The 55,096-nt window shown below is 57.5% G+C and carries 55 protein-coding genes and 5 pseudogenes (2 of these 60 only partly in view); 37 read left to right on the top strand and 23 right to left on the bottom strand.

Annotated elements, in window-relative coordinates; translation table 11 throughout:
• The 6 genes in view from RSK20926_RS07105 to RSK20926_RS07080 are tightly spaced (at most 19 nt apart) and all read left to right on the top strand, a layout consistent with a single transcriptional unit that may run on beyond the window.
• Window positions 1–684, top strand: partial view of an ABC transporter substrate-binding protein gene (locus RSK20926_RS07105; protein ID WP_008205415.1) — the 3' end only. Its footprint begins 876 nt before the window's first position; 684 of the gene's 1,560 nt are visible here — the last part of the coding sequence; the start codon falls outside the window, past its left edge; it ends in the stop codon at window positions 682–684.
• Window positions 685–697: 13 nt separating this feature from the next.
• Window positions 698–1,459 (top strand): ATP-binding cassette domain-containing protein, encoded by a 762-nt coding sequence (locus RSK20926_RS07100; protein ID WP_008205414.1) that lies wholly within the window; start codon window positions 698–700, stop codon window positions 1,457–1,459.
• Complete coding sequence (locus RSK20926_RS07095) at window positions 1,446–2,234, top strand: ATP-binding cassette domain-containing protein (RefSeq protein WP_232281861.1); 789 nt, start codon at window positions 1,446–1,448, stop codon at window positions 2,232–2,234. The genes RSK20926_RS07100 and RSK20926_RS07095 overlap by 14 nt, the downstream gene beginning before the upstream one ends.
• The gene (locus RSK20926_RS07090) at window positions 2,231–3,178 is read left to right on the top strand and encodes an ABC transporter permease (RefSeq protein ID WP_008205412.1); all 948 of its coding nucleotides are present in this window, start codon (window positions 2,231–2,233) and stop codon (window positions 3,176–3,178) included. Before RSK20926_RS07095 ends, RSK20926_RS07090 begins: the two co-directional genes overlap by 4 nt.
• Entirely contained in the window at window positions 3,175–4,020 is an 846-nt protein-coding gene (locus tag RSK20926_RS07085) for an ABC transporter permease (RefSeq protein ID WP_008205411.1), read from the top strand. The genes RSK20926_RS07090 and RSK20926_RS07085 overlap by 4 nt, the downstream gene beginning before the upstream one ends.
• 19 nt (window positions 4,021–4,039) lie before the next feature.
• On the top strand, window positions 4,040–4,942 hold the full coding sequence (locus tag RSK20926_RS07080; RefSeq protein ID WP_008205410.1) for a DMT family transporter: 903 nt from the start codon (window positions 4,040–4,042) through the stop codon (window positions 4,940–4,942).
• Window positions 4,943–5,009: 67 nt separating this feature from the next.
• Here RSK20926_RS07080 and RSK20926_RS22440 read toward each other — a convergent pair.
• The 5 genes and pseudogenes from RSK20926_RS22440 to RSK20926_RS07055 all read right to left on the bottom strand — a co-directional run.
• Window positions 5,010–5,222 (bottom strand): annotated as a pseudogene (locus tag RSK20926_RS22440) (IS5/IS1182 family transposase); the annotation flags it as partial.
• Window positions 5,223–5,648: 426 nt separating this feature from the next.
• Window positions 5,649–6,443 carry an IclR family transcriptional regulator gene (locus RSK20926_RS07070; protein ID WP_008205408.1) on the bottom strand — a complete coding sequence of 265 codons (795 nt, stop codon included), beginning with the start codon at window positions 6,441–6,443 and terminating at the stop codon, window positions 5,649–5,651.
• Window positions 6,444–6,453: 10 nt separating this feature from the next.
• Window positions 6,454–7,812, bottom strand: coding sequence for a TRAP transporter large permease (locus RSK20926_RS07065; protein ID WP_008205407.1), 1,359 nt, complete (start codon window positions 7,810–7,812; stop codon window positions 6,454–6,456).
• A complete protein-coding gene (locus tag RSK20926_RS07060) occupies window positions 7,812–8,480 on the bottom strand; it encodes a TRAP transporter small permease (RefSeq protein ID WP_008205406.1) in 669 nt (222 codons plus the stop codon). The genes RSK20926_RS07065 and RSK20926_RS07060 overlap by 1 nt, the downstream gene beginning before the upstream one ends.
• Before the next feature lie 98 nt (window positions 8,481–8,578).
• The gene (locus RSK20926_RS07055; protein WP_008205405.1) at window positions 8,579–9,811 is read right to left on the bottom strand and encodes a TRAP transporter substrate-binding protein; all 1,233 of its coding nucleotides are present in this window, start codon (window positions 9,809–9,811) and stop codon (window positions 8,579–8,581) included.
• Window positions 9,812–9,921: 110 nt separating this feature from the next.
• Here RSK20926_RS07055 and RSK20926_RS07050 point away from each other — a divergent pair, with 110 nt between their 5' ends.
• Window positions 9,922–11,547 (top strand): GMC family oxidoreductase, encoded by a 1,626-nt coding sequence (locus RSK20926_RS07050; RefSeq protein WP_008205404.1) that lies wholly within the window; start codon window positions 9,922–9,924, stop codon window positions 11,545–11,547.
• A gap of 125 nt (window positions 11,548–11,672) precedes the next feature.
• Here the strand turns inward: RSK20926_RS07050 and RSK20926_RS07045 are convergent, their stop codons facing one another.
• Entirely contained in the window at window positions 11,673–12,698 is a 1,026-nt protein-coding gene (locus RSK20926_RS07045) for a LacI family DNA-binding transcriptional regulator (protein ID WP_037254125.1), read from the bottom strand.
• A 132-nt stretch (window positions 12,699–12,830) separates the two neighbouring features.
• On the opposite strand from RSK20926_RS07045, the gene RSK20926_RS07040 reads away from it, so the two are divergent.
• The 12 genes and pseudogenes from RSK20926_RS07040 (at window position 12,831) to RSK20926_RS06985 (ending at window position 23,343) form a co-directional block, all read left to right on the top strand.
• Window positions 12,831–13,016, top strand: a complete 186-nt coding sequence (locus tag RSK20926_RS07040; RefSeq protein WP_037254241.1) for a hypothetical protein — start codon at window positions 12,831–12,833, stop codon at window positions 13,014–13,016.
• 23 nt (window positions 13,017–13,039) lie between these two features.
• On the top strand, window positions 13,040–14,185 hold the full coding sequence (locus tag RSK20926_RS07035) for a TRAP transporter substrate-binding protein (RefSeq protein WP_008205400.1): 1,146 nt from the start codon (window positions 13,040–13,042) through the stop codon (window positions 14,183–14,185).
• A 117-nt stretch (window positions 14,186–14,302) separates the two neighbouring features.
• Window positions 14,303–14,815, top strand: a complete 513-nt coding sequence (locus RSK20926_RS07030; protein WP_008205399.1) for a TRAP transporter small permease — start codon at window positions 14,303–14,305, stop codon at window positions 14,813–14,815.
• Between the two features lie 12 nt (window positions 14,816–14,827).
• Window positions 14,828–16,156, top strand: coding sequence for a TRAP transporter large permease (locus RSK20926_RS07025; RefSeq protein ID WP_008205398.1), 1,329 nt, complete (start codon window positions 14,828–14,830; stop codon window positions 16,154–16,156).
• A 13-nt stretch (window positions 16,157–16,169) separates the two neighbouring features.
• Window positions 16,170–17,477 carry a histidinol dehydrogenase gene (gene hisD, locus RSK20926_RS07020; RefSeq protein WP_008205397.1) on the top strand — a complete coding sequence of 436 codons (1,308 nt, stop codon included), beginning with the start codon at window positions 16,170–16,172 and terminating at the stop codon, window positions 17,475–17,477.
• Window positions 17,470–18,231 carry an SDR family NAD(P)-dependent oxidoreductase gene (locus RSK20926_RS07015; RefSeq protein ID WP_008205395.1) on the top strand — a complete coding sequence of 254 codons (762 nt, stop codon included), beginning with the start codon at window positions 17,470–17,472 and terminating at the stop codon, window positions 18,229–18,231. Before hisD ends, RSK20926_RS07015 begins: the two co-directional genes overlap by 8 nt.
• Window positions 18,228–19,208 (top strand): alcohol dehydrogenase catalytic domain-containing protein, encoded by a 981-nt coding sequence (locus tag RSK20926_RS07010; RefSeq protein WP_008205393.1) that lies wholly within the window; start codon window positions 18,228–18,230, stop codon window positions 19,206–19,208. The genes RSK20926_RS07015 and RSK20926_RS07010 overlap by 4 nt, the downstream gene beginning before the upstream one ends.
• Window positions 19,209–19,235: 27 nt before the next feature.
• Window positions 19,236–19,646: a universal stress protein gene (locus tag RSK20926_RS07005; RefSeq protein ID WP_008205391.1), complete on the top strand. Its 411-nt coding sequence runs from the start codon at window positions 19,236–19,238 to the stop codon at window positions 19,644–19,646.
• Between the two features lie 37 nt (window positions 19,647–19,683).
• A complete protein-coding gene (gene comD, locus RSK20926_RS07000) occupies window positions 19,684–20,190 on the top strand; it encodes a sulfopyruvate decarboxylase subunit alpha (RefSeq protein ID WP_008205389.1) in 507 nt (168 codons plus the stop codon).
• The gene (gene comE / locus RSK20926_RS06995; RefSeq protein WP_008205387.1) at window positions 20,187–20,741 is read left to right on the top strand and encodes a sulfopyruvate decarboxylase subunit beta; all 555 of its coding nucleotides are present in this window, start codon (window positions 20,187–20,189) and stop codon (window positions 20,739–20,741) included. Before comD ends, comE begins: the two co-directional genes overlap by 4 nt.
• Window positions 20,741–21,844: an alpha-hydroxy acid oxidase gene (locus RSK20926_RS06990; RefSeq protein ID WP_037254122.1), complete on the top strand. Its 1,104-nt coding sequence runs from the start codon at window positions 20,741–20,743 to the stop codon at window positions 21,842–21,844. The genes comE and RSK20926_RS06990 overlap by 1 nt, the downstream gene beginning before the upstream one ends.
• 656 nt (window positions 21,845–22,500) lie before the next feature.
• Window positions 22,501–23,343 (top strand): annotated as a pseudogene (locus tag RSK20926_RS06985) (IS110 family transposase).
• Window positions 23,344–23,942: 599 nt separating this feature from the next.
• On the opposite strand, the gene RSK20926_RS06980 reads toward RSK20926_RS06985, so the two are convergent.
• Window positions 23,943–24,827: a LysR family transcriptional regulator gene (locus tag RSK20926_RS06980; protein ID WP_008205375.1), complete on the bottom strand. Its 885-nt coding sequence runs from the start codon at window positions 24,825–24,827 to the stop codon at window positions 23,943–23,945.
• A gap of 108 nt (window positions 24,828–24,935) precedes the next feature.
• On the opposite strand from RSK20926_RS06980, the gene gstA reads away from it, so the two are divergent.
• From gstA to RSK20926_RS06960, 4 genes are read left to right on the top strand one after another with little or no spacing between them, the layout of a single operon-like run.
• A complete protein-coding gene (gene gstA / locus RSK20926_RS06975; protein ID WP_008205374.1) occupies window positions 24,936–25,547 on the top strand; it encodes a glutathione transferase GstA in 612 nt (203 codons plus the stop codon).
• The gene (locus tag RSK20926_RS06970; protein WP_008205372.1) at window positions 25,544–25,924 is read left to right on the top strand and encodes a nuclear transport factor 2 family protein; all 381 of its coding nucleotides are present in this window, start codon (window positions 25,544–25,546) and stop codon (window positions 25,922–25,924) included. Before gstA ends, RSK20926_RS06970 begins: the two co-directional genes overlap by 4 nt.
• 3 nt (window positions 25,925–25,927) lie before the next feature.
• Window positions 25,928–26,149 carry a tautomerase family protein gene (locus RSK20926_RS06965; RefSeq protein WP_008205370.1) on the top strand — a complete coding sequence of 74 codons (222 nt, stop codon included), beginning with the start codon at window positions 25,928–25,930 and terminating at the stop codon, window positions 26,147–26,149.
• A complete protein-coding gene (locus RSK20926_RS06960) occupies window positions 26,146–27,117 on the top strand; it encodes an NAD(P)H-dependent flavin oxidoreductase (RefSeq protein ID WP_008205367.1) in 972 nt (323 codons plus the stop codon). The genes RSK20926_RS06965 and RSK20926_RS06960 overlap by 4 nt, the downstream gene beginning before the upstream one ends.
• A 125-nt stretch (window positions 27,118–27,242) precedes the next feature.
• On the opposite strand, the gene RSK20926_RS06955 is transcribed toward RSK20926_RS06960, so the two are convergent.
• Complete coding sequence (locus RSK20926_RS06955; RefSeq protein WP_037254119.1) at window positions 27,243–28,106, bottom strand: NADP-dependent oxidoreductase; 864 nt, start codon at window positions 28,104–28,106, stop codon at window positions 27,243–27,245.
• 145 nt (window positions 28,107–28,251) lie between these two features.
• Between RSK20926_RS06955 and RSK20926_RS06950 the strand changes: the two genes are divergently transcribed.
• From RSK20926_RS06950 to RSK20926_RS23155, 4 genes and pseudogenes are all read left to right on the top strand, one after another.
• Entirely contained in the window at window positions 28,252–28,806 is a 555-nt protein-coding gene (locus tag RSK20926_RS06950; protein ID WP_232281860.1) for a TetR/AcrR family transcriptional regulator, read from the top strand.
• Window positions 28,807–29,447: 641 nt separating this feature from the next.
• Window positions 29,448–29,552: pseudogene (locus RSK20926_RS23015) on the top strand (cold-shock protein); the annotation flags it as partial.
• A pseudogene (locus RSK20926_RS22430) lies at window positions 29,538–29,949 on the top strand (IS91 family transposase); the annotation flags it as partial. The pseudogenes RSK20926_RS23015 and RSK20926_RS22430, both read left to right, overlap by 15 nt.
• A 7-nt stretch (window positions 29,950–29,956) precedes the next feature.
• Window positions 29,957–30,133: pseudogene (locus RSK20926_RS23155) on the top strand (integrase); the annotation flags it as partial.
• Between the two features lie 234 nt (window positions 30,134–30,367).
• Here RSK20926_RS23155 and RSK20926_RS06940 read toward each other — a convergent pair.
• Both RSK20926_RS06940 and RSK20926_RS06935 read right to left on the bottom strand, forming a co-directional pair.
• On the bottom strand, window positions 30,368–31,801 hold the full coding sequence (locus tag RSK20926_RS06940; RefSeq protein WP_198136562.1) for an NCS1 family nucleobase:cation symporter-1: 1,434 nt from the start codon (window positions 31,799–31,801) through the stop codon (window positions 30,368–30,370).
• 222 nt (window positions 31,802–32,023) lie between these two features.
• Complete coding sequence (locus RSK20926_RS06935; RefSeq protein WP_008205361.1) at window positions 32,024–33,481, bottom strand: NCS1 family nucleobase:cation symporter-1; 1,458 nt, start codon at window positions 33,479–33,481, stop codon at window positions 32,024–32,026.
• A gap of 110 nt (window positions 33,482–33,591) precedes the next feature.
• Between RSK20926_RS06935 and RSK20926_RS06930 the strand changes: the two genes are divergently transcribed.
• On the top strand, window positions 33,592–34,158 hold the full coding sequence (locus RSK20926_RS06930; protein ID WP_008205359.1) for a recombinase family protein: 567 nt from the start codon (window positions 33,592–33,594) through the stop codon (window positions 34,156–34,158).
• A 329-nt stretch (window positions 34,159–34,487) separates the two neighbouring features.
• Here the strand turns inward: RSK20926_RS06930 and RSK20926_RS23150 are convergent, their stop codons facing one another.
• The 7 genes from RSK20926_RS23150 to RSK20926_RS06900 all read right to left on the bottom strand — a co-directional run bounded on the left by RSK20926_RS23150 (window position 34,488) and on the right by RSK20926_RS06900 (window position 39,450).
• On the bottom strand, window positions 34,488–34,664 hold the full coding sequence (locus RSK20926_RS23150) for a hypothetical protein (protein ID WP_232281859.1): 177 nt from the start codon (window positions 34,662–34,664) through the stop codon (window positions 34,488–34,490).
• A gap of 5 nt (window positions 34,665–34,669) precedes the next feature.
• Window positions 34,670–35,095 (bottom strand): IS110 family transposase, encoded by a 426-nt coding sequence (locus RSK20926_RS23145; protein ID WP_008205357.1) that lies wholly within the window; start codon window positions 35,093–35,095, stop codon window positions 34,670–34,672.
• Window positions 35,096–35,695: 600 nt separating this feature from the next.
• On the bottom strand, window positions 35,696–36,838 hold the full coding sequence (locus RSK20926_RS06920) for a saccharopine dehydrogenase family protein (protein WP_008205355.1): 1,143 nt from the start codon (window positions 36,836–36,838) through the stop codon (window positions 35,696–35,698).
• Window positions 36,839–36,850: 12 nt separating this feature from the next.
• The gene (locus RSK20926_RS06915; RefSeq protein ID WP_008205354.1) at window positions 36,851–37,099 is read right to left on the bottom strand and encodes a SemiSWEET family sugar transporter; all 249 of its coding nucleotides are present in this window, start codon (window positions 37,097–37,099) and stop codon (window positions 36,851–36,853) included.
• Window positions 37,099–38,151, bottom strand: coding sequence for a saccharopine dehydrogenase (locus tag RSK20926_RS06910; RefSeq protein WP_037254115.1), 1,053 nt, complete (start codon window positions 38,149–38,151; stop codon window positions 37,099–37,101). The genes RSK20926_RS06915 and RSK20926_RS06910 overlap by 1 nt, the downstream gene beginning before the upstream one ends.
• An 11-nt stretch (window positions 38,152–38,162) precedes the next feature.
• On the bottom strand, window positions 38,163–38,777 hold the full coding sequence (locus RSK20926_RS06905) for a glutathione S-transferase family protein (protein ID WP_037254113.1): 615 nt from the start codon (window positions 38,775–38,777) through the stop codon (window positions 38,163–38,165).
• A gap of 22 nt (window positions 38,778–38,799) precedes the next feature.
• Window positions 38,800–39,450 carry a histidine phosphatase family protein gene (locus tag RSK20926_RS06900; protein ID WP_008205350.1) on the bottom strand — a complete coding sequence of 217 codons (651 nt, stop codon included), beginning with the start codon at window positions 39,448–39,450 and terminating at the stop codon, window positions 38,800–38,802.
• Between the two features lie 286 nt (window positions 39,451–39,736).
• On the opposite strand from RSK20926_RS06900, the gene RSK20926_RS06895 reads away from it, so the two are divergent.
• Window positions 39,737–40,930 (top strand): hydantoinase/carbamoylase family amidase, encoded by a 1,194-nt coding sequence (locus RSK20926_RS06895; RefSeq protein ID WP_008205349.1) that lies wholly within the window; start codon window positions 39,737–39,739, stop codon window positions 40,928–40,930.
• 72 nt (window positions 40,931–41,002) lie between these two features.
• Here the strand turns inward: RSK20926_RS06895 and RSK20926_RS06890 are convergent, their stop codons facing one another.
• The 5 genes from RSK20926_RS06890 to RSK20926_RS06870 form a co-directional block, all read right to left on the bottom strand.
• Complete coding sequence (locus tag RSK20926_RS06890; protein ID WP_008205348.1) at window positions 41,003–41,230, bottom strand: WGR domain-containing protein; 228 nt, start codon at window positions 41,228–41,230, stop codon at window positions 41,003–41,005.
• A 65-nt stretch (window positions 41,231–41,295) separates the two neighbouring features.
• Window positions 41,296–41,694, bottom strand: a complete 399-nt coding sequence (locus RSK20926_RS06885; RefSeq protein ID WP_008205347.1) for an MAPEG family protein — start codon at window positions 41,692–41,694, stop codon at window positions 41,296–41,298.
• An 84-nt stretch (window positions 41,695–41,778) separates the two neighbouring features.
• Entirely contained in the window at window positions 41,779–42,486 is a 708-nt protein-coding gene (locus tag RSK20926_RS06880; RefSeq protein ID WP_008205346.1) for a response regulator transcription factor, read from the bottom strand.
• The gene (locus tag RSK20926_RS06875; RefSeq protein ID WP_008205345.1) at window positions 42,483–44,384 is read right to left on the bottom strand and encodes a hybrid sensor histidine kinase/response regulator; all 1,902 of its coding nucleotides are present in this window, start codon (window positions 44,382–44,384) and stop codon (window positions 42,483–42,485) included. Before RSK20926_RS06875 ends, RSK20926_RS06880 begins: the two co-directional genes overlap by 4 nt.
• A gap of 69 nt (window positions 44,385–44,453) precedes the next feature.
• Window positions 44,454–46,802 carry a caspase family protein gene (locus RSK20926_RS06870; RefSeq protein WP_008205344.1) on the bottom strand — a complete coding sequence of 783 codons (2,349 nt, stop codon included), beginning with the start codon at window positions 46,800–46,802 and terminating at the stop codon, window positions 44,454–44,456.
• 255 nt (window positions 46,803–47,057) lie between these two features.
• Between RSK20926_RS06870 and RSK20926_RS06865 the strand changes: the two genes are divergently transcribed.
• Window positions 47,058–49,049: an AMP-binding protein gene (locus RSK20926_RS06865; protein ID WP_050773047.1), complete on the top strand. Its 1,992-nt coding sequence runs from the start codon at window positions 47,058–47,060 to the stop codon at window positions 49,047–49,049.
• 59 nt (window positions 49,050–49,108) lie between these two features.
• On the opposite strand, the gene RSK20926_RS22415 is transcribed toward RSK20926_RS06865, so the two are convergent.
• Complete coding sequence (locus tag RSK20926_RS22415) at window positions 49,109–49,294, bottom strand: hypothetical protein (protein WP_008205342.1); 186 nt, start codon at window positions 49,292–49,294, stop codon at window positions 49,109–49,111.
• An 88-nt stretch (window positions 49,295–49,382) separates the two neighbouring features.
• Here RSK20926_RS22415 and RSK20926_RS06855 point away from each other — a divergent pair, with 88 nt between their 5' ends.
• From RSK20926_RS06855 to RSK20926_RS06825, 7 genes are all read left to right on the top strand, one after another.
• Entirely contained in the window at window positions 49,383–50,201 is an 819-nt protein-coding gene (locus tag RSK20926_RS06855) for an ABC transporter ATP-binding protein (protein ID WP_037254225.1), read from the top strand.
• A gap of 29 nt (window positions 50,202–50,230) precedes the next feature.
• Window positions 50,231–51,226, top strand: coding sequence for a branched-chain amino acid ABC transporter permease (locus RSK20926_RS06850; RefSeq protein WP_008205340.1), 996 nt, complete (start codon window positions 50,231–50,233; stop codon window positions 51,224–51,226).
• Window positions 51,227–51,335: 109 nt separating this feature from the next.
• Window positions 51,336–51,593 (top strand): hypothetical protein, encoded by a 258-nt coding sequence (locus RSK20926_RS06845; protein ID WP_008205339.1) that lies wholly within the window; start codon window positions 51,336–51,338, stop codon window positions 51,591–51,593.
• A gap of 3 nt (window positions 51,594–51,596) precedes the next feature.
• On the top strand, window positions 51,597–52,673 hold the full coding sequence (locus tag RSK20926_RS06840; protein ID WP_008205338.1) for a branched-chain amino acid ABC transporter permease: 1,077 nt from the start codon (window positions 51,597–51,599) through the stop codon (window positions 52,671–52,673).
• Window positions 52,674–52,767: 94 nt separating this feature from the next.
• Entirely contained in the window at window positions 52,768–54,051 is a 1,284-nt protein-coding gene (locus RSK20926_RS06835; protein ID WP_008205337.1) for an ABC transporter substrate-binding protein, read from the top strand.
• A 122-nt stretch (window positions 54,052–54,173) separates the two neighbouring features.
• Window positions 54,174–55,010, top strand: coding sequence for an ABC transporter ATP-binding protein (locus tag RSK20926_RS06830; RefSeq protein ID WP_008205336.1), 837 nt, complete (start codon window positions 54,174–54,176; stop codon window positions 55,008–55,010).
• 16 nt (window positions 55,011–55,026) lie between these two features.
• Window positions 55,027–55,096, top strand: partial view of a phenylacetate--CoA ligase family protein gene (locus RSK20926_RS06825; RefSeq protein WP_008205335.1) — the 5' end (the start) only. Its footprint extends 1,148 nt past the window's final position; 70 of the gene's 1,218 nt are visible here — the first part of the coding sequence; the start codon lies at window positions 55,027–55,029; its stop codon lies beyond the right edge, outside the window.

Raw genomic sequence — 55,096 nt, 5'->3', positions numbered from 1 at the left:
GACCGTGACACCATTGTTGCGGCGACCCTGGCAGGAGTCGGTGGGCAGTCGGCCAATGGCATCTTTCCAACCAGCATGAAATCCTGGGTAAACGGCGATATCAGCCTGTCCTATGACCCGACCAAAGCGCAGGCCATGCTGGATGAGGCGGGAATCACCGACAGTGACGGCAATGGCATCCGGGAGCTGAACGGCGAAGACATCGTGCTTAAGATCCGCAGCTACGAAGGCCGGGCTGCGTTGCGACCGACATTGGAAATCTCGCAGATCATGCTCCAGCAGATTGGTCTGGGTGCGGAAATCGCAATGGGTGAATTTGGCGCAAACAACGAGGCACTTAAAGCTGGCGAAATCGACCTGCACCTACAGGCCTGGGGCACCGCCCCGCAGGGCGATCCGGATTACTTCCCCAGCACGTTGGTGGCGACGGATGGCAGCTATAATGTTTCCGGCTACTCCAACCCTGAGCTGGACGTACTGCTTGAAAAGGGCCGTAGCCTGTTTTCAAGCGAAGAGCGCAAACCGGTCTATGCCGAGGTTCAAGCCATTATCAACCGTGACCTTCCGGTGATCCCGTTGTTCCACAAGACACAGGTTTCGGTCGGCAATGGCAAGGTTGAGGGCTACCGCATCCATCCGGCAGAAACCTATCTGGCGAACCCGGAGCTGGCGATTGCCGAGTAACCAGGCACCTTTGATGAAAATCGAAGCCCTGTCCGCCGAAATTGGCGGGCAGGGTATTCTGCATGATGTCAGTCTCGAGATTGCGCCGAAAGAATGGCTGGCGGTTGTGGGCGGCTCCGGTGCGGGCAAATCTACTCTTTTGCGGGCCGTGATGGGCCTGACCCGCCCTGCGCGTCCGACCAGCGGGCATATTCTGTTCAACGGCGCGCAGCGTGCTTTTGCCTCGTCCGCAAAAACCACCTTGGACGGCATTGCATATGTGCCGCAAAGTCCGGCCCACGGCTTTGATCCGCTGCGCCGCCTGCGCTGGCAATGGGACCAGCTGGCCCGCCGCAAAAGGGCAAAACACACCTCACATCAGCGGGACATTCTATCAGCCCTTGGTCTGCCCGATCCGGGCGGTAGCTACCCGCATCAGTGGAGTCGAGGTATGCAGCAGCGTCTGTTGCTGGCGATGGCCCTGATGGATGCTCCGAAACTTTTGATCCTGGACGAGCCGACCTCAGCGCTGGATCCGCTGATTGCATCGCAGGTGCTGCAGGAAACCCGGCGCATCGCAGCGGAACATGAGATTGCGGTGATGATGGTGACCCACGACTTGGCGCTGGCCGCACGATTTGCAGGGCGAATTGCAATCATGCAGCGCGGCCAGATTGTTGAGAGCGGAGTTTCTGACATCCTTTTGTCCAACCCGCAACATAGCTATTCCCGCGAGCTGGTGGCGCACCGCTGCTGGGACAAAGCCAAGCCAGAGATCAGCCATGCCGCCGAATGACCCGGTCTTTCAACTCGTAGGCCTGACAGTCAGGGCCGGAGACAAAGTGCTGTTGCAAGATGTCTCCTGTGACATCCAGCAGGGTAGAATGCTATGTGTCATCGGAGAAAGCGGCGCAGGTAAGTCTACTTTGCTGAAAGCCGTGCAGGGGGTTATGCCCGCAACGTGCCGCAGGTTGGTGTTCACGCCCTCTGGCACGGATATCACCGGGGCTGTGCCCACGCACAGTGGCCTGCCGCAGACCCGCTGGGTGATGCAGGATCCATTAGCTGCTCTGAACCCGCAGCTGACACTTGGCACTTCTATACAAGAAAGCCTTTACCGCCAGAACCTGACGGTCCAGGAGCGCAAGAGTGCCGTTCTTGCCGCGCTGGAAGATGTCGAGCTGGGATCGGAGTTTTACAGCCGGTTCCCCGGTCAGGTCTCTTTGGGTCAGGCACAGCGGGCCTGTCTGGCGCGGGCCCTGATCGCCCGGCCCAAGCTCATCTTTTTTGATGAGCCGCTGAGCGCGCTGGATGCTCTGGTGCAAAAGAAGATCGCCCGCCAAATGGAAGTGCTGCGGCGCAAGACGCAGACCGCATATCTGGTGGTCACCCATGATCTGGGGTTCGCCGAGGCCTATGCTGATAAGGTTCTGGTTCTGCGCATGGGGCAGGTCGAAGCCTATCAGCCATGCGATGAGTTCTTTGCCACACCGGCCAGCCCCTATGCGGAAAACCTGATCGAGGCCGCCCGCAGCCTCGGCACATTGAGCCACGCCAATGAGGCCGCATGAAGTATTTTCTGTCGCGCCTGCCGGGCCTTGCCTTTGTTCTATTGGGGATCAGCCTGATTACCTTCACGCTCAGCTATTTCTCGCCCGGCGATCGGGCTGAGGCTATTGCCCATGCGCGTTACCCCGAAGAAATTGCCTTCCCGCCAGAACTGCTCCAGGCCATTCGCGCCGAGTTCCACTTAGAGGAGCCATTCTGGCTCCAGTACCTCTATTGGTTTGGCAATGTGCTGCGCGGAGATTTCGGCTTGTCCTATGCCTCCCAAACGCCGGTCTGGGACATTTTCATTGGCAATCTTGGTGAAACAGTGACCCTGTCGCTAACGTCACTGGGGCTGGGGCTGGCCGTTGCGTTTCTGTTGGCCAGTCTTGCGGTGCGCCACCCGGGGACATGGCTGGACCGGGCTGCCGTGATGCTCTCCTCTATTGGCGCAGCCATGCCGAGCTACTGGCTGGGCTTGCTGCTAATCCTGGGCTTTGCCGTGCATCTGGGGTGGTTCCCGTCATATGGCACCGGCACGCCTGCACATCTGGTGTTGCCCGCGCTGACGCTGGCGTTCTGGGTGATGGCCTCGCAGACCCGTCTGCTTCGCAGCTTCATGCTGGAGGCGGCCAATCAGCCGTTTGTCGAAACCCTGCGCCTGCGCGGTATTTCCGAGAGAGAGATCTTCTTTCGGCACGTGCTGCGCCACGCGATGGTGCCGGCTATGACCATGATTGCGATCGATTTTGCTAGCCTGCTGGAAGGCGCGATCATCGTCGAGTTGACCTTTGCCCGGTCTGGGCTGGGGTCTTTGCTGGCTGGCTCCGTGCTGTCGCGCGACCTGCCTATGGTGATGTTTCTGGTGATGTTCTTTGCCGTTGCTTATGTCGTGATCAATTCGCTGGCTGAGGCACTGCAGGCCGCCAGTGACCCGGCGACCCGCACGCAGGAGCAGAGGGTATGAGTGAGGTTCTCCTACAAAAGAGCGCCAAGCTGCCGGGCAGCCCGCTGTCCCGGTTCAAGCGCAGAACAGGTCTGGTTCTGGCGGTGCTGGCACTGGGGCTGTGCATAGGATTGTGGTTGACACCATACCAGCCGGCACAGGCGAATTTTCTCAACCGGCTGGCACCGCCTGAGCCTGCACATTGGTTCGGCACAGACCATCTGGGCCGCGATATTGGCACCCGGCTGCTTTATGGTTCTTTCTGGTCTCTGGGGCTGGCGCTTGTGGTGTCATTGGCAGGGCTGATCGCAGGGACGCTCGTCGGCCTGCTGGCTGCCCGTTCCGGTCCCTTCCCCGATGCTCTGCTGATGCGAGTAACAGACAGTTTCTTTGCCTTTCCGGAGCTTATCGCAGCGGTTGCCTTTGCCGGGCTGTTTGGCCCCAGCACGGTGAACCTGGTCATCGCCCTGTCGCTGGTCAGTTGGATGAAATTTGCGCGGCTTGCCCGCAGTCTGGGGTTGACCATCGGAGAACGGGATTTTGTTATTCAGGCCCGCCTGAACGGCCTGACTGGGGGGCTGATCCTGTGGCGCCACATTCTGCCGAATGTGCTGCCATCACTGCTGGTCCTTTGGACCAGCAGTTGGTCACGCACGATCCTTGCAGTGTCTGGGCTCAGCTTTCTGGGGTTCGGAGTGCAGCCGCCCGCCGCCGAATGGGGGGCCATGCTGCTGGATGGCAAACCCTATATGCAGACCGCTCCTCACATTATGATTTTCCCGGGTCTGGCCGTGCTGGTTTCCGTGCTGGCAATCAATCTGGCTGGAGACAGGCTCCGAGACCTATTGACACAGACCAGATAACCCACCAAGAGGCAAAACAATGGAAGCCACAGGTATCGCACTGCGCATCGGCGCAACCTTGTTTTTCACAGTCATGGTCGTGTTTGTGAAGCTGCTTACCGACGAGGTCCCGTTAGGCCAGGTGGTGTTTTTTCGAAGCGCCGTCGCCCTGATACCACTGGTTCTGTTCCTGATGTGGACACGGGAATTTCCAAGTGGCCTGCGGACCAAGCGGCCGCTGGCGCATGTGGCCCGCTGCCTCCTGGGATGCACCGCTCTGTTTGCCTCCTTTGCCTCGCTGAAATACCTGCCGCTCGCCCATGCGTCGATCATAGGCTATCTGGCCCCGGTCCTGGCAGTGGTGCTGGCGCGAGTCCTTTTGGGTGAACAGGTGAACGGGATGCGCTGGCTTGCCGTTGTCCTGGGGTTCCTGGGAATGCTCGTTCTAGTGCTGCCTGGCTTGACTGCTGCGACACCGGATCAACCCTATCTGATCGGAGCAGGCCTGGCCTTCGTCATGGCGATCTTCACGGCCGGTGCTAAAATTCAGATCCGCAGCCTGGCTCAAACGGAAAACGCCGGATCCATAGCCTTCTACTTTGCGCTGACCTGTGCGGTGGCTGGGGGAGTTTCTGTGTTTTGGGGCTGGGTCCTGCCTGACTTTCTGCAGCTGGTCTATCTCTGCGGTGCAGGAATTGCAGGTGGCATTGCCCATATCATGATGACCCTTGCTCTGCAGCACAGCGAAATCTCAAAACTCGCACCATTTGAGTATCTCTCGCTGATTTTTGCCGTTTTAGCGGATTTCATGTTGTTCGGGCTTGCCCCAGACGGTGCCTTCTACCTTTCGACTCTGATGATCCTGGCCGCGATGTGGGCGATTACTTTCAAAGACCGTGCAAAAGGACGATCACCCGGACGGGAGCCGAGCAAGCAGATGTAGGCTAGTATCATCGCGCTGCAGTCTTTTCTCTAACTTACCTGGGGTCAGGACACATAGCCAATAGATGACGGTTGCGCCGTTTGTACCGGCGTTTGTCGTATCTGGCGGGTGTTTTGCGCTGCTTCCGACCCGGGATGCAGGCGCGTATCCCTTTGTCTTTCAATGCTTCCCGGAACCAATCGGCGTCTTAGCCGCGATCTCCAAGCAGCCGGTCGACATTCGGCAAACTGCTAATCACTGCCCTTGCCCCGATGTAGTCACTCACCAGTCCAGCGGTGATCATCAACAGGTGGCTTTCCATGGGACTTCGGAAAATAGGGCTCAAGGCGCGCCATCTGCGCATCGCCCAAACAGAAAAGATCAGACATGTTCACCGCTCGATTTTCGAACTGAGAATCACGACGCCAGGCGGAAATCAATGGGTCCTGACCCTAGGCGCTACCATCGCAGACAGTCCACGACGACGGCTCTGCGCAGACAGTGACTTTTGCAAACTCCAGAAATCCACCAAGCACCCAAGGCTGAAGCCGCTGCATTGCCGCGTTAGAACCGGTCATTGATGAGGCACGCGGCGAGATCTTAAACCGGAGTTTGCATATTCTGATCCACTTGCCTGAAGAGCGAGATCCATCTTACTTGACTTAACTCGTAAGTTGCCACCAACAGCGCCCTCAGACTGGTCAGGCATATCCTTTGTTCCACGGCGCTAGCTTTCTGCCACTTGACCTTCATGAAGCTCGCTCAAGCGCATCGCAGCGGATTTCAATGGCACGAGGAATTTTAGAATCTGGCTCAGTGAATGGCGTTGAACCGGGGCGTGAACTGAAAGGGTTGCCACCAATCTACGCTGAGTATCGAGGACTGGCACTGCAATCGCGGTCATGCCGGTCATGAACTCCTCATCATCAGTCGAGTAGCCACGCTCACGAGTCTTCTGCAACTCTTCGCGTAGCGCATCAGGACTGGTGATCGTCTGAGCTGTTTGCGCCTCCAGAGCCCGGGCCGAGAGCACACTATTCAATGTTGAGGTACGTAATGTCGACAAGTACATCTTACCACTGGCCGTGCAGTGGAACGGCACTTGGGTCCCAATGGGTAGCTGAATGCGCAACGGCCATTTGGTCTCAACACGGTCTAGATAGGTCATGCCTTCGCGGTCTGGCGTCGCCAGATTGCAGGTTTCGCCGATTTCCTCCGCCACGGCCTTGAGAATGATCAGACGTGCAGTGCGCAGATGCTCGGATGAAATGGTGTTGACAGCCATTGACCTTAGTCTGGGTCCGGGTCCATAGGAACGGCCGTCGAGATCTCGTTGTAGAAAGCCTTCCTCTTCAGCTGTTTGTAACAATCGATGCAGGGTCGGTTTTGGCAACCCCAAGGCTTCGACCAGTTGCGCAGGCTTAACAGCGACTCCGCGCCGGACGACCTCCTCCATGATCAATAGTAACCGCAGGTTGGTTGGAATCTGGGTTTCTTTGGTGGAGCTCGTCTGGTCGGGCATGGCATCATATCTATCTATTGGGCAGCAGCATCAGCGCCAGGTCAGGAACCAAGGCAACCAGTATCCAGACGCTAATCAAAGCCGCAAGGTAGGGCACGGTATAGCGCAGCAACCGGAAGTAGGGAACGCCCGTCACACCGGATGCGACATAGAGGTTGAGCCCGTAGGGTGGCGTTATAAAGCCAATCGAGGCCCCCACTAGAAAGATTACGGAGAAATGGATCGGGTCGATTCCCACCGAGGCGGCAATGGGTGCGAGGATTGGTGCGAGGATTATGGTTACCGGCAGGCTTTCCAAGACCATACCAGAGAAGAATACAATCACCATAGAGGTAAAGAGCACCGCGTGGTAGCCGCCCATTGAAGTGACAAAATCACCGATGGTCTGCTGCGCCCCCAGTAGCGACAGGATCTGCTGCATCACCACTGAGATCGCGATCAAGGGAGCCAAAATGCCGGTGATCTGGGCGGAACGCACCACAACTGATGGGATCTGCGGGATGGTAAAGCCTTCGACCACCAGCATTTCAGCGTAGGATTTTTCAGCAATTGGCTTATCCTTGCGGGATCCCATTATCCGATTGAACGGGTAGCTGACCAATCCTGCAATGACACAGAAACCAACGGTCACACCTGCGGCCTCAGTCGGAGAGAACTTGCCCGTGTAGATGCCCCAAAGCACCAGACCGATGGCAAAGAAACCAAGCCAAGCTCCAAAGGCAGTCTTCAAGACCCGGCTCATTTGCAACGGGATCAGATGGCCCCAACCGTTGATCCGGCAAATCACCCAGCAGGCCAGCTGCATGCCAATCACCATCAGTGCTCCGGGCAGGATGCCAGCCACAAACAGGTCCGAAATCGGCAAGTTTAGGAGGAAGCCATAGACGATAAAGATGATTGAAGGTGGGATGATAATCCCCACTGTACCGCCTGCAGCAGCGGTTGCTGCAGAGAAGCGCTCATCATAGCCACCTTTGACCATTTCGGGATGTAGCATCGACCCGATGGTAGCGGTGGTTGCCGAGTTCGAGCCAGAGATCGCCGCGAACAATCCGCAGGCCCCAAGGGCAGCCATGGCGAGCCCGCCACGTAGCCAGCCGAGACAGGCATAGGCGAAATCCGACAATCGCCTGGCAATCCCGGACTGGTTGATCAAATCACCTGTGAGGATGAACAAAGGCATCGCCAGAAGGGCAAAACCCTTATTGAAGACGTTCAGCAGCTCAGCACCCATATTGTCGAGCGTTAGCCCCAGCACAAAGGAGCAGCCAATCACCCAATAGGCGATGACGAGTAGCACAGGCACGCCGAGCATGAACAAAAAGGTGACCCCAAGCGAGATCAATGTGACCCAAGAACCGTCAGTCATCAGATATCTCCCCCAATCACAGCCTGTTTGATCAGCGGCGCCCCAGATCGCCAGTTCGCCAAATCCTCGAAGAGGTTTTCAAACACCCGCGCCACCATCAGCACAAAAGACATCGGCGCCGTGATCAGGAACCACCATTGCATAACATTGTCAGTACCCAGAACGATCTGAAAGTTCGAGGCCGACAGCGCTGTCATCCGCGCGGTTGTGACCAGCACGATCACCGCAAAAATAAACCACAAAACTGCATCGAGCATCAGGCAGGCCAGTTGACCGCCGCGCGGCATCATGGTTCGAAACTCAGCAAAGCTGAGATGGGTCCGCAGCCGCACATTAAAGGCCGCGCCAAACCAAGCCATGATCATGAACAGTAGCGGTGGTATGGTGGTCGACCAGGGCTGCTGGTTGGAAAAAATGAACCGGTCGATGACGCCCCAAAATATGATAAAGGCAATCGCCAAATAGCTATAGACCATCACCGTGCGCTCAAGATGCCGATCCAACCAGGGCAGCAGCTTGTAGATCCACAGCATGATCAAACCGCTCAGCGCGGTGGCAATTGTTCCAAAGACCCAGGCGCCTTCGGTTTTGAGCGCATTGCGGATTTCCCAGCTGTCTTGCGACATGAATGCACCAAATATGTCGCTGATCTCAGACCAGAGTCCCATCTCTTCCTCCCTGTTGCCCGCCGGGCTAAACCGGTCTTAACTGGACACGTAGGATCGGCGCGCAACTGCACGCCGATCCTTTTTCATGGTATCGGGTTTTAGGATTTCCACCAGCGTCGCGGCTCGACATTCTCTGGCTTCATATCCTTGGGCACTTGGCGTGCGATGTCATAGATCTCCTGATAGGTATCAATGCCACCGGCCCATTTGTTCAGGCGGTCACGCCATTGCTCCCAAAGCTGCGGTTGGAATTCGGGCGAGCACATTTCCTCGGCCATTTTGATCTGGTCATCAGCAAGGAATGCATTGCGCACGTTGTTTTCGGCAAAGATCGTGCCCGGCATCTGCGGGTCAGAATGTCCAACGGTTTTAACCAGAGCAGCCTCGTTGGCGGCCTGCACATGGGTCTGGGCCCAATAGGCACTCTCCATGACCGCGTCTTGCAGATAGCCCTCAAGTCCATCAAAGACTGCCGCACTCATAGAGGTGTGTTCGGTGCCGCAGAAGAATTTCAGATCCACTGACTGGCTGACCACTGGCGACATATTGGCATAGGCCACAGCCGAGGCCCAGGTCTCGGCCCCGTCAATCAAACCCTGTTTCAGGCCATCCAGAGTTTCTTCCCAAGCGACCGGAACTGGGTTGAGGTTCAGCGCTTGCATGGCAATCCGGCCAAGTTGGGTACCTGTGACACGGTTCTTGGTTCCAAACAGCTGCTCCAGCTTGGTCACGGTTGGCTTGTCTTCCCAGCCGAGGCCCAGTTGAATGCCGCGTAGCTCACAATGGCTAAACAGGAATTTCAGCCCGTGTCGTTTTTCCAGCGGATCCCGCAGGATGCGCTGCGATTCGGGACTGTATAGGAAGTGGTACTGCGAGGCCCGACCGGGGAACATATACGCGTAGTCTAACACATTCAGATAAGGTGCACCGCCTGCCGAGTTCTGGGTCGAGGCGGCATAGATGTCCACGATGCCCTGCTGGGTTTTCTCAACGCAGGATGTCTGACCACAGATCTGGTTGTTGCCAATAAATTCAATCCGAATTTCGCCATCCGTACGGCTTTCCAGATCGCGGGCAAACTCCAGCGCACCAGCGCGTTCAATCAGAAGGTTCTGGGCGTTAAACCCGGATGCACCAAACTTTAGCGTGTGCTTTGCGGGCTTAGTAAACCGCTTCTCATAGGTCGATTCCGCAGCAGATGCGAGATTGGCCAGGCTCATGGCCCCTCCAAAGCCCCCCGCCGCCAAAAGTGTCGAGCTCATACCATAGCGGCCAGCAACCCGGAACAGGTCCCGCCGCGAGATATGATGAAGATTCTCCTTGAGTCCCATGGTCTTCCTCCCTAGATGATCATTATTGAGACGTTTTATCTCAAAAAAAGCTAGCGCAATTCATGCAATCTGCATAGACTTTTTTTCGTGAGCAACTGGAGGGATGAGTTTTGGAGGCTGATTTTATCATCGTAGGCGCAGGTTCCGCTGGCTGTGTCATCGCCAATCGGCTGAGCGCAGACCCTAGCAAAAAGGTGATCCTGCTCGAGGCTGGCGGGCGTGATATTAACCCTTGGATTCACATCCCCGTTGGCTACTTCAAAACCATTCACAACCCAAAGGTGGACTGGTGCTACAAGACAGAACCAGACCCGGGCCTGAATGGTCGATCAATCGAGTGGCCCAGAGGAAAAGTGCTGGGCGGATCCTCTTCGCTTAATGGGTTGCTATATGTGCGCGGTCAGTCACAGGACTATGATCGCTGGCGACAAATGGGCAATGAGGGTTGGGGTTGGGATGACGTGTTACCCCTGTTCAAGCGCAGCGAAAACAACGAACGCGGCGGCGATGCCTTTCATGGTGATCAGGGCGAGCTTTCTGTATCAAACATGCGCATTCAACGCCCCATTACTGATGCCTGGGTTGCTGCGGCGCACGCTGCGGGCTACAAGTTCAACCCCGATTACAACGGCACCGATCAGGAAGGTGTTGGCTTCTTCCAGCTCACGGCTCGCAATGGGCGGCGGTGTTCTTCGGCGGTGGCGTTTTTGAACCCGGTCAAATCACGGCCAAACCTGCAAATCATTACTCATGCTCATGTGCAGCGTGTTGTTTTGGAAGGAACGCGCGCAACGGGTGTTGCCTATAAGGACCGGGCCGGCGACACGCATGTCATCAAAGCAAATCGTGAAGTAATCCTCTCTGGTGGGGCAATTAACTCGCCACAAATCCTGATGCTTTCCGGCATTGGTGATGCGGAGCATTTGGCAGAATATGGTATCAAGACGGTTGTTGACTTGCCCGGTGTCGGCAAGAATATGCAGGATCACTTGCAGGCACGACTGGTCTATAAGTGCAACGAGCCAACCCTAAATGACGAGGTAAGCTCACTCCTGGGGCAGGCAAAAATCGGGCTGAAATATCTGATGTTCCGGGCTGGTCCCATGACCATGGCTGCCAGTCTGGCCACCGGGTTCCTGAAAACGCGACCTGAGTTGGAAACCCCTGACATTCAGTTCCACGTCCAGCCACTTTCAGCGGAAAACCCTGGCAAAGGCGCGGACAAGTTCTCAGCTTTCACTATGTCGGTTTGCCAGCTTCGCCCCGAGTCTCGCGGCGAAATCCGGTTGAATTCCAGTGATCCCGGAGCCTATCCAAAAATTATCCCCAACTACCTCTCGACCCAAACAGATTGTCAAACAGTGGTGGACGGGGTGAACATCGCCCGCAGGATTGCACGACATGCTCCCCTAAAATCAAAGATATCGGAAGAGTTTCGCCCTCATGCGGATCTAGACATGGATGACTATGAGGCAACACTGGATTGGGCACGCAACAATACTGCCTCAATCTACCATCCCACCGGCACCTGCAAAATGGGTCAGTCCGATCAAGCGGTTGTCGATGCTCAGCTACGGGTGCACGGCATTTCCGGGTTGCGCGTTGCCGACTGCTCGATCATGCCAGAGATTGTTAGCGGCAACACCAATGCTCCCGCTATTATGATTGGCGAAAAGGCCAGCCTGCTTATTGCACAAGCTCACAACACATCAAGTTTAGGCAAGGGCGGGGTTTGATCGACCGAAATAGGTCAGCAGCTCTACTTGAGTGGTCGAACCTTCGACGGTTTGTCCGGTTGGCTCCGGCTCATCTCGATTTGGCTCGTGTTCTGACTGTCCGAAAACCAAACGGCTGATCGCTGTTATTGGCGAGGTGGCTTTGCTAAAGAACCGCGGTTCACTAGTCTAGTATCGATGCAAATAGAGCGGCCCTCTGATTTGCCTTCAACCATTGCAATCAATTCGCGTGCTGCTTTGCGCCCCATTTCACGGTGAGGAACGTGAACAGTTGTCAACGCAGGCGAAACAACCTCCGCCAACTCGATGTCATCAAAGCCCGTTACGGATACCTGCTCTGGAACTGAAATTCCCATTAGATCTGCTTGTCGAAGCGCCCCAGCGGCCAACACATCATTCCCACACATAACCACCGTTGGGCGTGGAGAAAGGGACATCAACTGATCAAAAGCCTCGGCCCCCTTCTCAATTTCATAAGTTGTTTCGATTAGAGCCAGAGAGTTCGCATCCAAGCCATTTTCATCCATCGCCCTAAGGACGCCTTCGACCCTAGCTTGTGCCCGGTCGTTGCCTTGGGTGTTGCCAGAGATCATTGCGATATGCCGATGGCCCGCCGAAATCACGCTTTGAGCCAGTTCACCCATGGCCGCCGCATTGCCAAAACCGACTGAGGGGGGGTGCATGTGAGGGTCATAGGACCAGGCCACAAGAGATGGGACCTGGTGACGCTCAAGATAAGCATAGACATCCGCGTCTCGGGCATGGCCGATTAACAGCAACCCGTCAGCGCCCCGCGCTACCAACGTACGGATCTGCTCCCGTTCCACCTCTGGATCATATGCAGAGCTGGACACCAGCAGCGTATATCCACTCTCTCGCAGCTGGTCCTGAAACTCCTGCAGGCCACGAGCGAAGATCGCGTTGTCCATTGTGGGTATAATGGCCCCAATAGTGAAACTGCGATTCGCCGCCATGACCTGTGCCGCGAAATTCGGCGTATAGCCCAGCGTTTTGACAGCCTGAAGCACACGTTTCCGCGTGGTTTCAATCACTCGCTCGGGCGAATTGAGACATCTCGACACCGTGGCCGTCGAAACGCCAGACGCCTTGGCCACGTCATTAAGTGTTGGTGCTGAACGGGTTTTTCCCATGACGTGCCTGTCTGTGTCTTACACTTCTAGCTTATCACAATTCAATGGGAATGCCATCCATCAATGTAAGCGCTTGCATTTTCCATGTAAGCGCTTACAAAGGGGGTCGAGAAAACAAATTGGGATTTCATGATGTTCCTCTGGAGTGCTGTCGCCATCTTTGTCGCCTTCTTTGCCAATGTGGCCATGGGCGCATTTGGAAATGGCGGTGTGCTTGGGGATGTCGGGGAGATGCTGGTTCTGTTTGCCGCCTCGATCCTTTTCGTGGCGGGCATTCTCAAGCGCGAAGCTGACCACAAGAACAAGAACGGCAGCTGACTGATCTTCAAGGGAGGAAGACAATGACGAATGGCAAGGATGGCCTCAAATCCGTTGAGCGCCGTAATTTTCTGAAACTGGCCTCAACCGGGTCATTTACTGCTGCGTTGGTTGCCGGTGCGGGCGGTATGCTCTGGTCGTCCGAAGCGGCAGCCCAGACCGCCAAGGAAGAGAAAGAGCGGGAACGCGCGGCGGATCACATCATGACCGTGGCCACCGCCTATGTATTGGGCGCCTCACGCAGCTATCCGATCATGCAGCTGGACCTGAAGGAGAACATCCAGAACGCAACGAATGGCAAAATCTATGTAAAACTTGCCCCTGGCGGGCAACTGGGTGCAGGTGGCGCGCTAGTGCAGAAGGTGCAAGGTGGCACCATCCAGGCGGCGCAACATTCGTTGTCGAACTTTGCCCCCTTTGCCTCGACCGTTGATCTGATCAACATGCCGTACCTGTGCGGCTCGAACCAGCGGTTCACCAACCTAGTGACATCGGATTTCTGGAAGTCGAATGTCGAACCCAAGGTCGAAGAGAACGGCTTCAAGGCACTGTTCTATGTGAATATTGACCCCCGCGTGGTGGCCGTACGCAAGGGGGGAAATGCCGTGACCTCGCCCGGTGACATGTCAGGTGTAAAGTTCCGGGTGCCGGGATCCAAGATGTTACAACAGTATTACCGCATGGTCGGCGCCAACCCGACGCCAGTGGCCTGGGGGGAAACACCATCGGCCATCAAACAGGGCGTGGCGGACGCGCTCGACCCGTCCGTCGGCGCGCTTTATGTCTTTGGCTTCAAGGATATCCTCAGCCATGTGACCTTCACCCAGGCGGTGCCGGACAGTCAGGTCTATTCCTGTAACCTAGAGTGGTTCAACTCGCTGCCCTCGGACGTTCAGGACGGTGTGATGTGGGGGGCCGAAATGACCGGCCATCAAAACTTGTCCAAGGTGCCTTCTGCGCGCGCCTATGCAATGTCAGAACTGGCCAAGGCAGGCGTGCAGTTCCATTCGCTCAGCGCTGACCAGCTGGCCGAATGGCAGGATGCAGGCGGGTATCAGCGGTCTGAATGGGACAGCTTTAAAACCGAGCTAGCAGGTTCCATGGACAACTTCGCCAAAATGGAAGAGGCCGCCGGGACGCAAGGCAAATACTACGTCCACGACGCCTGATCCGACTACGGGCGGGCGCTGCCCCAGGGACGTCCGCCCCCCTTTTCCCTTACCCACGCCTTAGCGTCGGCCTTCTGAGGCCGAACCCTTAGGCGTCTTTGGAACCCGAGCGTGGCAATGAGCATTCTCCGAAACATAGACAGGAACGCTGAGCGCTGGCTGCTTTTGGTGTTCTACGTGATGCTGGTCATCACCATGGCGATTGAGGTGCTGCGGCGTGAGCTGTTTGCTTATTCCTCGATCTGGGGCGAGGAAATCGTCCGCTATTCCTTCATCTACCTGGCCTGGATCGGCGCGGCAGCGGCGGTCAAGGAACGCGCCCATATTCGCATCGATGTGCTGATGCATTACCTGGGGCCACGCCCCAAGGCGCTGATGTACATCTTTGGCGACCTGGTGATGTTCCTGGTCGCGCTTGTCGCGCTTTACTGGTCGTTCGAAACGGTTCTTGTCTCGGCCAAATTTGGCTCGGTCAGCCACGGGCTGCGCATTTCTATGGTGTGGTTCCTGATGGCGGTGCCTGCGGGCTTCGCCCTGATGATCTGGCGTCTGCTGCAATCCTTCCTGCGCGACTGGCGCAGTCTTCGAGACGGCACACCCGTCTTTGAAGGCGACAAGCTGTTTGATTGAGGAAACTGAGCGATGCTGTGGAGTACACTCAATCAAACGGTCGAGCTGGGCTGGGATTTCTATGTCCCTGTGATCATGTTCGTCGCGCTCATCGCGCTGGCGGTGCCGGTCTGGGCCGCGATCGGTGCGGCCGCGATCACCATGCTGGTGATGTCCGGCGACCTGCCGCTAAGCGCGGTTGGTGAAAGCCTGTTCACCGGAATTGACGCATTCGCCCTGACGGCGGTGCCGCTGTTCATCCTGACCGGAGACGTGCTGGTGAGGACCGGGCTCAGCAAGAAATTCCTGGACGTGGCCGAAGCTTTGACTTGCTGGACACGCGGCGGTTTCGGCTCCGCCACGGTGCTGGTCTGCGGCATGTTTGCGGCGATCTCCGGTTCCGATGCGGCAGGCGCTGCCGCCGTGGGCCGGATGACCATCAACCGGCTGGTCGAAAGCGGCTATCCGCGCCCCTATGCCTGCGCCCTGGTGGCGGCGGGGGCCTGTACCGGCATCCTGATCCCGCCCTCGATCGCCTATATCATCATCGGCCTCGTGCTGGGCATCTCCGCCTCGACCCTGTTCCTTGCGGCGCTGATCCCCGGAATTGCGATTTTGGTGTCCATCCTGATCACCAACATCATCATGAACCGCCTCTACACCTATGAAACCGGCGGCAACATGGGGGTCGGCGAGTGGCTGGGCAACCTGGGCAAGTCGCTGAAATCTGGCTGGTATGCATTTATCGTACCCGGCATCATCTTTTACGGCATCTTCTCGGGTCGCCTGACCCCGACCGAGGCTGGCGCCACCGCCGTGGTCGTCACCATCCTGATGGGCTTTGTCCTCGGCACCCTACGCCTGTCGGATTTCCCGGCGATGCTGGTGAGTTCGGCCAAGGTAAACGGGGTGATCCTGCCCATCATAGCCTTTTCCGCTCCCCTGGCAGAGGCGTTGGCGATCATGGGTGTGCCACAGGGGTTCGTGACGGCCGTCACCGGGCTGACCGATGATCCGGCCGTGTTGATCTTGCTTATGATCTGCATCCTGATCGCTGCTGGCTGTGTGATGGAGACAACGCCCAACATCGTGATCCTGGCGCCGATCCTGAAACCGCTGGCCGACAATATCGGCATGAATGAGATCCAGTTCTGCATCATGATGATCACCGCGCTGGGCGTGGGGTTCATCACTCCACCGCTGGGACTGAACCTGTTTGTTGTCTCCGGCATCACTGGCGAATCCATCCTCAAGATCGCCGCCCGCGCCGTACCCTTTGTTCTGACCATGCTGATCGTGGTGCTACTGATCGCCTATTTCCCACCGATCTCGACCACGCTGCTCCCTGATATCTACAAATAGGACTACCTTGGAAATGACCCGTGTTTACCTGAAAAAGGCTGCTTTGACCCCCAAGTCGGATGCCTCTGAAACCCATGTGATTGTGCAGGACATCCTGAACGACATCGAGGCCGGGGGGGACGCCAAGGCACTGGAATACGCAGCGAAATTTGACCAGTATTACGGCAATGTGCTGCTGACCCCTGAAGAGATCGAGGCCGCCTGCGCCCAGGTTCCGGAAAAACTCAAGGCCGACATCCGGTTCTCCCACGACAATGTGCGCCGCTTTGCTGAGTTGCAGAAAAGCACGGTGCATGATGTGGAGACTGAGATCTCGCCGGGCTTCATCACAGGCCAAAAGGCAATCCCGGTGGATGCGGCGGGCTGCTATGTGCCTGGTGGGCGCTATAGTCATATCGCCAGCGCCATCATGACCGTAACTACCGCCAAGGTGGCTGGCTGCAAGCACATCACTGCCTGTTCCCCGCCACGTCCTGGAGTCGGCGTTGCCCCAGCCATTGTATATGCCGCCCATATCTGCGGCGCTGACAAAATCATGGCGATGGGTGGCGTGCAGGGCGTTGCTGCGATGACATTCGGTCTCTTTGGTCTGCCCAAGGCTAATATCCTCGTGGGTCCCGGTAATCAGTTCGTGGCCGAGGCCAAGCGCATCCTGTTCGGCCGTGTCGGAATCGACATGATCGCCGGCCCCACCGACAGCCTGATCCTGGCCGACGGCGCGGCGGACGCTCAGATCGTCGCCACCGATCTGGTGAGCCAGGCCGAACATGGCTACAACTCCCCGGTCTGGTTGGTGACTGATGACCGTGCGCTCGCCGAAGAAGTGATGCAGCTGGTCCCCGGCCTGATCGACAATCTGCCCGAGGTAAACCGTGACAACGCCGCTGCCGCGTGGCGAGACTATGCCGAAGTGATCCTTTGCACCGACCGCGAGGGCATGGCCGCCTGTTCCGACGAATACGCGCCCGAACATCTGACCGTGCAGGCCGATAATCTGGACTGGTGGCTGGAGCGGCTGACCTGCTATGGCTCGCTCTTCCTGGGTGAGGAGACGACGGTGTCCTACGGCGACAAGGCGGCGGGCACCAACCACGTGCTGCCGACCTCTCGCGCGGCCAGCTATACTGGTGGGCTCAGCGTGCACAAATACATGAAGATCGTGACTTGGCAGCGCTCAACTCGCGAGGGATCGAAACCGGTGGCCGAGGCCACCGCGCGGATTGCCCGGCTGGAAGGGATGGAGGGCCACGCCCGTGCCGCCGACGTGAGGCTGGCGAAGTACTTCCCCGACGAAACTTTTGACCTGACAGCAAATGGCTGATCCGCGCGCCCTGTTCGACCTGACGGGCCACACCGCCTGCATCACCGGTGCAAGCTCTGGCCTGGGACGGCGCGCGGCTATCGCGCTGGCAGCTGCCGGGGCGCAGGTCATCGCGGTAGCCCGGCGGGCCGAGGCTCTGGAAGACCTTAGTGCTGAAATTGGCCCTGCTGCTGCGCATGTGGTTGCAGACGTCGCGGATCGTGGAGGCTTGGAGGCGCTGGTTGCCGAGGTCTCCAAACCCTTCGGCGCGCCCGACATCCTGATCCACGCGGCAGGGGTCAACACGCGGCAGGCCGCTGACGATGTGACCGGCGAAGGCTGGGATCAGACCCTGGCGCTGAACCTCTCTGCGCCCTTCTTCCTTAGCCAGGCCTTCGCACCTGCAATGAAAAAGAAAGGCTGGGGGCGGATCGTCAACTTTGCCTCGCTACAGACCTCCCGCGCCTTTCCCGGCGGCATTGCTTATGGCGCTAGCAAGGGCGGGATCGCCCAGCTGACCCGTGCCATGGCCGAGGCTTGGTCGCCCCATGGCATCACCGCCAACGCCATCGGTCCGGGGTTCTTTCCGACCGAGCTAACCCAGGCGGTGTTCGGGGATGAAGCGCGCGCCGCGCGCAATGCGGCGCAGACCTGCATCAGGCGCAACGGGCGGCTCGAGGATATCGACGGGCCGCTGCTGTTCCTATGCTCTGACGCGTCAGCCTATGTGACAGGCCAGGTTCTGATGGTTGACGGGGGGTTCACTGCCAAATGAAAGCCTTGGTTTATGAAGGAGTTGAAACACTTGAATTCCGCGAGGTGCCCATCCCTGCTGGTCACTTAGGCGATCATCTGATCCGCATCATGGCGTCAGGTATCTGTGGGTCGGACATGCATGCTTACCTAGGCCATGACAACCGCCGTCCAGCGCCCCTAATCTTGGGCCATGAGGCTGCGGGCGTGATCGAAGAAGGCCCGCAAGCAGGTCGCCGCGTGACCATCAACCCGCTGGTCACCTGTGGAAACTGCCTCGCTTGCACGTCAGGGCGCGAGAACCTTTGCCCCGAGCGTCAGATCATTTCGATGCCCCCGCGCGAAGGGGCCTTTGCCCAGTTCTTGGCCATGCCTGAAAGCAACCTCGTGACCGTGCCGGATGAGGTGCCGCTCGAAAAGGCGGCCCTGGCCGAGCCTCTGGCAGTCAGCTGGCACGCAGCCCGGCTGGCGTTAGACGCTCTGCACCCTGCAATGGAGCGACGCGCGCTGGTGATTGGCGGCGGTGCCATCGGTCTGGCCGCTGCGCTGGCGCTGCTAGCGATGGGGGTGGAGGACGTGACCATCCTGGAACCCAACGCCGCCCGCAGAACCTATCTGGAGGAGCACTGCAGCCAGCAGACCGTTTCGAAGTTTCAGGGCATAGCGCCGCTGGTGATTGACGCTGTCGGCTATGCCGCTACCAGGGCCGCCGCCTCAGCGGCTACCGCGCCGGGTGGTGTGATTGCTCATGTAGGCCTTGGTGAGGACATGGGCGGTTTGGATGTGCGTCGCATGACGCTGCAGGAAATCACCTTTATCGGCACATACACCTACACCGCACGGGATTTCCGCGACACGGCTCAGGCCATCTTTGAGGGTCGCCTCGGTCCTCTGGACTGGCCCGAATTGCGGCCCTTATCCGATGGCGCCGCCGCATTCCGTGACTTGCGCATGGGCGCGGTGGCAGCACCCAAGATCATCTTGAATCCCTGGGCATGAAACGCCCGCAACAGACGGAGAGACACCATGTATAACAAAGTCTTGGTGCCGATGGCCCTCGATCACGGGGTTTCGGAAACCACTCTCAAAGCCGCTGCAACTCTTTGCAGCCCAGGTGGTCAGATCATCGCCCTGCATGTCTACGAGGCCCCGCAGGGGTCTGTCAGCGCCTACCTGGACGAAGACGCTCTGCGCGAAGCGCTAAACAAGGCTCGCGATGAACTAGCCCGTAAAACCGCTGGTCACGACAATGCAACGACCGAAATCGTCAAGGGCCGCTCCTACCGCGCCATTGTTGAATATGCTGAGAAATATGGCATCGACTGCATTGTCGTCGGCTCACACAAGCCCGGCCTCAGCGACTTCTTCCTGGGCACCACAGCCGCTCGTGTCGTCCGCCACGCACCTTGCGCGGTCCATGTCTGCCGCACCATCTGATTTTGAAACAAAACACCCGGAATGAGGGCAACCGACCATGAACATAGACAAGAGGATCGCTGACGATATGGCCGCCAATGGCATCTCATTCGTCACGACCGTTCCCTGTAAACAGCTCGCTGGCGTGATCGAGGAGATCGACCAACGCGAGGACATGTTGCACATTCCTTCCAACAAGGAAGACGAGGGCATGGGGCTGTGCGCGGGCGCCTGGATGGGGGGCAAACGCCCCGCCATCATCATGCAGAACACCGCCATCGGCGTGACGATCAACACGCTGGCAACACTGATCCAATATTACCGCATGCCCCTGCCGATGCTGATCTCCTACCGCGGCGAGCTGCGTGAACCGGTGGCGTGTCAGGTCGAAATGGCGGTTCATACCAAGGCATTGCTCGCCCAGTTGAATATCCCGACCTACCACCTCCACTGGCAAAAGGACGTGGAGGAGCTGGACAATATCCTAAAGTACACATTCATGTGCAACAAACCCGTTGCCATCCTGACTGACGCCAATTTCTGGGGAGGCTACGGCGACCAATGATCCGTTCCGAAATATTGAGAGAGATCGCGCCGACCCTGCGAGACCAGCTTGTTGTCTGCAACATCGGCATCCCCAGCCAGGAGCTGCACGCAATCGACGATCAGCCTAGCAATTTCTACATGCTTGGGACCATGGGGCTCGCATCCTCCATCGGATTAGGGCTGGCGTTGGCACAACCCAAACCGGTGATCGTGATCGACGGAGATGGGTCGATCCTGACCAATCTTGGTACCCTTCCGACAATTGGGAACAACGCACCGTCAAACTATATCCTAATGATCATCGATAATGGCTCATATGGATCTACTGGAGACCAGCCAACCTATACCAGTCAGCGTACCGATCTGACGGGCATGGCTCGCGCCGCAGGTTGCGCGCGTGTGGTCGAAGTGCAGGACGTGGACACTGGCCCGGTGCTAGAAGAAGCTCTGGCCAGTGGTGAGGCGACCGTGATGGTGGTGAAATGCGACAGTGGCAATGCCAAAATGCCGGTGATCACCATGGATCCGGTGGTGATCCGCGACCGCTTCATGAAAGCGATCGCAAGTTGATGGGCGCAAGTGCTATCCATTCCGCCGAAGACGCCCGCCGCCTAGCCAGAAGGCGGCTGCCGTGGATGGTCTTTGACTACATTGACGGGGCCGCAGGAGCGGAAACCGGAGCTGCACGCAACAGCGCGGCCTTGGAGGCCATAACCCTACGGCCTCGAATCTTGCGTGATGTCGGTGAACGTTCGTTGGCGACGCAAGTGTTTGGGACGAAAGCTAGCCGCCCCTTTGGTATCGCGCCGATGGGCATGTGCAATTTGGCCGCCCCAGGCGCAGATCTCATGCTGGCTCGGCTGGCTGCGCGATACCGGGTGCCACTTGGTGTTTCGACTGTCGCCTCGACTTCACTGGAAAAGATTCTGGAGGTGTCTGAGGGACATGCCTGGTTCCAGCTCTATTTCAGCGGCGATGGCGCAGGGACTTTCAAATTGGCCGAACGTGCGCTCGAGGCCGGTTACGAGACTCTTGTTTTAACCGTGGATGTACCTGAAGTCGGTCGCCGCCCGCGCGAACTGCGTCACGGTTTCAAGATGCCATTCCGCATCGGCCCAAGCCAGCTTTTCGATCTCGCTCTGCATCCGCGTTGGTCGTTAAACACTCTGCTTCGAGGCAAGCCGGTTTTAGCGAATTTCGAGTTGGAGGGGTATGACTTTGATCGTACCGAAAGCCGAGCGCGCGCCACATGGGACACCTTGGACCGGCTACGCGACCTATGGCCCGGAAATCTTGTGGTCAAAGGCGTATTGGATGTAGAAGATGCTCAAGCGCTGGCAGCCGCAGGCGTGGATGCCATTCAAGTGTCAAGCCATGGTTCGAGACAGCTTGAATCTACCCCTCCCCCGATTGAAATGCTTGCTAAGATTCGTGCCGAACTAGGGCCCAATTTCCCACTTTTTTACGACAGCGGAATCCGGTCCGGCGAAGATGTTCTTAAGGCCATCGCCATTGGTGCTGATTTCATCTTTCTCGGAAAAATACTGCAGTTTGCTATTGCAGCTGCAGGAGAGGCAGGACTGGAACGATTGTGGGAAGCTATTAGCGCAGAACTTAGCATCGCGATGGCGCAAACCGGGCAATCTAAGTTAACCGATGGCAAGCTATGGTAAAAACAAGCGGTTCCAATGAGAGGCATGGTACTATTGCAGCAGATCGGCGCTTAGGAAGATGTCCAAGACATGCCCTACAAGTATCAAGCCGTAGCTGAGGCTTTCGAAAAAAAACATAACGACAGTTGAACGCCAAAGCGAACTTGATGGGCGGCGTTTTTCAACTCATTTAGATTTTCTCGATTGTCAGAGAAAATCCAGTTTATATCTGAACCGCGGATTTTTTTGTGAAAACAGCCAGTAGATCGTTTCCACTCCGGGCAGGCGAACACCCTTAACTACAAGGATTGGTTTGGTTGTTCAAAGGGCATTAACTGCAGCCCTCTTTGTGCCGACCATGCCCAGTTTGTTAGGTTTCCAGGTTGTTTTAAGCTTCCCGAGCTAAGATAGCTTGCCTGCCGGTTTGCGCCCAATACGACTAAAGAAATCTACTAAACTGTCACGACATAGCTGCGAACGCGGCCCGCTATCCGGATTTCATTTAGGTCCACCCCTGTGACGGTCTCGGGCGGGTAGGCTGGATTGCCGCACATAACCAGCAACGCTGCCAAGTTTCCTTTCCCATCTAGCCTGATAGGGGAGCGGTGATTCACCAAAGCCCGTCCATCACGACTGAAGGCATAGGTTCCTTCCTGTTCTACTGTCGTTTCTGCACGATGCACCAATGCGAGCGCGCCATTGGGAAACGCCACAGTGCTGATCCTCCCCCAATGAAGTGTTTCGCCCCTATAGTTAGGAAACGGAGGATCAAAGATGGGAACAAACGTCACAAGCCGGAAGAGATTGTCACGAAGTTACGGCAGGTTGAGGCGTGCGGATCAGCCAATCATTGGGTGCGTGAGTTGATTGAGATTGGTTACGATCTACGCCTAATGCCTGCCGTCTATGTAAAGCCATATGTGAAGCGTGGCAAAACAGATGCGGTTGATGCGGAAGCTATTTGCAAGGCAGTTACGCGACCGGCGATGCGCATTGTCGCTGTGAAGTCGAGGGAACAGCAAGCGCTGCAGACCATCCACCGGGTGCGCCAGCTTAGCGTCCGACAAAAGACCCGGATGTTGAGTGAAATCCGCGGTCTTCTTCGTGAATTTAGCCATGTGATTGGGAGCGGACCGGTTGCTGCTATGCGGTTCAACAAAGCCTTCGCAGCCGATGGTTGTCCAGATTTTCCTGGCGTGGCGAAGAGTATGCTTAAGACGCTTTGTGGTCAGGTTGTTGCTCTCGATGACCGGGCCACCTTCTATGACAAGTCGATCGAGTATAATGCCAGGATCGACGAGCGTGCCAAACGGATCAGAACAGTGCCAGGTGTCGGTCACATCACGGCCCCAGCCATCGTGGCTACCATCGGTGATGGCAAGCAGTTCAAGAACGGACGCGAGTTCGCTGCGTGGCTCGGCTAAACACCGTTGAACAGGTTGAGTGGTGGAAAAGAGCGGTTAGGCCGGATCAGCAAGAAGGGAGGCCGATATCTCCAGCGATTGCTTGTGACTGCATGACCTCTCAGGTGCAGCGTGCCCGTGGCTACCCAGAGTGCGTTCAACCTTGGATCATGCAGCTTCTGGTGCGCAAGCCCGTCCGCATTGCAACTTTTGCGATACCAAACAAGGCGGCGCGGATCATTTGGGCAATACTCACCAAAGAAACATACTACCGCCAAACAGCAGCATAGAAGAAGCCAGCCAAACCCGAATTGTATGACGAATGCCCCCTCTCGGCAGATTTGCAATGCAAATCGCCTGCCGGGCAACGGATGGCACGCGCGGTCATCCGAAAACCTGAAATCCTGCGCTTTGTCCTGTCTCACAGGTTCGCGTCGCCGATTGGGAGCAAGTTTGCGGAACCCACAAAGGCCAGCGGCAGATTTCGGCGCCGCGATCAACGGCCGGACACAGGACTGTAGTGACCAACCGCGCAATCAACGCCTTTTGTTCTTGCTAAGCAGCCGCTATCCACACAGGACGAACCGGCCTTATGCCACCGCAGCGAAATTCACCGAACTTGTCCTAAATTGTCACGCTGGGGCACGGCTTTCAAACCGCCAATTCGTTGCGACGACCTCAAAAAACAAGACCCGCCGCGCTGGATGTTACCTGCACTATGCCAGTGCAACAGCCCCGATCTTGTTCCAAAGTTCATCAGCAACAACGCCTATTGCCTGGTCCCTGCGTCTCATCTTGAAGATCATGGTCCGGCGTACAGGGAACCTTTCCAAATTCAGCGCCAGCAACTTCCCGGAGTGCCGCTCCGCTTCCGTCATATGGTCAGGCAAACCGCCCCAACCGAGGCCAGCGAGGATAACTTTCTTCTTGGCCGCGAGGTCGGAGACGGTCCATTTCAGCCCACCTGGCAGCAGATCGCGGCTCTGCTCATGCGCTGCGCCGCCAGTGCCGGCGGCGATCACCTGCACATGGCTCTGCATTTCGGATGCCGACAAGGCGCGGGATCCGGCGGGTAGGCCCAGGCCGGGGCTTGCCACCGGCCGGATCGTGACCTCGGCGACCGGCTCCGCCTCAACGTCGTCCATGGGGACCCCATCCAGGGACGCGAGCGCAATATCCGCCTTGCCCTCCATCAGCCGGGCAATCGGGCCGCCCATCATTTCCATCCGCAGCCGCAGGTGGGTTGCCGGGTGGCGCCTCCCAGTGTCTGCAAGGGCGGGCAGCAAGGGGTCCAGATCCATCGTGGCACTGACAGCCACGGTCAGCTCCGGTTCTTCGCGGGCGCGCAGCCGGGCCGCGATGGATCTCAGCCCCTGCATCTGCCGCAGCACCCGCGATGCCTCGCGATAGAAAATTTCACCTGCCGGGGTGAGCGCGGGGCGGTAGGCCTCGCGGCTGAACAATTCCAGCTCCAGTTCTTCTTCCAACTGGCGGATTGTGTGGCTGACAGCGGACTGCGATTTGTGCAGCCGCTCCGCCGCGCCGCGGAAGGTGCCAGTTGAGACAATTGCCTCCATGGCAAGGAGTTGGTCGTGTTTCATTGGTTTTCAACATAATCTGTTTTCTTAATCATAATGATGAAAACATGATATTATCAATAGATCATTTTAGACGGTATTCAGGGGGCGCTACAAACACAGGAGACTGTCATGAAACTCTACTACAAACCTGGTGCCTGCCCAATGGCCAGCCATATTGCCCTGCATGAAACCGGCCGCGCCTTTGAAATCGAAGCTGTCGATACCGCGGTAGGCCGGACCGAAACCGGCGCGGACTACCACGCGATCAACCCCAAGGGCTATGTTCCGGCTCTGGGATTGGACGACGGCAGCATCTTGACCGAAGGGCCGGCCATTCTGCAGTACATCGCAGACAGCCACCCCGAGGCCGGATTGGCGCCAAAGGTTGGCACTTTGGCCCGTGCGCGGATGCAGGAACAGCTAAACTGGATCGGGACCGAGTTGCACAAGGCTTTTGGCCCGCTATTCCGCGACGGCACGTCCGAGGCTGGCAAAGACGAAGCGCGCACCGCTGTTGCGGGCAAGTTTGATCTGATCGAGGCGCAGTTGGCGGATGGCCGCGAATGGCTGGTTGCGGGCCAGTTCTCGGTGGCGGATGCCTATCTGTTCGTGGTTTCGAACTGGGCGAATTTCACCGGCATCGACCTGGCCCGCTGGCCCAATCTGGTCGCCTTTGTTACCCGCACAGCCTCTCGTCCGTCCGCTCAGGCTGCAATGCGCGCAGAGGGGCTGATCCAATGACACCCAACGATCACAAACAGGTCGGAAATCTGGTGGAAACCTATTTCGAAGGTCTCCACCAGGCTGACAGCACCGTGCTGCGCGAGGTCTTCCATCCGCAGCTCGCCTATGTCTGCGCCACTGATGGAGATGAGTTGTATCTGGATCTCGAGACCTACATGAGCCGCGTGGACGGGCGCGAGCCGCCAGCCAAGCGCGGCGATCCGCGCGAGGAGGAAATTCTGGAGATTGCTTTTGTCAGCGACAGGCTGGCCCGTGTCAGCGCCCGGATGACGATGATGGGGCGGGATTTCTATGACCTGCTTACCCTTGTACGCAACGGCGCCGAATGGCGTATCGTTGCAAAAGTGTTCTCATATGTTCCGCGAAAGGACTGACCGATGCCCTATGTGAATATCAAAGTGACCCGCGAAGGCGGCCCGGGGGGCACCGGTCCAAGTGCCGCGCAAAAGGCGCAGCTGATCACCGGGGTTACCGATCTTTTGCAGGACGTTCTGGGTAAGAACCCAGCAACCACTTTTGTAGTGATCAATGAGGTCCCGCTGGAGGACTGGGGTGTTGGCGGCCTGCCGGTGCAGGAGTACCGGAAACAGGCACAATGAAGACGCGAATGACAGAGGCGTTGGGGATCACCCGTCCGGTGATCCAGGCGCCGATGGCCTTTGCTGCAGGCGGCACACTGGCCAGCGCCGTCTCCAGCGCAGGCGGGATGGGCATGATCGGAGGTGGATATGGCGATGCGGACTGGATCGATCAGCAGTTCGGCATCGCTGCTGGTGCCCGCGTCGGCTGCGGTCTGATCACCTGGAAGTTGGCCGAACAGCCGCATGTGCTTGATCAGGTACTGGTGCATGATCCAGCCGCGGTTTTCCTGTCCTTCGGCGACCCGGCTCCCTTTGCGCCTGCGATCCGGGACGCTGGAGTGCCGCTGATCTGCCAGGTTCAAACCCTGCGTGACGCATGGAGGGCGCTGGATTGCGGCGCGGATATCATTGTTGCGCAAGGCGCGGACGCTGGCGGCCATGGCGAAGCGCGCGGCACCTTTGCTCTGGTTCCCGAGATCGCGGACGAGATCGCGCGCCAGAACAGCAAGGTGCTGCTCTGTGCAGCCGGTGGTATCACCGATGGGCGTGGTCTGGCGGCGGCCTTGATGCTTGGGGCAGATGGGGCTGTGATCGGCACGCGGTTTCTGGCCTCCCACGAAGCATTGGTGCACCCGCGCATTTTGGACCGCGCGCTCGCGGCGACGGGGGATGACACCCTCCGCACTCGGGTCGTGGACGTGGTGCGCGGCTATGACTGGCCCAGCCGCTACAATGGCCGTGTCCTGAGCAATCCCTTCATTCAGAAGTGGCATCAATCCGAAGCAGCCCTACAGCGGGATGCGAAGTCTGAAGCCGCAAAATGGGCGGCAGCTCAGAATGCCGGAGACCCGGATGTCGCGACGGCCTTTGTTGGTGAAGGCATCGGTTTGATCAACGCAGTGCAGTCAGCAAGTGATATCCTGGCCAACCTCGCAGGAGAGGCACAAGAGTGCCTTGCCAGAGCAGTTTCTCACTCGGAGCGGTGATGCGCGCTGTTGGGTACCCGTGCGCTCCGCCCGGATTGAGACCAGCTAAACAGGCCGGGCTGAAAACAACAATGCCGGAACCGGCGGGGGCTGAGACGCCTCCGCCGGATTTATCCCATTGCTCATCAAGCCGCGTGATCCAGAACAAACTTGCCTGTGTGCCCCGGCGTATCCAGTCTGCGATGTGCCTCTGCGATCTTCTCCAGTGGCAGGATAGCCTCGATCTTTGGCGTCAGGACCCCTTGGGCCAGCCAGTCTGCCAATGGCTGTAGAACCTGCTGGTTTGCAGGATTTTGAACCGTTACGGGGGTGATGCCCCGTGCAGGGGCGAACACCCCGCCTGGTTTCCACCATTCTGGTACAATGGTTGCATAGGCCCCGCCGTCCTTCACCGCAGAAAAAGCCTTTTGAGCATGCTCACGGCCACGCACATCAATGGCGCCATCCACGTCGCGCGCATCTGGCGCAGCGAGTTCGAATCCCAGCAGGGGCGCGAGCGTTGCGGCCATTGCTCCAACCGCCCCCTTTGGGTTGTTGATCAGGACAGACGCGCCCGGCGGTAGGTCCAAGGCTTGAAGAGACGACAGTGCTGTGCTTCCGATTAGAGGCATCGCGGCGGCACAGGTGAAGGAAACTGCATCCGCTAATTTTACAACCTGGCTCACTGGCAATGCGGCAAATTCTGCGTGTGTGCCCACTAGGGATCCTGGCTGCGGTGAAATCGCCATCACCCGATCACCGCAGGCAAACCCGTCCGTTTCCGGTCCAAGCGCTTCGACGGTGCCAGCTGCATCCCAGCCCAGGATCATCGGGAAATTACCTGGATCGTCAGGCAAGATCTTTCCCGCCCGGACACCGGCATCAACCGGGTTCACACTGGATGCGCGGATGCGGATCAGCAGTTCCCCTGGCTTTGGCTTAGGGCGAGGCAATTCTGCACTCCGGAAAACACCCGCACCACCAAAGCTCTCAATAATTGCAGCTTTCATCCTTGCCTCCATACTTTGTAGTGATCGTTAAGTTATATACGGCTTGCTAGGTCAAGGAAAATTTTGTAGTGATCGATAAGCAATAATGGAGGCGACCTTGGGGCGGCAGCGATCCTTTGACACGGAACAGGCTATTGAACAGGCAATGCTACTGTTTTGGGAGCGGGGGTATGAGGCTGCTTCGATGGCTGACCTCAGTGCTGCCATGGGGCTAAATCCCCCCAGTATCTATGCCGCCTTCGGCAACAAGCAGGCATTGTTTGAACGGTGCGCCGCCCATTATGCGCAAAGCGTTGCAGCCTATGCTCCTCGCGCCCTGGATGAGGAGGCAACCGCCGCTCAGGCCCTGCACCGTTACGTGCTTGAGGCCATCGAGGCATTTTCCGCGAAAGAGAGGCCCAAGGGCTGTCTGCTCGTCAGCGGCGCAACCAATTGCGGAAAAGGCAGCCTGGGCGCGCAGGATCTGCTTGCCGGATACAGGCTAGCCAGCGAGGCAATGATTGCAGACCGGATCCGGCAGGGTGTCGAGGAAGGGGACATGCCTGCTTCCACCGAGCCGGATCTGTTGGCGAAATACGTTGCGGTACTGATACAGGGGCTTGCAGCGCAAGCTCGCGACGGCGCAACAGCTGGCGATTTGCACAGCGTGGCAGAGCTCGCGCTTGGGGGCGCTTTGACGCACCCGGTGAACAACTGCTGACCGAGCGCCGCGCTTGGCTGACCTAAATCGTGTTACGATCTACTGCAGCTTGATCCCATGACCCTGGCATTGTCCAATGTGACCACAAAATACATGATCTAAATGGCAGTCTTTCTTTTTGTTTTGCGGTAAGTGACATTCGGTCGGACAGTGGATCTTTGCGCCGGGATCTCTGTCAGCGTTTCTTGGCGATCTTGCACTGGGTTTGCACACGGGCCTCCACAACCTGATTTTGACAGCTCGAACGTTCGCTGTGAGGAAATGCAGAAACGCTCTGTTCGCACCGGTAGCATTTTTTGGTTCGACGCCCCTTTATTGGGACTGCTTGGGGCTGTGACCGGCCCACTGCTCCCGCAGCATTCGAACCGATAAGAAGCGGTGGCTGTGGGCTCATCTGGCTTTCTTATCTCCTCAGCCCAACAAGCGTCCCAACCTGCCATCGATGTTCCGCAGACGCTTCATCTCAATGATTTTATATAAGGACTTTGCAAGCCGAACCGCCGCCACGCATATCAGGCTCGCCAATGTTTTTCGTTTTCGACCAACTGTCTCCCGTTTTTCGGCGTTCAGTCTTTCGATCCAGACCGACAATGTCAGGCTGCTGCACCAATGCGGGCAGCAAGCAATAGGAGACTACGGATATGGCCACCGGCACCGTAAAATGGTTCGAACCTACCAAAGGCTTCGGTTTCATCGCACCCGACGGCGTTGGCAAAGATATGTTTGTGCACATTTCTGCTGTTGAGGTCTGCCGGACCGAGGCGTGCGGCGGGCATGTCGCCGCCTGCACCAGGTGCAACCACCAGCATCTCGCCTACAACTCATGCAAAAAACCGGCATTGCCCGAAGTGCCAGGCACCTGCGGCGCGCGAATGGACCGAGGCGCGCGCGGAGGACATGTTGCCGGACGAGTACTTCCACGTGGTCTTAAGTCTACCAGCGGAGGTCGCCCGGATCGCTCTTTGGAACAAGCGCGCTGTTTACGGCTTGCCGTTCAAAGCAACGGCTCAGGCAGTGGCGACCATCGCTGCTGATCCTAAGCGTCTTGGTGCCCGGATCAGCATGACCAGCGTGCTCCCCATCTGGGGTTCCGCTCTGACACATCATCCCCACATCCACATGATCGTCTCGGGCGGCGATCTCAGAGAATGGGCAGGGGCGCACGCCTTCGCTGCGCCGGACCAAAGCAGCAGAGATTTACCGGAAAACCGGAAATCTCAGAGCGAATCAACTTCTGCTCGGACATACCAAGGTTGCCAGCACGGTCAGATATCTTGGCGTCGAACTTGAAGATGCGCTGAGTATCGCCGAGCAAATCGACATTTGAACCACCTTGGCGGGCGGTTCTGGCCGTTCGCCAATTTGGACCGGACCTGGGTTTGCGTCGCAGCGGTGGTTTGCAACAAGCCCATTCCGGCCGATAATGCGCTGTAAGCGAATGGCGGCTCTCCAGTGCAAAGTAAATACTCAATACTGATGTCGCGGTAAGTATGAATTCCAAGGTTGCCTTTCCGAAAGCGGACTCTCGGAAAGGCAGTGGTGCATTCTCTTGCTCTGCAGGCTAAACGCCTTTCTTTGCCATGGCGCTGTAGATTATTCCGCCAAGTACGGCGCCTATTATCCAAGCATAGCCTGACAGGATGCCGAGGGCAGGAACCCAAACAGTAGCAACAGAGAATACTGAAGCGGCCCCGAAGGCGAGCAGGGCAGCATCATTCCAGCCGTTGCCATAATGGTACTCGCCCTGGTTCATGTTGTAGAGATCGTCGCAGTTCAGCTGTTGCTTACGAATTAAGTAGTAGTCCACGATCATAATTCCGAAAACCGGAGCCAGTGTTGCTCCGAGCGTATTCACAAAACCGGCGATACCGATGTTCGAAATGACCGCAGTCCACAGCCCGCCAATCACCAGTGCAAACACAGAGGTCGCAAGGCCTGCCTGGCGGAAGCTGATCTTGCCGGGCGCCAGATTGGCGATGCCATTTACTGCAGGGATGAAGTTCGCAACCAGGTTGATGCCCACTGTAGCGGCAAAGAAAGTGATCGCCGCGATGATGCCCAGCAGCACGCTGTCGGTCTTCTCAACGATTTCGGTGGGGTTGATGATCTCCTCGCCAAAGACAACCGCCGCGCCGCCGGTTGTCAGCAGCGCCAGCGCTGAGAACAGGATCATGTTGAGTGGCAGGCCCGCAAGGTTGCCGGTCTTCATTGATGCTTTGCTTTTTGAATAGCGCGAGAAATCCGAAAAGTTGATCATCACAGCTGAGAAATAGGCAACCATCGTCCCGAAAATGGCAATGAAGCCTTTCACTTCGCTGCTGAATGTTCCTTCGGGGTTTGCAAAGATCGTCGCCGTCGCGCTGAGAAGCTGCCCATCCGAGCGCTGCCAAAGGACGATGACCAGTCCGATCATCACCAGATAGACGAAGGGGCCAGCAATATTGAGGAACTTCTCAACCCAGTCCATTCCGCGCCAGAAGATGGCAATATGAAATACCCAGACTAGGACAAAAGCGGACCAGTCGATGCCGGTTAACCCCAGGACCTCAGCTCCGCCGCTTATTCCGGTGATGGAGCGGATCAGCAGGGACAATGCGGTTGAGGCAAAATAAACCTGTACGCCGTACCAGAAGACAGCAACCGCTGCCCGCAATATCGCGGGGAGCTTCGAGCCTGCAGTTCCCATACTGGCACGGGCAAGGACCGGATAGGGGATGCCGTATTTTTCACCCGGCGCCCCTGACAAGTTCACCATCCACATAACAAACAGCCCTGCAGCGATAAGCGCTGCAAAGGCGGTCCAACCGCCAACCCCATATGAGATAAATAGCGAGGCTACCAGTGAATAGCCAAACAACGACTGCACATCATTGGCCCAGATATTGAAGATTGCAAAAGCACCCCAGGTTTTCTCCTCTGGTGTCACCGGGTTCAGCGTGTCACCGCCAGGATCTGTGGAGCTTTTGCTTTCCAGGGTTGTTATTGTCGTTTCCATCATTTTCCTCCCGTTTTTGATGGAAGGGGCCACGCCCCTCAGGATTGCGGCAAAAGCCGCCCTACGCTTCAGGGCAACACCCTGGAGCGGCACCGCCACAACCTGCGGCGGGGTAGTTTCATGTCAGCTTGATGTCCGGGACAAGCTCAGCCGTTCCGTTTGCATCACTCTGCAAACGGCTCCACTTCGGGACGCCCTCAAACCAGTTTGCGGATCAGTTGCTCAGCGTTTTGCTATTGCCCAGTAGAACACTCCTCCAAATCCTGCGCCGATCACCCAGGCAAAGCCTGCAAGTGCGCTCAGCATGGGGACCCAGACGGTAAGGATTGAAAAACCGGCCGGAAGGATGAACGAGACGATCGCTGCAGGGTTCCAGCCCTTGCTGTAATAGTAGGGCCCATCGCGCGACGCCGAAAACAGCTGCCCGACTTCCAGCTTGCCGGATTTCACCAGATAGTAGTCGGCGATCATGATCCCGTAGACTGGCGCGAGGACGGCTCCCAGCGTGTTCACAAAACCCAGGATCCCGATATGGCTGATCGTTGACACCCAAAGGCCTCCGATCACCAGGGCATAGGCCGAAGTAATAATACCGGCCACGCGGAAGTTGATCTTGCTGGGAAGCAGGTTTGCTAGGTCATAAGCGGGCGGAATAAAGTTGGCCACAAGGTTGATCCCGACGGTGGCCATCAAGAACATCACCGACGCCAGAATGGTCAGCGGCAGCGAGTCCACACGAGCGATAATTTCGGTAGGGTTGGTCAGGGCCTCGCCCCAGATTGCGACGGTGCCTGCCGTGACGATCAGCGCAATCAGCGAAAAGAAGGCAATGTTGATCGGAAGCCCCAGCAAATTGCCTTTGCGCATTTCATCTTCGGAACGCACAAACCGGGAAAAATCGCCAAAGTTGATAACCACAGCCGAGAAATAGGCGATCATTGTTCCCACCACGGCGGCAAAGGCCCCGAGCTGGCTGCCCTCATAGCCGCCCGTCCCGCGGAAAATTGTGCCGACCTCAGACCACAGGTCATTTCCGGCTTCGATCCAGATGACAACAGCCAGGGTCAGCATGACGGCGTAAACAAACGGCCCGGCAAAATTGAGAAAGCCGACAATCAGGTCGATCCCGTTCCAGAACAGCGCAATCTGAAACCCCCAGACAAACAGGAAGGCGACCCAGTCAACCAGGGCCAGACCCAGAAAAACGGGATCGGTACTGGCCCCGGTCAAAGCCACTATCGCCAAAGCCAGCGCGGTTGAGGCAAAATAGGTCTGCACCCCATACCAGAAGATAGCCACCACGGCCCGGATCACCGCCGGGAAATTTGCGCCCCGCACCCCCATGCTGGCACGCGCCATGACTGGAAAGGGTATTCCATACTGCACGCTCGGCTTGCCGATCAAATTAACCAGCCCCATGACGATGAAACCCGCCAATACGATGCCAGCAAATACAGCCCAGCCATTCAAACCGTAGGCCAGAAACAGAGATGCCGCTAATGTATAGCCAAACAGCGACTGCACATCATTGGCCCAGACATTAAACAGTTCGAACCAGCCCCAGTCCCGCTTGTCCGCGGGAACCGGAGCCAGATCCTCATTGTAGAGGCTGGGATCCATCTGTCGGTCTGAAGGGACATAGGGCATTGCGTTCAGAAAACCTGTCCAGGCGATTGTCATTGCTCAGCAGCGGCGCTATGGTCGTGCATAAGGGCGTGCAAATAGACGGTCATAAGTGCGTGCAAAAGTCAAGTGAAACAAATAGAACTTCTCTACGAGACTGATTTAGCATGGTAAAAATTGGATATGCGCGGGTGTCGTCGAAATGGTACCGCAGCGAAGTTCAGCTTAGTGAACTGAAACAGCAGGGCTGTGACCGGATCTGGAGCGACACGGCAGAGGACGGAGCGAGCCGCAGCGAAACGCTGAAAGCCTTCTTGGCCGATGTCTCGCCCGGTGATGTAATCGTGGTCTCGCGTCTTTCTGCGATTGCAGATACGATTGCTGAACTTTTTTCCCTGCTGGAACGCCTGAACGAGAAAGGCGCATCCTTCCGTTCGATGTCCGAACCCTGGATCAATACGGAAGATGGCCGGGCTGCTATGGTTATAGAGATTTTGGGCGGTGTTATTGATTTCGAACTGGGGATGGCGGATTTGGAAAGCCGGTCCGCCGAAGACCGGCCCCGATCTTTTGGCCTGAGCAGAGGGCGTCCCAAAAAGCTGAGCGACACCGAACGAGAAGAGGCGATTTCTTTGCTGTCGATGGGTAAGACAGCTGCGGAGATCGGCCGCATGCTGGGCGTCAGCAGGTCCACGATCTCAAGGCTTAAAGTCGTGCGGTCGGAAACGGGATAGCCTGAAAACCAAAATGCGTTAAAACTGAATATTGGCTTTATCTGTTTCCAGTCATTGCTCGCCGCAAAGAAAGCGCCCGTTCCTCGATGATCGGTCCAGGTTGCGACGAAAGGGTTTTTTGAATTTTGCCTTTCAGGTTGGCTTTTAATGACCACTTTGGCGCAACATCCCAATCGGCATCGCGAGCTTTTTAGCTCAGGACAAACCACGGGGGTTCCAGTTTCTCGGATGACCGCACGTGCCAGCCGTTGCCCGGCAGGCGATTTGCATTGCAAATCTGCCGAGAGGGGGCATTCGTCTTGAAATTTGTGTTTGTTCGGTTCCTCTGTTTATGCCGCTGATTGCCGGTAAACTGTTTCCTTGGTGAGGATCGCCCAGATGACCCTGGCTGTCTTGTTTGCAATTGCGATGGTTGCGAGGCGCATTGGTTTGCGTTCAAGCAATTGCATGATCCAGGGATGCACCCGCTCTGGGTAGCCACGGGCGCGCTGAACTTGAGAGATCATGCCGATCACCAGTAACCTTCGTATCCTTTATTACTGATCTTGCCCAGACGCTCCTTGCCACCACTTGACCTGTTCAACGGTGTAAGCCCCAACCAGGCGGCAAACTCGCGTCCGTTCTTGAACTGCTTGCTGTCACCGATGGTGGCGACAATGGCCGAGGCGGTGATGGGACCAGCGCTGGAAATTGTCTGAATGCGTTTGGCGCGCTCATCGATGCGGGAATGATACTCGATCAGTTTGTCGTAGAAGGTCACCCGGTCATCGAGACCAATAACCTGGTCACAGAGCGTCTTGAGCATGCTCTTCGCCACGTCGGGGATGTCCGGACAGTCATCGGTCTGGAACGCCTTGACGAAGTGCATCGCGACCACCGGCCCGTTCCCGATCACAAGACCAAACTCGCGGAGAAGGCCTCGGATCACATTCAGCATCTGTCTTTTCACGCTTCACCTGTGGCTTAACATATACCGCAGCCACTAGGCGCATATCGTGACCAATCGAAGTCAACTCACGCGCCCATTGATGGGCCGAACCGCACGCCTCAATGTCGACTAGCCAGTTTGGGAAATTCTGAAAGAGCTTCAGCAGCTGCCTACGCCTGATTGAACGATTGAAGGTAACCGTCCCGTCCGAGGTAATTCCATGAACCTGAAAACCATCTTTCCAAGATCCAGACCGACTGTTGTAACTAGCATGATGGGGCTCCTTTTCTAACAGATGGCAGCATCTGCACTATGCCGTATTGCGCGACAGCTAGGTGCAGACGCCATCCACTCCTCGTAAGCAGATCCTGGTTGCAGCGAAAGTGCGGTTTGGATTTCGTAGAATTTTGGGCAGGTGCATGACAGGAAACCGGAAATCCGCTGCGAAGCCGTAGGTCCGGTGCCGCAACTGCGAGCATCTGCTGCGTCAGCAAGGGTCCAAAAACGAATGTCGGGACAGTCCGCAAGCCAGTCGTTGGCTTTGCAGGTTCCGTGAATAGAAAAGGGCGGTCTGGCCGCCCTTTGTCGTTTCTTTCTTGTAGAAAATGCTCAGCCCAGCCGGTTACTGACTTCCAGGTGTTGCGCCAGCTTGTCGATCTCGCCCATCCATTTTTCCACCAAAGCGGCGTTGCTGGGGGCGGCGCTGACGCCTGGGGCGATTTGGCTGTTCATCACCGCCTCGATGGCAAAGGAAACCGGGTAGGAGACTAGACGCGCCATGGCTGTGCCACGCTCATCTCCCCAGGCATCCATCACATAGGTCTTGTGCCAGACAGCCGCGCCGTCTTTCTCGGCCTTCAGATCGACACAGAGCACCACCCGGTCGGGTTCGCCCTCGTCATAGGCGTTTTCATCCCAGAACTGGTCGGACATTTCCTTGAGGCGGGCGTCACCGGCCGCGCCTTCCAGGGTTTCGACCTCTTTGAACACACCATCCCAGGCCTCGGCCCAGCCGTTGAGGCGCAGGGTGCCGCGGACGAATTCTTTCACATTCCAGTCGGAACCGAATTCATACTGGTCCATGAAGGGCAGGGAGTCGCGGTTCGGGTAGACCTCAAAGCTCTCTGGTGCCGACAAAGGGGCTTCGTATGAGGAGATCGCGTCCCAGGGGCGGGCGACGTCAAATTCCTTGAAATCGCGGATGGATTTCGACGGCGAGCGCAGCGCCTTCAGCACGCCCAGGGGCGACCAGCTGAATTTGTAGCGGAAGGGGTTCGGTGTCTTGGGGATGCCGCCGCAATAGGAGAGGAAGCTCACCTCATTGGCGGTATCAAAGGCCTCGGAGGCCTTGTACTCGTCTACCAGCGCATGGGCCATCAGGTGGTCGATGCCCGGATCCAGGCCGACCTCATTGACCAGGGCAACGCCCGCCTCTTTGGCCTTGGTATCCAGCGCGCGCATCTCGGGCGCGATATAGGAGGACGACACAAAATGCGCGCCTTTGGAGATCGCCAGTTCCGCCAGCGGCACATGCCAGTCGCCCGGCAGCATCGAGACGATGACATCCGCGGGGCTGAGGAGCTCGGCCAGATTATTGATGTCAAAGGCATGGATGTTCGAGGTCAGATCGCCAACCGCTTCGCGGGCTTTGTCGGTTGTCCGGTTCCAGACAGCCACATCGTGGCCCGCCTTCAGCAGGCGGCGCAGGCCGGGAATGGCGGAGAGGCCGGTGCCGCACCAGTGAATAGTCATGAGAGGTCTCCCTTATTTGTAGCGCAATTTGGCTGCCACGATGCTGAGCACAATGAGGATCGCGCAGAAATTGGCAAGAATGAGTGGCCAGTCCCCAACCATCAGCCCGTAGCAGAACCATAGGGAGACAGTGAGGAGGAACATCAGGTTCGCAGATAGCGAGAGGCCAGAGGTGTCTCGGCTGGCCCAGGCCTTCCAGGCCTGGGGTATCCAGCAGACAGTGCCCAGCACTGCTGCGAGGTATCCGACATAGAGTTCCATCAGGCGGGCACGAATTCGCGGAAAGTGGCTTCGGCGCGGCCCCAAACACCGGATTTCAGATCGGTCAGGGTCAAAAGCGACGGCAAGAGCTGCTCTGCATAGTCGATGGAGCTTTCCACCGGCAGCATCGAGGGCAGGTTGTCGATGGCCATCACATCCAGTACCGGATCCTCTGCCACCCGCAGCGCCGGGGCATCCCAGGTGGTGGCCCGGTCATAAACGGGCACCGGGTTGTAGTCGCTGTCCGGATCGCAGGCGACATCACCGATGGCAGAGAGATTGCGGGCGGTCCCCAGCGCGTCTTGCGGTACAAAGACCGGGGTGCCGGGGCGGGCAAAGATGCAGTTGAGGAACAGATCATGTTCCAGGATCTCAGGGAAAGGGCCACCGCTGGAGGTCTCTGCCATATCCCATTTGGTGACCGCTACGCCCATGGCTTCGCATAGGTCTGCAGCACCGGTGCCGACGCGGCCAAGGGCGCCGATGACGATGGCTTTGGGCTTTTCCGCATCCAAGGCGTCCAGTTCTGCACCGAGATCCGCCAGTAGCGCATCCTTGCCGCTGTAAACTCCAACTGGCCCGCAGAGTTCGCCACGCTGCTGCGCCATCCAGGTCTTCAGCGTTACCGCAGCACCGGCATAGCCGGCCCAATAGCCAAAGGCGGCAACCCGGCGGCCGTTTTCCTCGACCAGATATTCCAGATCATAAAGCGTGCCGCCCCCGGCCTGGAAACGGTCCAGCAGCGCCTTGCCTGAGTGCTGGCCTTTGAAAGCATGGCCGAACATGATGTGGCGGTGCGGCAGCGGGGTGCCATCTTCGGGCAGCTCTTTGAGGCCAAAGATGATGGCGTCGGCAGGAGCTTTGGGCCAGGAATTCTCTGCCGCGACTTCGCATCCAGCATCGATATAGCCCTGCATCGGGATCGCACGGACCGAGCTTTTCTCGACGGTGACGCGCAGCCCCGCATCCAAGAGCGCCTTTGCGCCTTCAGGCGTCAGGCCAACACGGTCTTCGTTGGGGCGCTGTTCGGCCCGGACCCAGAGATGTGTCATTGTCATTTCCTTCAGAGCATGCCCTTGGCATAGATTTCGCGCACAGAGTCACGTTGTTCCATTGCTGTCATGAAAGACTGGATTTTGGGGAAATCCGCAAGGGTAACGCCATCGCCTTCTAGCCAAGTGCAGATCACATAGAGATAGCAATCAGCAAGGCTGAGGCTCTCACCCAGTACAAAAGGGCCGCGCAGGCCTGCGCGACTGATGTAGTCACAACAGTCGGCCATGGTCTGGGGAACCATTTTTTGCATGTCTTTCCAGCTGGAGCGCTCCTTGGCCCAACGCGCACCGCGCAGCTTATGGGCATGAGCCACATGCATTGTGCTGGCGAGGTAGAACATAACTTCACGCATGCGGGCGCAAAGAACCGGATCCTGGGGACGTAGCCCGGTGTCTGGCGCCATATCGGCGATATACTCCAGCAAGGCCCCGGTTTCGGTCAGGATACCGCCTTCGACAACCAGCGCAGGCACCCGCCCCTTGGGATTGATCTGGGCATAGGCCGTGCCAGTCTGTTCTTTGGCGGCGAAATCGATCTTTATCGCCTCATACTCGATCCCGGCTTCATCCAGCGCGATTGCGACGGCCACGGAGATGGTCCTGGGGGCATAGTAAAGCTGCATGTCTTTTCCTCCCATTGAGATATCAGAGATGGGTCTGAGCATACTGCCGTTCCTGGGCTTCCAGGTGCGGCACGGCGTTGAACAGCACCGGGCTGAGGTGTCCGCCGATGGGGAACAGCCGATGCATCGAGGTATTCATGATCGAGAGGGCAACACGTGCCATGGCATCAGTGCTCAGATCCATGGAGAGTCGCATCGCCATTGATATGAAACCACCGGAGGTCACAACCAGCGCCGGGCCGTCCCCTTTGGCAATCTCTGCCAAAACGCCTTGGGTGCGCTGTTCGAAGTCGCGCCAGCTTTCGGGCGGGTTTGCAATCTCATTCCCATGCCAGGCCTGAAACACGCGCGGCAGATGTTCGATAAAGCCCTCACGCTCTTCGGGGACGGGCAGCCCATGCTGTTCCTCCATGGCCTGGGCCATGGTGAAATACTCCATCTCATTCAGGCGGGCATCCTGGATCACTTCCTGATGCCCCATGGCGGTTGCGGTCTCTAGGTGCCGTGTGAGGGTTCCACAGTAGACACGGGGATGATGAGCCGCACTCTGTCGTAGATGCTCCCCCAACCATGCCGCTTGCTGATGCCCCAGTGGACTCAGCCGGTCATAGCTTGCTTCGTCGCGCGCTTCGGTATTGGCCTGTCCGTGTCGGATGAGGGTGATATGTGTCATCAGCGTTTTTCCGGTTCCGTGCAGGCGAGTCTTAGGTGAGAGGAGCCTTGGAGGGAAGAGATGCTTTTCATTCCTCTCCTCTTCGAGCTGAGAGGTTGTACGTATTGCGTCCAAATACGTCTATTTTGTCGTATTCACCCCCGTTGTTTCTACCAGCGAGAAGAAATTGCCACCGAATTGTGCAAGATTGTTGCGCGATCAGATTTGCCGTGAAACAGTTCGCTAAAACAAGTCAGCACATGGAGCGGATTGCTTCCCTGTAGCTGCCGAAAAAATGAGGTGAATCATGCCATTAAACCCGGACCGCTTCCTGGAGGACCTGCATCAGTTGCGGTCCTTTGGTGCCTCTGGAATAGGGAAGGGAGTAGTCCGGCCTGCCTATACTGCGGTAGAGATTGCAGCCCGTCGCTGGCTGGCTTCACGCATGGAAGAGGCAGGCCTCAAAACCCATCTAGACCCAGTGGGAAATCTTTTTGGTCTGGCAGGAGAAAAGTCGCTACTCATCGGATCGCACAGCGATAGCCAGCCAGAGGGGGGATGGCTGGACGGCGCCTTGGGTGTTGTTGCGGGTTTGGAAATCGCTCGTGCTGCAAAAGAGGATGGCGGCCCCGCGATTTCAGTTGCCAATTTTCAGGATGAAGAAGGGCGATTTGGTATTCTGACCGGATCCGACGTCTGGACCAAGAAGATCTCGCTGGCCGAGGCGGACCTTTTGACCAGCACCGACGGGATCACGCTCTCTGCGGCACGGGCAAAAATGATGGGACGCTCAAAGGAGTTCCTGCCGCATGATATGTTCTCGGGCTTTATTGAGATGCATATCGAACAGGGGCCAGGGATGGATGCCTCGGGCGACAAGATTGGCGTTGTCACCGATATCGTGGGTATCCGTGAGATACGCGTCGAAATACTGGGACGTCAAAATCACGCAGGAACAACCCCGATGCACCTGCGTCAGGACGCATTTCAGGCGATGGCGGATTTCAATCAACGCATCAACCAACGCTTTGCGGAACTGGCCACTCCGACGACTGTGTGGACACTGGGTCATTTGGAAATCAGCCCCAATGCCTCTTCGGTTGTACCGGGGGTGGCGCGTTTTGCACTGCAATGGCGCGACGGGGAGACGGAGCGACTGGAGCGAATGGGGGAGGTTCTGCGCGATGTGGCCGCGCGTGTTGCTCAGGATCGGAATGTCGAGGTGAACCTGGGAGACATTGGCGGAATAGAGCCGGCTGCAATGGATCCACAGCTTCGCAAGGCACTTTGTACCGCAGCCGATGAAGTTGCCCCTGGAAAATGGCTCGAACTGCCATCAGGGGCGCTGCACGACGCTGCCAATGTGGCGCGAGTTATGCCGGCAGCCATGCTGTTTGTTCCCTCGATTGGCGGGATCAGCCATGCTTTTGACGAGGATACGGATGAGGTGGATCTGGTTTTGGGGCTTGAGGTCCTGGACCGGGCTGCGCGCTCGATTTAGGCAGGTGGTCCGTGTAGGTCCCTGCCAAAGCGGCAGGGATTGCAGGATCAGCACATAGGTTTGGCTAGGGAGTTAACTCCGTGCGTAGCCGCGCTTGAGCATACGGTTGCGGTGCTGATCTGCCGCGACAGAAGCGTCGCGAAGATTGCCGTAGATATTGATCACGCTCTGCCCACGGCCGCCGGACACGCCCCATTCTCTGAGGACCGAAACCTCAGAAAACAGGTTCATCGCCAGCTCAATCCGGTAAAACCGGGGGGGACGGCGTTCAGTTTGGCGGTAGAGTAGACAGGTGGCCATGACCTGATTCTACCGCCGCCGAATCCGACGGGCAAGAGGTTGATTTTGCAGCGGGAACCTAAGCCTCAGATCAAGCCTAACACGGTCAGGCCCAAGAGCAGGCTGGAAATCGAAGCCACTGCGAAGGCCAAGGTGCGCAATACCGGAATGCCAAGAGCGTAGATCACATAGTGTGTGATCATTCCGAAAAAGAAAGTGAGGCCAAATAGGCCGGGTTGCTCTTCTGCAGGTAGGGTAAGCATGGCGAGGATTGCGAGCGGCGCAAAGGCCGCAAAGAGCTCGATGCCAACTATATGGGCACGCTGCGCGCGCTGGGCCCAATCGGATTGCGGCACCGCAGTCGCATCATAGTTGGCAAGAGCGCCCATCAGCCCGCGCACGAGGATCCGGTCTAGAATATAGGGCAGCCAGGCCACCGCCAGCCAAAGCCCGGACAGGGTGGTGAAATACTGAAGTTGGGTCATGAAAACTCTCCCGTCTCCAAAATACTTGAGAAGGAGACTAGCCTAAAACAGGCAAAAAATCCACGCTGGGGGCTTTGGGGAGGGTCAGCTCCAGGTCACATCACCCAGAAAAATGTAACCTGCCCCATAGATCGTTTTGATCAGACGGGGGTTTTTGGGGTCTTCGCGCAACTTGGTACGCAGGCGTGAGATACGTACATCCATGGCACGGTCAAAGCTGTCGCCGGCGCCACCCCCCAGTGTTTCCTGCATCTGAGCACGGGAAATCAGCCGTTTCGAATTGTCGAGGAAGAGGCGCAGAACCTCCCCCTCTGCGTGGGAAAAGGGGGTTTCCACCCCGTCTTCATCAACCAGGACGTAGCGGTTGAAATGGGCCGTCCAGCCGGAGAATGTGGCGGTCTCACCCCCGCTTGTCTGGCTGCGGCTATTGCCGGATCTCAGGCGGGCGCGAATGCGGGCAACAACTTCTGCCGGGTCAAAGGGCTTGGTGATGTAATCATCCGCGCCCAATTCCAGCCCGGTTACGCGGTCCTGCACCTGGGCCCGCCCAGAAATGATGATCACGGCGGCGCCTTGCTCCAGCGCCAGGCGATGCACCAGAGCCAGCCCATCCACGTCCGGTAGTGAGAGATCAACCAGGCAGACATCTGGCGTCACCCGTTTCAGCGAGGCTTCGAACTCTCGGGCTCGAGCAAAACTCTGGGTGCGAAACCCGGCTTCTTCCAGGGTCTCGGTCAAAATCTGCCGGATCTCCGGCTCATCATCCACAATGGTGACAAGGGGCGCGCTCATTGAGAGGTCTCCGGTTTGATCAGAGCTGAAAGCTGATGGGTTGTGAAAGGTTTACGCAGCACGGGACCAACCTTCAAGGCTTGGCGGAACAGAGGGTCATTCGGTGGAAATGATGTCATCAGAATGACGGGAAGACCGGAGCCCTGTAGCCGGAGCGCCAGATCAATCCCGGTGGCCTCGCCTTCCAGTTTGATGTCCGTCAGCACCAGGGTGATATCCTCCAGATCCGCTGTCAGGGCGGATGCCTCATCCACGCTGGTGGCTTCGATGACCGTGTAGCCAATGTCGATCAGCATATCGCGAAAGGTCGCGCGCAGATCTTCGTTGTCTTCAACCAAGAGGGCCAAGCCGCCGCGTGCATCAGGGGCCTGGCGGTAGGGTAGGCGCAGGGTGACATTGGCACCGGAGACCGTATTGCTGACCCGCATGTCACCGCCGGCGGATTTGGCCATGTCATAGACCATGGGCAACCCCAGGCCCGACCCTTCGCTGCCCTTGGTGGTGAAAAACGGGTTGAGCGCGTTTTTTAGGGCTTCGGGGGAGAAACCGGGACCAGTGTCACCCACGCTGATCTCCAACCAGACCCGCCCGACTACATGGGCCGTCACGGTGATCTGGCCACTGACCCCGCAGGCATCGCGGGCATTGAGGATCAGGTTCAACAACGCGTCCTGTAGCTTGCCAGCATCCAATAGCAATAGGATGTCCGGGGTATGATCCAAGATGCTCAGCCCCACACCCTGTGGCAGCGAGGGTGAGGCCAGGATCTTCAATTCGGACAGCAGCGCATGCATATTTGTGGCCCGGGGGCGCAGGGTGCGCTGGCCCGTCATCTCTGCAATCCGGTTCAGCAACCGCCCCCCTCGTTGAGCCGCCGAAAGCGTGCCCTGCACCAGTTCCGGCGCTCCTTCGGGCAGGGCCATTTTGCCAAGCTTGCCCTGCATGCCAAGGATGATGGTCAGGAGATTAGAGAAATCATGCGCCAGCCCAGAGGTCATCTGTGCTGCCATCTCGCGTCGTCGTGCCTGTTGCAGAGCAACACGCGCCTGGGTCTCTTCGGTCACATCCATGGAGAGAATAAAGACGCCACCGGTTTCATCGGGGGTAAAGGCCACACGGATACGGCGGCTGTCATGCTCTTCGGTGAATTCAAAAACCGGATTGCCGCCCTTGTAGGCATCCATCAGGTGGGGTTCGATCCGGGCATAGGCCGCAGGCCCGAGCGCATCACTGATATGCACGCCCAGAATCTCGGAAGGGCGGCTGGGAAAGACAGAGCTGAGGCGGCGATTGGTATAGGTGTAATAGCCGTCCTCATCGACGTGGGCGATATGGGCCGGCATCATTTCCGTTGTCAGCCGGGTGCGCCCCTCGATCTCGGTCAGCTGGCGTTTTGCCTCTTCCAGGGCCGTAATGGTCGCCGCCAGCTTCCGGTTCGTGGCAGAGAGCTCCTCCGTATGGGCGATAAGCCGATCCGAGAGCTCCTCTGATCGGGCGCGCAGCAGTTGCTCCACATTTTTTGTGCGGGAGATATCCGTATAGACGGCGACCCAGCCTCCCTGCGGCAGGGGCGCGCCCTCAATCGAGATCACCTGACCGTTTGCGCGCGTGCGCTCTAGGTAGTGAGGTTCAAAAGCAAGCGCCTGTTCGACACGGGCTTTGACAAAGCCCTCGATGTCATCAACCGGCCCATATTCGCCACTGGCAGCGATATGCCGAATTGTGTCATCAAAGCGCGCACCCGGGGTAACCAGTTGATCTGGAAGGTCAAACATCTCTTGAAAGCGGTTGTTGCAGACCGCAAGTTTGAGATCGTTATCATAGATTGACAAGGCCTGGGCAATCAGGTTCAGCCCGGCAGTTGTCATGGTTGTGCGGGTTTTGTCTGGTCTGTTCATGGCCTCTCCCCGGCTTTGGGGTATCAGCTTGCGTCAAAAGAGCAAGTGCGGCGCAGCGGCGCGGGGAGCCTATCCGCCGTCGATAAGCCTCTGCATCGCGGCACGGGTTCCAGGGCCGGCTTTGCCATCTATGGCCCCCCTGTAGTGGCCAAGGTTGCGCAGGCGCCGTTGCAGCTCTTTCAAGGTGCTCTGCCGCCAACTACCGGTTTTCCATTCCAGCGCTGTCTTGCTGCCACCCCGCAGGGCCTTGATATAATAATCAACCGCCAAGCGGTCACTTTGCGTGACGCCGCGCCCCTGTTCATAAAAAACGCCGAGGTTCAGATTGGCCGAAGGGTTGTCCAACGCAGCGGCGCGGCGATACCAGGCCAGTGCCTGGCTGTCGCTTTGTGTCACGCCCTTGCCACGCTCATACATCCAACCGAGGTAGGTCTGTGCGCGGGCATGCTGCTGGTCTGCCGCACGGCGGAGCCATTGGGCGGCCTCTGTGTCGTTCTGGGTACCTCCGCGCCCCTCTTGGAACATGACCCCTAGGCGATATTGCGCGGCTGCATGGTCGCTTCTGGCGGCCTTGTTGTACCAAAACCGCGCGGTGTCGTCATTCTCTGCGACCCCGCGGCCGTTCTCATACATCCAGCCGAGATTGTATTGCCCGCGGGGATGGTCGTGATTGGCGGCCTTGCGATACCATGCCACGGCCTGAGTATCGCTCTGCGGAACCGCGCGGCCCTTTTCATACATCCAGCCCAATTGCGTTTCGGCGACCGGGTAGCCTTGATTCGCAGCGAAGCGGAACCAGCGCACCGCTTCGCTGTCGCTCTGGCTTACCCCTTGGCCATTGCGGTAGATGATCCCAAGGTTGGTCTGCGCTGTCGGGTCCCCAGCCCCTGCCGCGATCCGGTAATGGCGCTGGGCGGAGGTCTGGTCCCCGGCCTTGTCATGGGCGCGTCCCAGGAACGCATGGACCGTGCTGTTTTGCGGATCTTGCTGGCGGGCAGCATTGCACGCTCTGAGCGCGGCTGAGGCATTCAGATCATCCCATTCGACCCCGCGTGAAGCAATCTGTCGGGACTGGATCTGCGGGTGTTTGGGATGTCCCGCCGCATCAGCACAGGCCTTGATCACCCGTGTTAGAGCTGCATGGCTGTTCGTGTTCGTGTTCGTGTTCGTGTTCGTGTTCGTGTTCGTGTTCGTGTTCGTGTTCGTGTTCGTGTTCGTGTTCGTGTTCGTGTTTGGGGTGTTGGTGTTTGCACTGGCTGAGCTGCCGCTCCGTTCTTTCTTGTTATTACGCACTGCACTCAGGGCGGCCAGGGCGGTATTGGTCTCTGGCTGCTGCGGCGCCGTGCTGGTTTCGACCTGGGGCGCGACTGCCGTTGCCTGGGATTGGCTGGGTTCCTGCTGTCTGGTCGTCAATTGGTCAGACTGCACTGTGACTGGGTCAGTTGCTTGGCAGCGGCGGCTGAGGAAGGTTTTGGCCAGGGGGGCAAAAACATGGCTGGGGCAGTGGGAATGATAGGCCTCATAGGCGTAGCATTGGCTGGTTTCCCGCGCGACCTTGTAGAGTGCATTGCATTGATCGAGTGCGGCGGTTTCTGCTGGTTTAGGTTGGACCCGTGCCGAGGTGCCGCAGTCGCCTGCCAGGCAGATCCGCTCTGTTGTTTGGTCGTAATAGGCGGGCAGTTGCTGGTGACCGCGATAGCTGGCCGCCTGCCGGGTGGTCAAACGGCGGGCATCCAGGATCGCGTCTTGCAGATAGGTTCCGGGCTTTAGATGCTGAACAAAGTTCCGTGTGAATACCGACAGCTTTTGTTCCGGTCCATCAGAGGGCAGATGATCCAGCGCCTGCTGGCCCTTGCCCGCGGAATAGACAATGAAAGTGCCGGTGCTAGGGGTGATTGGCGTCAGCCCACGCGTGAGGCCGATGGATTTTGTGCCCGGCGCAGGGGTGAAAGGGCTGTCGCGGCAGGCATCGATGACGGCAATGGTCAGGCGCACACCCTTGGCCTCCAGCTGATCCAGAAGGCCGCTATGGCCATTTTGAAGTGGAATTGTTGCGTCTTCGAGCAGGGCCTGAAATTCCGGTTGTGGGCGCTGAACCTCGGTTGGGACGATGAAATTCACTCGTCCGTTGCTCCAGCCATGCCCGGAGTAAACAAAGGCCACATCATCACCGGGTGCAACCTGTGAGAGAAACTGGTAAAATCGCTGCAGAGTCTTGCGCCGGTCCAGATCCTTTTCCAGCGTAACCCTGAAACCAAGATCGCCAAAGGCTTCTGCATAGGCCTCTGCATCCGCATGGGTATTCGCGAGATCGCCTAGATCTGCATAATCGGAGTTCCCCAGGATGAAGGCATGGCGCTCCGCCAGAGCCGCAGTCGCTGTCAGAACGGAGAAAAGCAGAAGGCAAATCCGGAACATGAGGCCTCTCCCTGGGGTCAGAACGTCTTTTGCAAATGTTGGCAGCTTGCCTTGTCACTTGGCAAGGGGCGTGGGCAAATTCTCTGGTAGCAAGGCCCGGCAGGGAAGATGTGACGCAGCGGGTGCGATCTGCGAACGCTTGTTACAATTCGTAAGATTTGGGAAAACTTCACGAAAAAGTTGACCGGCTAGCATGTGACGTCCCTAATCGGGACCAGAATCGCGTGTAGCGGTCCTCCGGCAGGGGAAGCCGGAATGGGAGGAGAGAGAACATTGGCTCAGACGCAGTCGGGCGCGGCAGGTTTGCAATCCATGCCAGCGCTGCTTGAACGCAACGCCAGGGAATTTGGCGGCAAGCCCGCCTACCGGGAAAAAGAATTCGGCATTTGGCAATGCTGGACTTGGGCAGAAGCGGAAAAAGAGATCGAAGCTCTTGCGCTAGGCCTGATTAATCTTGGTGTGAACGAGGGTGATTTCGTCGCCATCATCGGTCGCAACCGCCCTTACCTTTATTGGTCCATGGTCGCTGCACAATCTGTGGGTGCAGTACCGGTTCCACTGTATCAGGACGCCAACGCCGAAGAGATGGCCTATGTGCTGCAGCATTGCGGCGCGCGATTTGTCATCGCTGGCGATCAGGAGCAGGTCGACAAGGTGATCGAGGTGCAGGACCAGTTGCAGCAGTTTGAACACCTGATCTATCTGGATCCTCGGGGGCTGCGCAAATATGACCATCACACGCTGCATGAATACTCCCATGTGCAAAACCAAGGTCGTGCTGCCTATGATGAATGGATCACCGATCTAAAAGAGCGCCGGGCCAAGCTGACCTACGACAGCACCTGCGTGATGCTCTATACCTCTGGCACCACGGGCAAACCCAAGGGCGTGGTCCTGTCGAACCGCAATATTATTGAAAGCGCCAAGAACGCCTGTGAGTTTGACGGCCTCAAGCGTGACGATGAGATCCTGGCCTATCTGCCGATGGCCTGGGTTGGCGATTTCATCTTCTCCATCGGTCAGGCCTATTGGGCGGGGTTCTGCGTGAACTGTCCAGAAAGCGCAGAGACCATGATGACCGACCTGCGAGAGATCGGTCCCAGCTATTACTTTGCGCCGCCACGCGTCTTTGAGAACCAGCTCACCAATGTGATGATCCGCATGGAAGATGCGGGCAAGCTGAAGCGCAATATGTTCCATCATTTCATGGCCCACGCCAAAAAGGTCGGCCCCGCCATCCTGGACGGCAAGCCGGTTGGCCTGATGGACAAGCTGAAATATGCGCTGGGCAACGTGCTGGTCTATGGGCCGCTGAAGGATACGCTTGGCTTTGGCAATGTGCGCGTCGGCTACACCGCGGGTGAGGCCATCGGGCCAGAGATCTTTGAATTCTACCGTTCGCTCGGCATCAACCTCAAACAGCTCTATGGGCAGACTGAGGCCAGTGTTTTCATCACTGTGCAGCCTGATGGTGAGGTGCGTGCCGATACAGTGGGCGTGCCTGCTCCGGATGTCGAAATCAAAATCGATGACAATGGCAAGATCTTCTATCGCAGCCCTGGTGTCTTTGTTGAGTATTACAACAACCCGGACAGTACAGCGGATACCAAGGATGCCGAAGGCTGGGTTGATACCGGTGATGCGGGCTTCTTTGAGGAAGGTTCTGGCCATCTGCGGATCATCGACCGCGCCAAGGACGTTGGCAAAATGGCCGATGGCTCCATGTTTGCGCCGAAATATGTAGAGAATAAACTGAAGTTCTACCCGGATATTCTGGAAGCGGTGCTCTTTGGCAATGGCAAGGATCGGTGCGTCGCCTTCATCAACATTGACCTCACAGCGGTGGGCAATTGGGCTGAGCGCAACAATGTCGCCTATGCCTCTTATCAGGAGTTGGCTGGGCACCCGCGTGTTCTGGAGACGATCAGCGAGCATGTCGCGACCGTGAACCAATCCGTGGCCGAAGATCCGATGCTCTCGGGCTGTCAGATCCACCGTTTTGTAATCCTGCACAAGGAACTGGATGCCGACGATGGGGAAATGACACGTACCCGAAAAGTGCGCCGGGTGATCGTTGAGGACAAGTTCAAGGAAATCATCGAGGCCATGTATGACGGCAGCGCCGAAATCTCGACCACGACGGAAGTGACCTATGAAGACGGTCGCAAAGGCTCGATCAGCGCGACCCTGTCCATCATGGATCCGATCGTTACAGCCGGTGTGGTGCAAAGGGTGGCCGCAGAATGAGTTATTTCACCACAGGTGATCTGCCGTTGCTGCGACGCAGGGCAAGGGGTGACCTACCCTTAGATCAAATCGGGACAACGTTCCGGATGGAATGCGGTGTCAACGGCTTGGCTGATGCGGAACGGACTACAGATCCCGTGCATGCGCGTATTGATGCTGTCCAGGCTTTCCGATTGAGAGAGACCCTTATGCTTGCACTCGAGGGCCAGCTTCAAAAGGCAGCTGTGTTCGAGCTCACTAAACATGGTGTTGTGCTCCTTACTGCTCGTTTTTTTTCAGTGTCACAGGAAAACCTTAACAAATTGATGTGGCAGAATAATGGAGGCCGTTGCCGTGCTTGACCAATCCGATAGCTACGTCACCGAGGATGGCCGCACCATTGGTGGTGTGGTGATGGAGATGCAGAACATCACCCTGCGCTTTGGTGGCGTAGTGGCGATCCAGGACATCTCTTTCGACATCCGTGAGGGCGAGATCCGCGCCATCATCGGCCCCAACGGCGCCGGTAAATCATCGATGCTCAATGTGATTTCGGGCTTTTACATCCCACAAGAGGGTAAGGTGCTGTTCCGCGGGAAAGAACGTCCACCGATGCGCCCCTATGAGGTGGCGCAACAGGGGATTGCGCGAACCTTCCAGAATATCGCTTTGTTCGAAGGGATGTCGGTTCTCGACAATGTCATGACCGGACGGCTGAACTACATGAAAACAAACATGTTTCAGCAGGCGATCTGGAAGGGCAAAGCTGAAAAGGAAGAGACTGAAAACCGCGAAGTGGTCGAAAAGATCATCGACTTCCTGGAGATCCAGGCGATCCGCAAAACTCCGGTGTCGCGCCTTCCCTATGGCCTGAAAAAACGGGTCGAGTTGGCACGCGCCCTGGCGGCAGAGCCAAAACTATTGCTGCTGGACGAGCCGATGGCGGGCATGAACGTCGAAGAGAAAGAGGACATGTCCCGCTTTATTCTCGACGTGAATGACGAATTCGGCACCACCATTGCCCTGATCGAGCATGATATGGGCGTGGTTATGGATCTCTCGGACCGGGTTGTCGTCATGGACTACGGCAAGAAGATCGGCGACGGCACCCCGGATGAGGTGCGCAACAACCAAGACGTGATCGACGCCTATCTGGGTGTGTCCCATGACTAAAGTTCTGACAGATATGAGGGGAGGCACTGATGTCTGATCAGTTTCTTTTTGCAACCGAAGTCTTCATCAACGGGCTCATGGCCGGGGTGCTTTATGCACTGGTCGCGCTGGGTTTCGTTCTGATCTACAAAGCTTCTGGAATTTTCAACTACGCTCAGGGGGTTATGGCGCTGTTTGCGGCTATGACACTGGTGGGCATCATGGAAGGGCAGGTGCCCTTTAGCCACATCATCAACGCCATTTTCGGCACCGAGGTGCATCACTTTGGATGGCATGTGCCTGCCTTGCTGGCGATTTTGCTGACCGTGGGCGTGATGGTGGGTTTTGCCTGGTTGGTGCAGCGCGTTGTGATGCGTCACCTGGTAGGGCAGGAGCCGATCATTCTGTTCATGGCCACCATTGGCCTGGCCTATTTCCTTGAGGGTGTCTCCGACCTGATGTGGGGCTCTGAGATCAAGACGCTGGACGTCGGTCTGCCACAAGGCGGTTCCTTCTGGATCGAAGACATGACCTCCTTCCTAGGCAGCGACAACTTCTATGGCTTCTTTATCGATCAGCTCGATATTGTGGCGACCTTTGTGGCCATACTGCTGGTGACCGGGCTGGTTCTGTTTTCCCAGTACACCAAGCAGGGGCGCGCAATGCGGGCTGTGGCGGATGACCACCAGGCGGCACTCTCCGTCGGGATCTCGCTGAACTTCATCTGGGTTCTAGTCTGGTCGGTTGCAGGGTTTGTGGCACTGGTTGCGGGCATCATGTGGGGCACCAAGTCCGGCGTGCAGTTCTCGCTCTCGCTTATCGCATTGAAGGCCCTGCCGGTGCTGATGCTGGGTGGCTTTACCTCGATACCTGGCGCCATCGTTGGTGGGTTGATCATCGGAGTGGGAGAGAAACTCTTTGAATTCGCTATCGGCCCCATGGTGGGCGGCGCCACCGAGAACTGGTTTGCCTATGTGCTGGCGCTTCTCTTCCTGGTGTTCAGACCCCAAGGCCTCTTTGGCGAGAAGATCATCGAGAGGGTCTGACAAGACAACTGACACCGCATCCCCGCCTGAGAGCACAGGACGGTGGGGGTGTAACTGGAAACCCGCAGCCCGCGCGACGGTTGCTTGAAAGACAGGAAGGAATATCACCATGATGAAGCTCATCGCCATCATCAATGTGATCGCCTGGTCAGGCTTTGGGGCCTTTGGATATCTGGCGCTGAGCGCCGATGGTTTCTCCGAACCCCAAATGGTGACCGCCGCCCTCCTGGCTGCTGCGGGACTTTTCACCGGTATCATCGCATATCTGCGCCTGGCCCAGGCGGCTGAACTTAGCGGCTATGCGCAGAAATCCAATCAATTGAGCGCCGCGGAGCGGAACCGCGCGCAGCAACAGGGGAGCATCTAACGCATGTTCTATCGCGAAGCCGGAGACTTCAAAGTCTCCTACCAAGAGGACAGCCAGACCTTCCCGATCAAGTTTGATCGCTTTCGGTACTATGTTGTCATGGCCGTGGCCTTTGGTCTGATCCCGTTTCTGATCAATGACTACTGGGCCAATGCAATTCTGCTACCCTTTTTGATCTATTCGATCGCGGCGATCGGCCTGAACATTCTGGTTGGCTATGCCGGCCAGGTGAGCCTCGGGACCGGTGGGTTCATGGCGGTGGGTGCCTATGCCTGCTACAAGCTGATGACCGCTTTCCCAGAGGTGAGCATGTTCATTCATGTGATCCTGGCCGGCGGCATCACCGGGTTGGTCTGTGTGCTCTTTGGCCTGCCCTCCTTGCGGATCAAGGGCTTCTACCTGGCGGTGGCGACACTTGCGGCGCAGTTCTTCCTGGTATGGCTCTTCAACCGGGTGCCATGGTTCTATAACTACTCCGCTTCCGGTCAGATCAACGCGCCAGAGCGCGATACCTTTGGCATCATTATCACTGGCCCCAATGCATCTGCCTGGGCAACCTATCTGTTCTGCCTGATTTTCCTGACCTTCTGTGCATTGGTTGCGCGCAACCTGACACGTGGCACCGTGGGGCGCAGCTGGATGGCGATCCGCGACATGGATATCGCCGCCGAGATCATTGGTGTGAATCCGCTCAAGTCCAAGCTGACCGCTTTTGCTGTCTCCGGTTTCTTCATCGGAGTGTCGGGTGCGCTGTTCTTTGCCATCTATCTGGGCGCGGTAGAGGTGGGTGAGGCCTTTGGCATCACCAAGTCCTTCCTGGTCCTTTTCATGGTGATCATCGGCGGGCTTGGTTCTATCTTTGGCTCTTTTGCGGGCGCGGCCTTCCTGGTGCTGTTGCCTGTCCTGCTTAAGGTGGTTGGCGTTGATGTACTGGGTTGGCCCACGGATATCGTGGCTCATTTCCAGCTGGTGATTGTAGGGGCTCTGATCATGTTCTTCCTGATCGTTGAACCCCATGGCCTGGCGCAGCTCTGGCGTGTGGCCAAGGAAAAACTGAGATTGTGGCCCTTCCCGCACTAAGTGGGGCGGCAGCCAGAATGATGGCAGGGAGAAGACCAAGACCAAACTCTGCCAATACTAACTATCGGACGAGACCAAGGGAGGATGAAAGCCGATGAAAATGAAACTGACCACTCTGGCGCTGGGCGCCGTGATGGCCGCGGGCCCCGTAATGGCGGACCTGGTATTCCCATCGCTGAGCTACCGCACAGGCCCCTATGCCGCGGGCGGTATCCCCTTCGCGGATGGCTATGCCGACTATTTCACCCTGCTCAATGAGCGTGACGGTGGTATCGGCGGCGTCAAGACCAAGCTGATCGAATGCGAAACCGGCTATAACACCGAGAAAGGTGTCGAATGCTACGAGTCCACCAAGGGCCAAGGCGCCCTGGTTTATCAACCGCTTTCCACCGGCATCACCTATCAGCTGATCCCCAAAGTGACCGCGGATAACATCCCGCTGCACACCATGGGCTATGGCCGGACCTCTGCTGCCAATGGCGAAGTTTTCAGCCATGTCTTCAACTATCCAGGCAACTACTGGAACGGTGCTTCGGGTGTTGTGAACTATCTCCTGGAAGAGACCGGTGGTGACCTCAAAGGCAAGAAGATCTCGCTGGTTTATCACAACTCTGCTTATGGCAAGGAGCCGATCCGCACCCTGGAAGAGCTTTCCAAGAAGCATGGTTTCGAACTGGTGCTGCTGCCCGTTGACCACCCCGGTCAGGAGCAGAAATCCCAGTGGCTGCAGGTCCGTCGTGACCGTCCCGACTTCGTTGTGATGTGGGGCTGGGGCGTGATGAACCAGGTTGCGATCCAGGAAGCTGCCAATATCCGCTTCCCGATGGAAAACTTCATCGGTGTCTGGTGGTCCGGTGCTGAGCACGATGTGCTTTCTGCAGGCGCCAAAGCCAATGGTTACAAGGCCGTGACCTTCCACAATGTGGGTCGTGACTTCCCGGTCTTTGACGACATCCAGACACATGTTGTGGACAAAGGCCTGGCAGCAGGTGCTGGCGATCAGATCGGCAATGTTCTCTACAACCGTGGTATGTATGCAGCGATGCTGGCCGCTGAGGCAGCCAAAACCGCGCAGGAAATTCACGGCACTGCGGAGATCACCCCGGCGATGATGCGTGACGGTATGGAGGCTCTGTCTATCGACGAAGCCAAGATGACCGCGCTCGGCATGCCGAACTTTGGCCCAGCCTTCAACGTTTCCTGTGAAAACCACGGTGGCCCTGGTCTGGTTGGTGTGACCCAGTGGAATGCCGAGAGCAAAACCTGGTCTCTGATCTCCGACTTTAAGGCGACAGACGCTGAAGTGATCGGTGCGCTGATTGATGAGGACTCGGGTGCCTACGCCTCCGAGAACAACATCACGCCGCGCTGCAAGTAAGCAAAGCCATGGGGGCTATGAGAAATCATGGGCCTCAATACGGAACCGGCGCGGCGGGGATCTGCCGCGCCAACCAGAACAGACCTGGGGTGAACCCGGGACCCGCATGAGGACAAGCTTTGATGCTGGATGCTGCCAAAACCGCCGATGTGCAGGCTGAGACCCTGCTGGAGGTCAACAATATCGAGGTGATCTACAATCACGTGATCCTTGTGCTGAAAGGCGTGAGCCTCAATGTGCCCAAGGGCGGCATCACCGCGCTTCTGGGCGGCAACGGGGCGGGCAAGACCACCACGCTCAAGGCGATCTCGAACCTGCTGCACTCCGAGCGCGGCGAAGTTACCAAAGGCTCGATCAAATACCGCGGTCAAAGCGTCCATGCGGCGGATCCGGCGGATCTGGTGAAGCAGGGCGTCATCCAGGTGATGGAAGGCCGCCATTGTTTTGAACACCTCACCGTCGAAGAGAACCTCTTGACCGGTGCCTATACTCGCACCGACGGGGGCGCCAATATCCAGAAAGATCTGGAGATGGTCTATCATTATTTCCCACGTCTGAAGGAGCGCCGCCGCAGCCAGGCGGGCTATACCTCGGGCGGCGAGCAGCAGATGGTTGCCATGGGCCGCGCCTTGATGAGCCGGCCTGAAACGATCCTCCTGGACGAACCTTCTATGGGGTTGGCGCCGCAGCTGGTGGAACAGATTTTTCAGATCGTGAAATCGATCAATGAGAACGAAGGTGTGACCTTCCTCTTGGCTGAGCAGAACACCAATGTGGCGCTGCGCTATGCCCATTACGGCTATATCCTGGAATCCGGCCGCGTGGTGATGGATGGCCCCGCCGCCGAGCTGCGCGAAAACCCGGATGTAAAAGAATTCTACCTTGGCATGTCCGACGACGGTCGCAAGAGCTTCCGTGATGTGCGCTCTTATCGCCGCCGTAAGCGGTGGTTGAGCTAAGGGGGTGAGCGAGCATATGACCTTTTTTGATACACTCGAAACTCGTTCCGAAGATGAACGCGCCGCTGGATTGGTAGAGGCTTTGC

Origin of the sequence: Roseobacter sp. SK209-2-6 (genome assembly GCF_000169455.1) — a bacterium.
In the GTDB taxonomy this organism is placed as follows: Bacteria; Pseudomonadota; Alphaproteobacteria; order Rhodobacterales; family Rhodobacteraceae; genus Pseudophaeobacter.
This window is presented reverse-complemented; position numbering and strand designations above follow the sequence as displayed.

What these genes read in the sequence shown, in the direction of transcription:
- RSK20926_RS06950 (WP_232281860.1), top strand. Translation starts at nt 28,252, where the DNA reads ATGCTACTGTTTTGGGAGCGGGGGTATGAGGCTGCTTCGATGGCTGAC.
- RSK20926_RS06910 (WP_037254115.1), bottom strand. Translation starts at nt 38,151, where the DNA reads ATGACACATCTCTGGGTCCGGGCCGAACAGCGCCCCAACGAAGACCGT.
- RSK20926_RS23150 (WP_232281859.1), bottom strand. Translation starts at nt 34,664, where the DNA reads ATGATCTCTCAAGTTCAGCGCGCCCGTGGCTACCCAGAGCGGGTGCAT.
- RSK20926_RS06970 (WP_008205372.1), top strand. Translation starts at nt 25,544, where the DNA reads ATGACACCCAACGATCACAAACAGGTCGGAAATCTGGTGGAAACCTAT.
- RSK20926_RS06935 (WP_008205361.1), bottom strand. Translation starts at nt 33,481, where the DNA reads ATGACAATCGCCTGGACAGGTTTTCTGAACGCAATGCCCTATGTCCCT.
- RSK20926_RS07015 (WP_008205395.1), top strand. Translation starts at nt 17,470, where the DNA reads ATGGCTGATCCGCGCGCCCTGTTCGACCTGACGGGCCACACCGCCTGC.
- RSK20926_RS07040 (WP_037254241.1), top strand. Translation starts at nt 12,831, where the DNA reads ATGTTCCTCTGGAGTGCTGTCGCCATCTTTGTCGCCTTCTTTGCCAAT.
- RSK20926_RS06960 (WP_008205367.1), top strand. Translation starts at nt 26,146, where the DNA reads ATGAAGACGCGAATGACAGAGGCGTTGGGGATCACCCGTCCGGTGATC.
- RSK20926_RS06980 (WP_008205375.1), bottom strand. Translation starts at nt 24,827, where the DNA reads ATGAAACACGACCAACTCCTTGCCATGGAGGCAATTGTCTCAACTGGC.
- RSK20926_RS07095 (WP_232281861.1), top strand. Translation starts at nt 1,446, where the DNA reads ATGCCGCCGAATGACCCGGTCTTTCAACTCGTAGGCCTGACAGTCAGG.
- RSK20926_RS07100 (WP_008205414.1), top strand. Translation starts at nt 698, where the DNA reads ATGAAAATCGAAGCCCTGTCCGCCGAAATTGGCGGGCAGGGTATTCTG.
- RSK20926_RS06890 (WP_008205348.1), bottom strand. Translation starts at nt 41,230, where the DNA reads ATGGCCACCTGTCTACTCTACCGCCAAACTGAACGCCGTCCCCCCCGG.
- RSK20926_RS06865 (WP_050773047.1), top strand. Translation starts at nt 47,058, where the DNA reads ATGGGAGGAGAGAGAACATTGGCTCAGACGCAGTCGGGCGCGGCAGGT.
- RSK20926_RS07025 (WP_008205398.1), top strand. Translation starts at nt 14,828, where the DNA reads ATGCTGTGGAGTACACTCAATCAAACGGTCGAGCTGGGCTGGGATTTC.
- RSK20926_RS06845 (WP_008205339.1), top strand. Translation starts at nt 51,336, where the DNA reads ATGATGAAGCTCATCGCCATCATCAATGTGATCGCCTGGTCAGGCTTT.
- RSK20926_RS07060 (WP_008205406.1), bottom strand. Translation starts at nt 8,480, where the DNA reads ATGGGACTCTGGTCTGAGATCAGCGACATATTTGGTGCATTCATGTCG.
- RSK20926_RS06850 (WP_008205340.1), top strand. Translation starts at nt 50,231, where the DNA reads ATGTCTGATCAGTTTCTTTTTGCAACCGAAGTCTTCATCAACGGGCTC.
- RSK20926_RS07035 (WP_008205400.1), top strand. Translation starts at nt 13,040, where the DNA reads ATGACGAATGGCAAGGATGGCCTCAAATCCGTTGAGCGCCGTAATTTT.
- RSK20926_RS07085 (WP_008205411.1), top strand. Translation starts at nt 3,175, where the DNA reads ATGAGTGAGGTTCTCCTACAAAAGAGCGCCAAGCTGCCGGGCAGCCCG.
- RSK20926_RS07055 (WP_008205405.1), bottom strand. Translation starts at nt 9,811, where the DNA reads ATGGGACTCAAGGAGAATCTTCATCATATCTCGCGGCGGGACCTGTTC.
- RSK20926_RS06840 (WP_008205338.1), top strand. Translation starts at nt 51,597, where the DNA reads ATGTTCTATCGCGAAGCCGGAGACTTCAAAGTCTCCTACCAAGAGGAC.
- RSK20926_RS06885 (WP_008205347.1), bottom strand. Translation starts at nt 41,694, where the DNA reads ATGACCCAACTTCAGTATTTCACCACCCTGTCCGGGCTTTGGCTGGCG.
- RSK20926_RS07010 (WP_008205393.1), top strand. Translation starts at nt 18,228, where the DNA reads ATGAAAGCCTTGGTTTATGAAGGAGTTGAAACACTTGAATTCCGCGAG.
- RSK20926_RS06830 (WP_008205336.1), top strand. Translation starts at nt 54,174, where the DNA reads ATGCTGGATGCTGCCAAAACCGCCGATGTGCAGGCTGAGACCCTGCTG.
- RSK20926_RS06990 (WP_037254122.1), top strand. Translation starts at nt 20,741, where the DNA reads ATGGGCGCAAGTGCTATCCATTCCGCCGAAGACGCCCGCCGCCTAGCC.
- RSK20926_RS22415 (WP_008205342.1), bottom strand. Translation starts at nt 49,294, where the DNA reads ATGTTTAGTGAGCTCGAACACAGCTGCCTTTTGAAGCTGGCCCTCGAG.
- gstA (WP_008205374.1), top strand. Translation starts at nt 24,936, where the DNA reads ATGAAACTCTACTACAAACCTGGTGCCTGCCCAATGGCCAGCCATATT.
- RSK20926_RS06920 (WP_008205355.1), bottom strand. Translation starts at nt 36,838, where the DNA reads ATGACTATTCACTGGTGCGGCACCGGCCTCTCCGCCATTCCCGGCCTG.
- RSK20926_RS06905 (WP_037254113.1), bottom strand. Translation starts at nt 38,777, where the DNA reads ATGCAGCTTTACTATGCCCCCAGGACCATCTCCGTGGCCGTCGCAATC.
- RSK20926_RS06895 (WP_008205349.1), top strand. Translation starts at nt 39,737, where the DNA reads ATGCCATTAAACCCGGACCGCTTCCTGGAGGACCTGCATCAGTTGCGG.
- RSK20926_RS06930 (WP_008205359.1), top strand. Translation starts at nt 33,592, where the DNA reads ATGGTAAAAATTGGATATGCGCGGGTGTCGTCGAAATGGTACCGCAGC.
- RSK20926_RS06835 (WP_008205337.1), top strand. Translation starts at nt 52,768, where the DNA reads ATGAAAATGAAACTGACCACTCTGGCGCTGGGCGCCGTGATGGCCGCG.
- RSK20926_RS23145 (WP_008205357.1), bottom strand. Translation starts at nt 35,095, where the DNA reads ATGCTGAATGTGATCCGAGGCCTTCTCCGCGAGTTTGGTCTTGTGATC.
- RSK20926_RS06940 (WP_198136562.1), bottom strand. Translation starts at nt 31,801, where the DNA reads ATGGAAACGACAATAACAACCCTGGAAAGCAAAAGCTCCACAGATCCT.
- RSK20926_RS06900 (WP_008205350.1), bottom strand. Translation starts at nt 39,450, where the DNA reads ATGACACATATCACCCTCATCCGACACGGACAGGCCAATACCGAAGCG.
- RSK20926_RS06870 (WP_008205344.1), bottom strand. Translation starts at nt 46,802, where the DNA reads ATGTTCCGGATTTGCCTTCTGCTTTTCTCCGTTCTGACAGCGACTGCG.
- comE (WP_008205387.1), top strand. Translation starts at nt 20,187, where the DNA reads ATGATCCGTTCCGAAATATTGAGAGAGATCGCGCCGACCCTGCGAGAC.
- RSK20926_RS07030 (WP_008205399.1), top strand. Translation starts at nt 14,303, where the DNA reads ATGAGCATTCTCCGAAACATAGACAGGAACGCTGAGCGCTGGCTGCTT.
- RSK20926_RS06965 (WP_008205370.1), top strand. Translation starts at nt 25,928, where the DNA reads ATGCCCTATGTGAATATCAAAGTGACCCGCGAAGGCGGCCCGGGGGGC.
- RSK20926_RS07065 (WP_008205407.1), bottom strand. Translation starts at nt 7,812, where the DNA reads ATGACTGACGGTTCTTGGGTCACATTGATCTCGCTTGGGGTCACCTTT.
- comD (WP_008205389.1), top strand. Translation starts at nt 19,684, where the DNA reads ATGAACATAGACAAGAGGATCGCTGACGATATGGCCGCCAATGGCATC.
- RSK20926_RS07045 (WP_037254125.1), bottom strand. Translation starts at nt 12,698, where the DNA reads ATGGGAAAAACCCGTTCAGCACCAACACTTAATGACGTGGCCAAGGCG.
- RSK20926_RS06880 (WP_008205346.1), bottom strand. Translation starts at nt 42,486, where the DNA reads ATGAGCGCGCCCCTTGTCACCATTGTGGATGATGAGCCGGAGATCCGG.
- RSK20926_RS06915 (WP_008205354.1), bottom strand. Translation starts at nt 37,099, where the DNA reads ATGGAACTCTATGTCGGATACCTCGCAGCAGTGCTGGGCACTGTCTGC.
- RSK20926_RS07080 (WP_008205410.1), top strand. Translation starts at nt 4,040, where the DNA reads ATGGAAGCCACAGGTATCGCACTGCGCATCGGCGCAACCTTGTTTTTC.
- RSK20926_RS06955 (WP_037254119.1), bottom strand. Translation starts at nt 28,106, where the DNA reads ATGAAAGCTGCAATTATTGAGAGCTTTGGTGGTGCGGGTGTTTTCCGG.
- RSK20926_RS06875 (WP_008205345.1), bottom strand. Translation starts at nt 44,384, where the DNA reads ATGAACAGACCAGACAAAACCCGCACAACCATGACAACTGCCGGGCTG.
- hisD (WP_008205397.1), top strand. Translation starts at nt 16,170, where the DNA reads ATGACCCGTGTTTACCTGAAAAAGGCTGCTTTGACCCCCAAGTCGGAT.
- RSK20926_RS07005 (WP_008205391.1), top strand. Translation starts at nt 19,236, where the DNA reads ATGTATAACAAAGTCTTGGTGCCGATGGCCCTCGATCACGGGGTTTCG.
- RSK20926_RS07090 (WP_008205412.1), top strand. Translation starts at nt 2,231, where the DNA reads ATGAAGTATTTTCTGTCGCGCCTGCCGGGCCTTGCCTTTGTTCTATTG.
- RSK20926_RS07070 (WP_008205408.1), bottom strand. Translation starts at nt 6,443, where the DNA reads ATGCCCGACCAGACGAGCTCCACCAAAGAAACCCAGATTCCAACCAAC.